Source organism: Streptomyces sp. NPDC058221 (assembly GCF_042882365.1).
Taxonomy (GTDB): domain Bacteria; phylum Actinomycetota; class Actinomycetes; order Streptomycetales; family Streptomycetaceae; genus Streptomyces.
In genome coordinates this window covers 1-57,671 of the sequence record NZ_JBHVWF010000032.1, presented here as the reverse complement: position 1 = coordinate 57,671, position 57,671 = coordinate 1, and the positions used below count along the sequence as shown (strand labels likewise).

51 protein-coding genes and 2 tRNA genes (1 of these 53 running past the window's edge) are annotated in these 57,671 nt (G+C 71.1%); 43 read left to right on the top strand and 10 right to left on the bottom strand.

The features are described 5' to 3' along the window. A protein-coding gene (locus ACFVW8_RS13625) for a dTDP-4-dehydrorhamnose 3,5-epimerase family protein (RefSeq protein WP_389689353.1) crosses the window boundary here: on the bottom strand, positions 1–349 show its 5' portion. Its footprint begins 305 nt before the window's first position; only the first 349 of its 654 coding nucleotides appear in the window; its start codon is at positions 347–349; its stop codon lies off the left edge, out of view. Between the two features lie 202 nt (positions 350–551). Here ACFVW8_RS13625 and proB point away from each other — a divergent pair, with 202 nt between their 5' ends. The 5 genes from proB to ACFVW8_RS13600 all read left to right on the top strand — a co-directional run bounded on the left by proB (position 552) and on the right by ACFVW8_RS13600 (position 5,773). After that, positions 552–1,679, top strand: a complete 1,128-nt coding sequence (gene proB, locus ACFVW8_RS13620; RefSeq protein ID WP_389689351.1) for a glutamate 5-kinase — start codon at positions 552–554, stop codon at positions 1,677–1,679. A gap of 144 nt (positions 1,680–1,823) precedes the next feature. Next, positions 1,824–2,324, top strand: a complete 501-nt coding sequence (locus ACFVW8_RS13615) for a hypothetical protein (protein ID WP_389689349.1) — start codon at positions 1,824–1,826, stop codon at positions 2,322–2,324. An 81-nt stretch (positions 2,325–2,405) separates the two neighbouring features. Beyond that, positions 2,406–3,689 carry a glutamate-5-semialdehyde dehydrogenase gene (locus ACFVW8_RS13610; protein ID WP_389689347.1) on the top strand — a complete coding sequence of 428 codons (1,284 nt, stop codon included), beginning with the start codon at positions 2,406–2,408 and terminating at the stop codon, positions 3,687–3,689. A gap of 65 nt (positions 3,690–3,754) precedes the next feature. Next, complete coding sequence (locus tag ACFVW8_RS13605) at positions 3,755–4,354, top strand: hypothetical protein (protein ID WP_389689345.1); 600 nt, start codon at positions 3,755–3,757, stop codon at positions 4,352–4,354. 285 nt (positions 4,355–4,639) lie between these two features. Next, entirely contained in the window at positions 4,640–5,773 is a 1,134-nt protein-coding gene (locus tag ACFVW8_RS13600) for a hypothetical protein (protein WP_389689343.1), read from the top strand. On the opposite strand, the gene ACFVW8_RS13595 is transcribed toward ACFVW8_RS13600, so the two are convergent. After that, positions 5,691–6,836, bottom strand: a complete 1,146-nt coding sequence (locus ACFVW8_RS13595; RefSeq protein WP_389689341.1) for a M48 family metallopeptidase — start codon at positions 6,834–6,836, stop codon at positions 5,691–5,693. The genes ACFVW8_RS13600 and ACFVW8_RS13595 overlap by 83 nt on opposite strands. A gap of 110 nt (positions 6,837–6,946) precedes the next feature. On the opposite strand from ACFVW8_RS13595, the gene ACFVW8_RS13590 reads away from it, so the two are divergent. From ACFVW8_RS13590 to ACFVW8_RS13560, 7 genes are all read left to right on the top strand, one after another. Continuing rightward, on the top strand, positions 6,947–7,099 hold the full coding sequence (locus tag ACFVW8_RS13590) for a hypothetical protein (protein ID WP_164494319.1): 153 nt from the start codon (positions 6,947–6,949) through the stop codon (positions 7,097–7,099). A gap of 84 nt (positions 7,100–7,183) precedes the next feature. Further along, positions 7,184–7,345: a hypothetical protein gene (locus ACFVW8_RS13585; RefSeq protein WP_266778681.1), complete on the top strand. Its 162-nt coding sequence runs from the start codon at positions 7,184–7,186 to the stop codon at positions 7,343–7,345. Positions 7,346–7,383: 38 nt separating this feature from the next. After that, positions 7,384–8,001, top strand: a complete 618-nt coding sequence (gene nadD, locus ACFVW8_RS13580; protein ID WP_389689339.1) for a nicotinate-nucleotide adenylyltransferase — start codon at positions 7,384–7,386, stop codon at positions 7,999–8,001. A 19-nt stretch (positions 8,002–8,020) separates the two neighbouring features. Then, positions 8,021–9,769 carry an LCP family protein gene (locus ACFVW8_RS13575; RefSeq protein WP_389689337.1) on the top strand — a complete coding sequence of 583 codons (1,749 nt, stop codon included), beginning with the start codon at positions 8,021–8,023 and terminating at the stop codon, positions 9,767–9,769. A 204-nt stretch (positions 9,770–9,973) separates the two neighbouring features. Then, positions 9,974–10,405, top strand: coding sequence for a ribosome silencing factor (gene rsfS, locus ACFVW8_RS13570; protein WP_389689335.1), 432 nt, complete (start codon positions 9,974–9,976; stop codon positions 10,403–10,405). Beyond that, positions 10,402–11,055, top strand: coding sequence for a histidine phosphatase family protein (locus ACFVW8_RS13565; protein ID WP_389689369.1), 654 nt, complete (start codon positions 10,402–10,404; stop codon positions 11,053–11,055). The genes rsfS and ACFVW8_RS13565 overlap by 4 nt, the downstream gene beginning before the upstream one ends. Positions 11,056–11,183: 128 nt before the next feature. After that, positions 11,184–11,256: transfer RNA gene (locus ACFVW8_RS13560), tRNA-Ala, on the top strand. 20 nt (positions 11,257–11,276) lie between these two features. Here ACFVW8_RS13560 and ACFVW8_RS13555 read toward each other — a convergent pair. Continuing rightward, positions 11,277–12,068, bottom strand: a complete 792-nt coding sequence (locus ACFVW8_RS13555; RefSeq protein ID WP_389689367.1) for a helix-turn-helix transcriptional regulator — start codon at positions 12,066–12,068, stop codon at positions 11,277–11,279. Between the two features lie 294 nt (positions 12,069–12,362). Here ACFVW8_RS13555 and ACFVW8_RS13550 point away from each other — a divergent pair, with 294 nt between their 5' ends. The 8 genes from ACFVW8_RS13550 (at position 12,363) to ACFVW8_RS13515 (ending at position 23,795) form a co-directional block, all read left to right on the top strand. After that, positions 12,363–13,838 carry an MFS transporter gene (locus tag ACFVW8_RS13550; protein WP_389689333.1) on the top strand — a complete coding sequence of 492 codons (1,476 nt, stop codon included), beginning with the start codon at positions 12,363–12,365 and terminating at the stop codon, positions 13,836–13,838. 247 nt (positions 13,839–14,085) lie between these two features. After that, positions 14,086–14,319, top strand: coding sequence for a hypothetical protein (locus ACFVW8_RS13545; RefSeq protein WP_024494568.1), 234 nt, complete (start codon positions 14,086–14,088; stop codon positions 14,317–14,319). 111 nt (positions 14,320–14,430) lie between these two features. Next, positions 14,431–14,503, top strand: a tRNA-Ala gene (locus ACFVW8_RS13540). A gap of 378 nt (positions 14,504–14,881) precedes the next feature. Continuing rightward, positions 14,882–17,755 (top strand): leucine--tRNA ligase, encoded by a 2,874-nt coding sequence (gene leuS / locus ACFVW8_RS13535; protein ID WP_389689328.1) that lies wholly within the window; start codon positions 14,882–14,884, stop codon positions 17,753–17,755. A 147-nt stretch (positions 17,756–17,902) separates the two neighbouring features. Beyond that, positions 17,903–18,667: a hypothetical protein gene (locus ACFVW8_RS13530; protein WP_389689326.1), complete on the top strand. Its 765-nt coding sequence runs from the start codon at positions 17,903–17,905 to the stop codon at positions 18,665–18,667. 290 nt (positions 18,668–18,957) lie between these two features. Next, complete coding sequence (locus ACFVW8_RS13525; protein WP_389689324.1) at positions 18,958–19,803, top strand: DegV family protein; 846 nt, start codon at positions 18,958–18,960, stop codon at positions 19,801–19,803. A gap of 969 nt (positions 19,804–20,772) precedes the next feature. After that, positions 20,773–21,201, top strand: a complete 429-nt coding sequence (locus ACFVW8_RS13520) for a helix-hairpin-helix domain-containing protein (RefSeq protein WP_389689322.1) — start codon at positions 20,773–20,775, stop codon at positions 21,199–21,201. Beyond that, positions 21,198–23,795 (top strand): ComEC/Rec2 family competence protein, encoded by a 2,598-nt coding sequence (locus ACFVW8_RS13515; RefSeq protein WP_389689320.1) that lies wholly within the window; start codon positions 21,198–21,200, stop codon positions 23,793–23,795. Before ACFVW8_RS13520 ends, ACFVW8_RS13515 begins: the two co-directional genes overlap by 4 nt. Positions 23,796–23,803: 8 nt before the next feature. On the opposite strand, the gene ACFVW8_RS13510 is transcribed toward ACFVW8_RS13515, so the two are convergent. After that, positions 23,804–24,259, bottom strand: coding sequence for a pyridoxamine 5'-phosphate oxidase family protein (locus ACFVW8_RS13510; RefSeq protein WP_389689318.1), 456 nt, complete (start codon positions 24,257–24,259; stop codon positions 23,804–23,806). 101 nt (positions 24,260–24,360) lie between these two features. On the opposite strand from ACFVW8_RS13510, the gene ACFVW8_RS13505 reads away from it, so the two are divergent. Next, positions 24,361–25,191 (top strand): arylamine N-acetyltransferase, encoded by an 831-nt coding sequence (locus ACFVW8_RS13505; RefSeq protein ID WP_389689316.1) that lies wholly within the window; start codon positions 24,361–24,363, stop codon positions 25,189–25,191. Between the two features lie 186 nt (positions 25,192–25,377). Next, positions 25,378–26,262 carry a YceI family protein gene (locus tag ACFVW8_RS13500; RefSeq protein WP_389689365.1) on the top strand — a complete coding sequence of 295 codons (885 nt, stop codon included), beginning with the start codon at positions 25,378–25,380 and terminating at the stop codon, positions 26,260–26,262. Positions 26,263–26,309: 47 nt separating this feature from the next. On the opposite strand, the gene ACFVW8_RS13495 is transcribed toward ACFVW8_RS13500, so the two are convergent. Then, complete coding sequence (locus tag ACFVW8_RS13495; RefSeq protein ID WP_389689314.1) at positions 26,310–26,555, bottom strand: hypothetical protein; 246 nt, start codon at positions 26,553–26,555, stop codon at positions 26,310–26,312. Positions 26,556–26,636: 81 nt separating this feature from the next. Between ACFVW8_RS13495 and holA the strand changes: the two genes are divergently transcribed. Beyond that, positions 26,637–27,623 carry a DNA polymerase III subunit delta gene (gene holA / locus ACFVW8_RS13490; protein WP_389689312.1) on the top strand — a complete coding sequence of 329 codons (987 nt, stop codon included), beginning with the start codon at positions 26,637–26,639 and terminating at the stop codon, positions 27,621–27,623. 441 nt (positions 27,624–28,064) lie between these two features. On the opposite strand, the gene rpsT is transcribed toward holA, so the two are convergent. Next, positions 28,065–28,331, bottom strand: coding sequence for a 30S ribosomal protein S20 (gene rpsT, locus ACFVW8_RS13485; RefSeq protein ID WP_389689310.1), 267 nt, complete (start codon positions 28,329–28,331; stop codon positions 28,065–28,067). 213 nt (positions 28,332–28,544) lie between these two features. Between rpsT and lepA the strand changes: the two genes are divergently transcribed. From lepA to hemW, 4 genes are all read left to right on the top strand, one after another. Next, the gene (gene lepA / locus ACFVW8_RS13480) at positions 28,545–30,419 is read left to right on the top strand and encodes a translation elongation factor 4 (RefSeq protein ID WP_389689308.1); all 1,875 of its coding nucleotides are present in this window, start codon (positions 28,545–28,547) and stop codon (positions 30,417–30,419) included. A 261-nt stretch (positions 30,420–30,680) separates the two neighbouring features. After that, the gene (locus ACFVW8_RS13475) at positions 30,681–32,564 is read left to right on the top strand and encodes an AMP-dependent synthetase/ligase (RefSeq protein ID WP_389689306.1); all 1,884 of its coding nucleotides are present in this window, start codon (positions 30,681–30,683) and stop codon (positions 32,562–32,564) included. A 291-nt stretch (positions 32,565–32,855) separates the two neighbouring features. Continuing rightward, positions 32,856–34,763 carry a SpoIIE family protein phosphatase gene (locus ACFVW8_RS13470; RefSeq protein WP_389689363.1) on the top strand — a complete coding sequence of 636 codons (1,908 nt, stop codon included), beginning with the start codon at positions 32,856–32,858 and terminating at the stop codon, positions 34,761–34,763. Positions 34,764–34,819: 56 nt separating this feature from the next. Then, entirely contained in the window at positions 34,820–36,061 is a 1,242-nt protein-coding gene (gene hemW / locus ACFVW8_RS13465) for a radical SAM family heme chaperone HemW (RefSeq protein ID WP_389689304.1), read from the top strand. 155 nt (positions 36,062–36,216) lie between these two features. Here the strand turns inward: hemW and ACFVW8_RS13460 are convergent, their stop codons facing one another. After that, entirely contained in the window at positions 36,217–37,044 is an 828-nt protein-coding gene (locus ACFVW8_RS13460) for a DUF3097 domain-containing protein (RefSeq protein WP_389689302.1), read from the bottom strand. 25 nt (positions 37,045–37,069) lie between these two features. Further along, a complete protein-coding gene (locus ACFVW8_RS13455) occupies positions 37,070–37,801 on the bottom strand; it encodes an MBL fold metallo-hydrolase (RefSeq protein WP_389689300.1) in 732 nt (243 codons plus the stop codon). A 185-nt stretch (positions 37,802–37,986) separates the two neighbouring features. Between ACFVW8_RS13455 and hrcA the strand changes: the two genes are divergently transcribed. The 9 genes from hrcA (at position 37,987) to ACFVW8_RS13410 (ending at position 48,644) form a co-directional block, all read left to right on the top strand. Beyond that, entirely contained in the window at positions 37,987–39,003 is a 1,017-nt protein-coding gene (gene hrcA / locus ACFVW8_RS13450) for a heat-inducible transcriptional repressor HrcA (protein ID WP_384128492.1), read from the top strand. Further along, positions 39,004–40,140 carry a molecular chaperone DnaJ gene (gene dnaJ, locus ACFVW8_RS13445; RefSeq protein WP_389689297.1) on the top strand — a complete coding sequence of 379 codons (1,137 nt, stop codon included), beginning with the start codon at positions 39,004–39,006 and terminating at the stop codon, positions 40,138–40,140. 113 nt (positions 40,141–40,253) lie between these two features. Next, the gene (locus tag ACFVW8_RS13440) at positions 40,254–41,327 is read left to right on the top strand and encodes a nitronate monooxygenase (RefSeq protein WP_389689295.1); all 1,074 of its coding nucleotides are present in this window, start codon (positions 40,254–40,256) and stop codon (positions 41,325–41,327) included. After that, positions 41,324–42,070, top strand: coding sequence for a 16S rRNA (uracil(1498)-N(3))-methyltransferase (locus tag ACFVW8_RS13435; protein WP_389689293.1), 747 nt, complete (start codon positions 41,324–41,326; stop codon positions 42,068–42,070). The genes ACFVW8_RS13440 and ACFVW8_RS13435 overlap by 4 nt, the downstream gene beginning before the upstream one ends. Before the next feature lie 133 nt (positions 42,071–42,203). Then, a complete protein-coding gene (locus tag ACFVW8_RS13430) occupies positions 42,204–42,683 on the top strand; it encodes a hypothetical protein (protein ID WP_389689291.1) in 480 nt (159 codons plus the stop codon). 80 nt (positions 42,684–42,763) lie between these two features. Further along, complete coding sequence (locus ACFVW8_RS13425) at positions 42,764–46,030, top strand: S41 family peptidase (protein ID WP_389689289.1); 3,267 nt, start codon at positions 42,764–42,766, stop codon at positions 46,028–46,030. Positions 46,031–46,331: 301 nt separating this feature from the next. Next, complete coding sequence (locus ACFVW8_RS13420; protein WP_389689287.1) at positions 46,332–46,691, top strand: histidine triad nucleotide-binding protein; 360 nt, start codon at positions 46,332–46,334, stop codon at positions 46,689–46,691. Positions 46,692–46,709: 18 nt separating this feature from the next. Then, positions 46,710–47,618 carry a ribonuclease Z gene (locus ACFVW8_RS13415; protein ID WP_389689285.1) on the top strand — a complete coding sequence of 303 codons (909 nt, stop codon included), beginning with the start codon at positions 46,710–46,712 and terminating at the stop codon, positions 47,616–47,618. Between the two features lie 33 nt (positions 47,619–47,651). Further along, positions 47,652–48,644, top strand: a complete 993-nt coding sequence (locus tag ACFVW8_RS13410) for an adenosine deaminase (protein ID WP_389689283.1) — start codon at positions 47,652–47,654, stop codon at positions 48,642–48,644. Here the strand turns inward: ACFVW8_RS13410 and ACFVW8_RS13405 are convergent. Beyond that, positions 48,608–49,966 (bottom strand): MFS transporter, encoded by a 1,359-nt coding sequence (locus tag ACFVW8_RS13405; protein WP_389689281.1) that lies wholly within the window; start codon positions 49,964–49,966, stop codon positions 48,608–48,610. The two genes, ACFVW8_RS13410 and ACFVW8_RS13405, sit on opposite strands and share 37 nt — an antisense overlap. 337 nt (positions 49,967–50,303) lie before the next feature. Between ACFVW8_RS13405 and ACFVW8_RS13400 the strand changes: the two genes are divergently transcribed. The 5 genes from ACFVW8_RS13400 (at position 50,304) to ACFVW8_RS13380 (ending at position 54,735) form a co-directional block, all read left to right on the top strand. Beyond that, complete coding sequence (locus tag ACFVW8_RS13400) at positions 50,304–51,407, top strand: carbohydrate kinase family protein (RefSeq protein ID WP_389689279.1); 1,104 nt, start codon at positions 50,304–50,306, stop codon at positions 51,405–51,407. A gap of 138 nt (positions 51,408–51,545) precedes the next feature. Continuing rightward, positions 51,546–52,589, top strand: a complete 1,044-nt coding sequence (locus tag ACFVW8_RS13395) for a PhoH family protein (RefSeq protein WP_389689277.1) — start codon at positions 51,546–51,548, stop codon at positions 52,587–52,589. 9 nt (positions 52,590–52,598) lie between these two features. Continuing rightward, positions 52,599–53,096 carry an rRNA maturation RNase YbeY gene (gene ybeY, locus ACFVW8_RS13390; protein ID WP_389689275.1) on the top strand — a complete coding sequence of 166 codons (498 nt, stop codon included), beginning with the start codon at positions 52,599–52,601 and terminating at the stop codon, positions 53,094–53,096. Then, entirely contained in the window at positions 53,093–54,385 is a 1,293-nt protein-coding gene (locus tag ACFVW8_RS13385) for a hemolysin family protein (protein ID WP_389689273.1), read from the top strand. The genes ybeY and ACFVW8_RS13385 overlap by 4 nt, the downstream gene beginning before the upstream one ends. Continuing rightward, positions 54,382–54,735, top strand: coding sequence for an MmcQ/YjbR family DNA-binding protein (locus tag ACFVW8_RS13380; RefSeq protein WP_389689271.1), 354 nt, complete (start codon positions 54,382–54,384; stop codon positions 54,733–54,735). The genes ACFVW8_RS13385 and ACFVW8_RS13380 overlap by 4 nt, the downstream gene beginning before the upstream one ends. A gap of 39 nt (positions 54,736–54,774) precedes the next feature. Here the strand turns inward: ACFVW8_RS13380 and ACFVW8_RS13375 are convergent, their stop codons facing one another. Continuing rightward, positions 54,775–56,214 carry an MFS transporter gene (locus ACFVW8_RS13375; RefSeq protein WP_389689269.1) on the bottom strand — a complete coding sequence of 480 codons (1,440 nt, stop codon included), beginning with the start codon at positions 56,212–56,214 and terminating at the stop codon, positions 54,775–54,777. Between the two features lie 101 nt (positions 56,215–56,315). Here ACFVW8_RS13375 and ACFVW8_RS13370 point away from each other — a divergent pair, with 101 nt between their 5' ends. Next, positions 56,316–57,215, top strand: coding sequence for a helix-turn-helix transcriptional regulator (locus ACFVW8_RS13370; protein WP_389689361.1), 900 nt, complete (start codon positions 56,316–56,318; stop codon positions 57,213–57,215). 54 nt (positions 57,216–57,269) lie between these two features. Further along, positions 57,270–57,623 carry a cytidine deaminase gene (locus ACFVW8_RS13365; protein WP_389689268.1) on the top strand — a complete coding sequence of 118 codons (354 nt, stop codon included), beginning with the start codon at positions 57,270–57,272 and terminating at the stop codon, positions 57,621–57,623. Positions 57,624–57,671: the final 48 nt, after the last annotated feature.

Below are 57,671 nucleotides of genomic sequence, written 5' to 3'. Positions count from 1 at the left end.
GCCCGAGCCCCTCGGCGAGATACACCGCCCGGTGACCGGTGTCATCGAGCCGGACGCCCTCCCACCGCTTGTACGTGGGCGAGCCGGCCCGGATGTCGACGATCACGTCGAGTACCGCGCCGCGCACACACTTCACGTACTTCGCCTGGCCGGGCGGCACATCGGCGAAATGGATCCCGCGCAGCGTGCCCCGGGCCGAGACGGAGAAGTTGGCCTGCGCGAGCCCCAGCGAATGGCCGGCCGCCGTATCGAGGTCCGAGGCCCTGAACCACTCGTGGAAGCTGCCGCGGCTGTCCGTGAGGACCTGGGGCTCGTGCACCCAGGCCCCTGGGATGGAGAGCTGGCGCATGCGATCACGTCCTGTTCCTGGAGTTCGCCGAGTACTTCGGCAGTGGTGCCTACGTCTCCTGCAACGAGCATCGGTGCGGAACAGATACGGAACGGGATGGATACGGACGAAACGGGGTCCACGGTGCGGAACGCGAAGGCGCCGGTTTCCGCGCTCGCGTAGATTGCGGATTCCGATCGAGGGCGAACCACGGGGGATACGCGTGTCAGGGGCAAGGCAGGGCGTCACGGAGGCCCGCAGGATCGTCGTCAAGGTCGGTTCCTCCTCCCTCACCACCGCCGCCGGCGGCCTCGACGCGGACCGTGTCGACGCGCTCGTCGATGTGCTCGCCAAGGTGCGCGGCGGCGGTGAGCGGGAGGTCGTCCTCGTTTCCAGCGGCGCCATCGCGGCCGGACTCGCCCCGCTCGGACTGCACCGCAGACCCAAGGACCTGGCCAGGCAGCAGGCCGCCGCCAGTGTCGGCCAGGGACTGCTCGTCGCCCGCTACACCGCCTCCTTCGCCCGCTACGGCGTACGCGTCGGCCAGGTCCTGCTCACCAGCAACGACACAAGCCGCCGGGTCAACTACCGCAACGCCTACCGCACCCTCGACCAGCTCCTGGACATGGGAGCGCTGCCGATCGTCAACGAGAACGACACCGTTGCCACCGACGAGATCCGGTTCGGCGACAACGACCGGCTCGCCGCGCTCGTTGCCCACCTGGTCCGCGCCGATCTGCTGATCCTCCTGTCGGACGTGGACGGCCTCTACGACGGCGACCCGAGCATCCCCGGCACCACCCGTATCGCCGAGATCACCGGCCCCGCCGATCTGGCCGGGGTCAGCATCGGCAGCGCGGGCAAGGCGGGCGTCGGGACCGGCGGCATGGTCACCAAGGTCGAGGCCGCCCGGATCGCCACCGCCGCGGGCGTCCCGGTCGTACTGACGTCGGCGAGCCACGCGTCGGACGCGCTGGCGGGCCGCGACACCGGTACGTACTTCCACCGCACCGGACGCCGCAGCGCGGACCGGCTGCTGTGGCTCGCGCACGCCTCCACCCCGCAGGGCTCGCTGACCCTGGACGACGGTGCCGTGCAGGCGGTCGTCGAGCGTCACAGCTCGCTGCTGCCGGCCGGGATCGCCGCGGTCGAGGGCGAGTTCGCCGCGGGCGACCCGGTGGAGCTGCGCGATCTGCGCGGCCGGCCGGTGGCGCGCGGGCTCGTCAACTTCGACGCGAAGGAGATCCCGCAGCTCCTCGGCCGCTCCACCCGCGATCTGGCACGCGAACTGGGCCCCGCCTACGAACGCGAGGTCGTACACAGGGACGATCTTGTCGTTCTGCACGGCTGACAAAACCCCGAAACGGCTGAAAGTCCAGTCTTCGGGCAGAGACCTTGACGAAAACCACCCCACGCCGGGCCGCGGACTGGTCCACTTTGTAGCAGGGACACTGCGGGGTACACGGCACAGCAACACATTCACAGGAGGCCGCCGGTGAGACGAGCGCGCCCGGGGGCGCCGCCCCGAGGAACGGGTGGTCGCGCCCTGACCAGCGTCGGAGCAGGCGCCGACTTCGACGGGAGGTTGTCCGCGGACCGGAGGGACGAGCGGACCGGAGGGGCCGAGCAGACGGCGGTGAGCCAGGAGCGCACCCAGTCGAAGCTGTGGCACATCACGCTCTGCGTCTCGGGTGCCGAGATTCCGCTGAAGGAGGTCAGACGCGGTCTCGAACAGCTCGCGCACGACCACCCCTTCCTGCTGACCAGCCGGTACGCCAACGACCACGCGGAGATCCGCTACTGGGAAGAGGCCCGTGACCTGCACGACGCGGCGGCGGTGGCCCTGAGGCTGTGGGGGGAGCACCGCTCCAGCGCCGGTCTGCCGCCGTGGGAGATCGTCGGCCTGGAGGTCATCGACCGCGAGACGTACCACCAGCGCATCGCCGAGGGGTACGGGCCGCCTCCGGCGGCCCCGGTCGGTGTGCACCCGTACTGACCCGGCCCGGGGCGGCCGGCGGCTGTCTCGCATCACGGGATACGTGACGGATGCCCGCAGTGTGCGCACTACCCTGCGGGCATGACCACGCTTTCGCCGTACGACAACATGTCCCCGGTCGCCCGGGCCGCCTACCGGGCACGCGCCGCAGCCGCCGACATCGCGCCACTTCCGCGCGCTGCGAAGGACGACGCGCTGCTGGCGATCGCGGACGCGCTCGAAGTACGGACGAGTGACATCATCGCGGCCAACGCCGAGGACGTGGCGCGCGCCCGGAAGGCCGGGACCAGTGAGTCGGTCGTCGACCGCCTCACCCTCACCCCCGAGCGGATCCGCGCCATCGCCGCCGATGTGCGCGACGTGGCGGCGCTGCCCGACCCGGTCGGCGAGGTGGTACGCGGTTCGACGCTGCCCAACGGCATCGACCTGCGCCAGGTCCGGGTGCCGCTCGGCGTGGTCGGGATCATCTACGAGGCACGGCCCAATGTGACGGTGGACGCCGCGGCGCTCTGTCTGAAGTCGGGCAACGCGGTCCTGCTGCGCGGCTCGTCATCCGCCCGTTCGTCCAACACCGCACTGGTCAGGGTCCTGCGCGACGCGGTCGGCGGCTCCGGTCTTCCGGCCGACGCGGTGCAGCTGGTGCCGGGCGAGAACCGTGACTCCGTGCGGGAGCTGATGCGGGCCCGCGGCCTGGTCGACGTGCTCATCCCGCGCGGTGGCGCCTCACTGATCCGCACGGTCGTCGAGGAATCCACTGTCCCGGTGATCGAGACCGGTACCGGCAACTGTCATGTGTACGTGGACGCGCAGACCGACCTCGACATGGCCGTCGACATCCTGGTCAACTCCAAGGCGCAGCGCCCCAGCGTCTGCAACGCCGCCGAGACGCTCCTGGTCCACAAGGACGTCGCCGACGCCTTCCTGCCGCGGGCCCTGGACGCGCTGGCCGAGGCCGGTGTGACCGTGCACGGCGACGAACGGGTCCTGGAGTACGCCGAGGGGTCCAAGGCCACCGTGGTGCCGGCGACGCCGGAGGACTGGGAGACCGAGTACCTCTCGTTCGACATCGCGGCCGGCGTCGTGGAGTCGCTGGACGCGGCCGTGGCGCACATCCGGCTCTGGTCGTCGGGTCACACCGAGGCGATCGTGACCACCTCGCAGGCCGCGGCCCGCCGGTTCACCCAGTTGGTGGATTCGACGACGGTGACCGTGAACGCCTCGACGCGCTTCACCGACGGCGGCCAGTTCGGCTTCGGCGCCGAGATCGGCATCTCCACGCAGAAGCTGCACGCCAGGGGCCCGATGGGGCTGCCGGAGCTGACCTCCACGAAGTACATCGTGACCGGCGACGGCCATGTGCGGTGAGCCCGGGACGGTGAGAATCTGCGGTCTCCCTGCACAGAACGGCCCTCCGGCGCTAGGCTGAAGCCGTGCCGGACGACGTGGGGGGCAGGCCGTTCCCGAACGGCTGGGAGCCCGACGACGACCGCGGGGGCGCGGACGAGGACTTCGCCTCCGTGGTGTTCGACGAGGATTTCGTACGGGCCGCCTCGTTCCACGAACCGACCGCCGTCGAGCGGCTGTTGGCCGCCGCCGAGGAGCGCGCCGAGGCAGAGGCCTTCCGGGCCCGGTTCGGTGGCGGCCCGCTGGACGACGACCTCTACGACGACGGCTACGGGCCGGGCGGCGCATACGGCCGCGGGAGCGCCTACGACGACCGGCTGGGTCCGGAGAGCGACGACTCCTACGAGAGCGGCCCCTACGGGCGTCACGGTGGCGCGCTGCGCCCCTACCGCGGGGCCGCCCGCTGGCACCGGCCGGTGGCCTGGCTGCTCGCGCTGGTGATGGGGATCGGCATGGTCGCGCTGGCCTTCAGCGCGGTCTACCGCAACACCTCGGGCGACCGGCAGGACCAGGTCCCGCCACCGGCCACGACCGGGGTGGACAGCGCCCCGGCTCCTTCCGCCGCCCCGTCCGCCACGGCAGGCTACCTCCGTCCCACGGTCTCCGCGGCCCCGCGCACGCCCTGACGGACCGGCCCGGCGGTCTCCGCGGCCCACGTACGCCTTGCCGGACCCGGTGGTGGTGGTGCTCCGGGAACGAGCGCTCCGAAGGCAGTTCTGAGCCCGCCTCCGCGTTTACCGTCGCCGTAATCGACCTACTCTGAAGGTATGACCCCTCACTGCTCGAAGAGGGGGCTCCTCACTTGCCCGTGCATGCCCCCGCATGCCGGGCAGGCCCTGTCCAGGCCTTCCGGCCGGGGCGGGGGCGCACCGCACCGGCCTTCGGTCGGTGACGTGGAGTCGGGAGAAGCCATGGCAGACCACGGAGATCCACCCGAGGGACCGGCGGAGAACAGCGCGGGCGGTGGCGAGGACGAGTACCGGTCGCTCGTCTTCGACGAGTCCTTCGTCCGGGCCGCCCGGCTTCAGGAGTTCTCCGCCCAGGAACGGATGGGGGAGCACGCCCGTGCCGTACGGAGCCTGCCCGGCCGGACCCTCCGCAGCGGCTCCCGGACCGCACTGGCGCTGGTCGTCCTGATAGCCCTGGCCTTCGGCACGGCCGTCTACATGGGCTTCCGCCACCCCTACCAGGCCCCCGTCGGCAGACGGGCCGAGCCGCTGCGGATGACGTTCGTCCCCCTGGCGCCGCGCGGCGCCGTACCCGCGGGCACGCCGGCCGGCCTGTTCGCGGGGAGCCCCGCCGCTCACTACCCGAAAGGCGGCGACGGCATCAATCCTCCCGTGGCCGGGCGGACGGACAACTTCTCGGCGAGCCAGGTGGTCACCGCCCTGGCCGTCGTCAAGAACTACCTGGTGGCCTCCTCGCTCGACCCGGACGTCCTCGGCGGGAACACGGTGCGGCCGGTGGAGGCACTGCTCGACCCGGATCAGACAGGCCAGTTCGAACGGAGCATGAGCGAGCCGTACGACGACGGACAGCACGCCGCGACGGGCTGGCTCGTGCGCTTCGACCCCGCCGAGGTCGCCCCCGGTCCGGAGGTCCGGGTCATGGGCACTCTGCGCTACGCCGAGGTGGGGTCCGACGCCCTGGAGGTGGTGTCGGACCACACCTTCACCTATGCGCTCCGTCCGGCCGTCTCGGGCCCCCAGCAGGCCGATGGCGCGTCGCTGTTCACCGTGCGGCGGGAGTTGCGCTTCCGGCTCGACCGGGAGGATCTGCGGCTGGGCCGGCTGGAGGTGCGGACCAGCTACGTCCAGGCCGGGCCGCAGTCCTGCACGGCCGACACGAGCGGTGCGCTGCGGCCGTTGCTCGCCGGCCGGCGGGCGGTCTCCCGGGGCCCCGCGGGCACCGACCCGTACGAGTCGGGCCGGCCCGCCGCGGCGCTGTGCGGGACGCTGAAGGTCAGCTCCCTGCCGTCCCGGGCTCCTGCGGCCCCTCAGGGTCCTCGGGGCTCCGCGACTCCCGCGCGTCCGAGTCATCCGTAGCGGCGCCCTTGCCCGTCCCGGCTCCGCTGCCTCCTGCGCCGGTGAACTTGTCACGGAGCTTGCCGCCCAGATCGCCGGCGCCGCCCGCGATGTCGCCGACCAGCTTCATCAGCGGGTCCTTGCTGCTGCGCACCGAATCGGCGTAGTGCGAGGCGGATTCCTTGAAGGAGTCCGTGACCGAGGTGTCCTTGTCCTCGTCACGGCGCGGGTAGTGCCCGTCCATGATCCGCTGGTAGTCGCGGGTCTCGGACCACTTCTTCAGCTCTGCCGCGCGGACCGTGGTGAAGGGGTGCGAGCGGGGCAGCACATTGAGAATCTTCAGCACGGAATCGCGCAGGTCGCCGCCCTTCTCGTACTCGTCGGCCTGGGCGAGGAAGGCGTCCACGTTCATCTCGTGGAGGTGGTTGCCTCCGGCGATTTTCATGAGCCCGCGCATCGAGGCCCGCAGATCCTGGCCGACCAGCAGTCCGGCCCGGTCCGCGGAGAGCTCGGACTTGCGGAACCACTCGCGCAGGGCCGTCACGATCGCCATGATCGCGACGTTTCCGAGGGGGATCCAGGCAACCTTCAGGGCGAGGTTGGTGAGGAAGAGCAGGATCGTGCGGTACACCGCATGGCCGGAGAGGGCGTGTCCCACCTCGTGGCCGACGACCGCCCGCATCTCCTCCTCGTCGAGCAGCTCCACCAGGCCTGTCGTCACCACGATGATCGGCTCGTCGAGGCCGATGCACATGGCGTTGGGCTGGGGGTCCTGGTTCACGTACATCGGCGGGACCTTCTCCAGGTCCAGGATGTAACACGCGTCCCGCAGCATGCTGTTGAGATGGGCGAACTGGGCGTCGCTCACCCGGACGGAGTCCGAGAGGAAGAGCAGTCGCAGACTGCGCTCGGGCAGCAGGCCGCTCAGTGCCTTGAAGACGGTGTCGAAACCGCTCAGCTTGCGCAGGGCGACCAGCGCCGAGCGGTCCGCCGGGTGCTCGTAGGCCCGGGACGAGATTCCCGGGAAGCGCCTGCGCTGCCTGCTCGGCACGTTCTCGTGACTCTCGTGGCTGCTTTCGGTCATGAATGGGCCCCCTGTTCGTACGAGACGTCGCTCGCCCCCTGACAAATCTCAGCGTATGTGCTGGCGCTACGGTGTGCGGGGGGCTGTGGATAACTGAGGAGACGCCCGACATGCCGCACACCGTTGCTCTGCTCGCCGCCGCATCCGAAGAACAGGGACCGGGCAACACGCTCCGTATCGTGCTGCTCGTCTCGCTCGTCGGAGCCGCGCTGCTGGCCTGGTTCCTGCTGCGCGGATACCGCAACGACGACAACAACGACTGAGTCGGCGTGAGCGTGCCCAGGGCGCCCGCATACGATGTCCGCGACGTCTTCCCTCCGACTCCCGATCGATAGGTCCTGCCGAAGATGAGCCTCACGAGCACCGCACACCAGCTGGTCACCGTCGCCGCCGAGGGCGAGCACGGCGGCAACCACGAAAGCCTGAGCCCGTACCTCACCGGTGGCGGTGCGTTTGTCGCGCTTCTCCTCCTTCTGTGGATCACCACGCGCTTCAACCGCGACCGCTGAGGCCGAGGCGTACAGCTGTGCCAGTAGGCTCTGCACGCATGGGAGAGCAGGAAGTGCCTACCGGCCGCGGAAAGCGCCGACTCGGCGTGATGGGCGGGACGTTTGACCCGATTCATCATGGACACCTGGTGGCGGCCAGTGAAGTGGCCGCCCAGTTCCAGCTCGACGAGGTGATCTTCGTCCCGACCGGGCAGCCGTGGCAGAAGAGCCACAAGCAGGTGTCCGCCGCCGAGGACCGCTATCTGATGACGGTCATCGCGACCGCGTCGAACCCGCAGTTCTCGGTCAGCCGCAGCGATATCGACCGCAACGGCCCCACGTACACGATCGACACCCTGCGGGACCTGCGCGCGGTCCACGGTGACGCGGACCTCTTCTTCATCACCGGCGCCGACGCGCTCTCCCAGATCCTCACCTGGCGGGATGCCGACGAGCTGTTCTCGCTGTCCCACTTCATCGGTGTGACCCGGCCGGGGCATGTGCTCACGGACGCCGGACTGCCGGAAGGGGGCGTCTCTCTCGTGGAGGTTCCCGCACTGGCGATCTCCTCCACGGACTGCCGCGGGAGGGTCGCCGAGGGGGACCCGGTCTGGTACCTGGTGCCGGACGGCGTGGTCCGCTACATCGACAAGCGCCAGCTTTACCGCGGCGAATGAGCCACGGAGAGGGGCACCGGTGAACGACCGACAGAATCCGTACGACCCGTACTACCAGCAGCAGCCGCAGATCGTCGGCTACGACGAGTACGGGCAGCCGGTGTACCAGCAGCCCGCGCAGCAGCAGTACGACCCGTACGGTCAGCAGCAGCAACAACAGCAGGGTCAGCAGCCCCAGCAACACCCCGGGCAGCAGGCGCCCCAGCCGGATCAGGGATACGGCTACGACCCGTACGGTCAGCAGCAACAACAACAGGGCCAGCCCCCTCAGCAGTACGACCCGTACGCCGCCCAGCAGCACCAGCCCCCGCAGCAGGGCTACGGCTACGACGGCTACGGATACGACACCGGGCAGCAGCCCGCCGCGGTCGACACCACCCAGCAGTGGAACGTCCCGCAGCAGGCCCCGCCGCCCGCTCCGGCTCCCGCGTCCGTCCCACCATCGCGGGCCCCGTCCGCGCCACCGGACGCCGAGCCGGAGGCCGCCGTTCCCGGGCAGCGCCGCGGTGACCGTGACTACCGCACCGAGCAGTTCTCCTTCATCGAGGAGCCCGACGAGGACTCCGAAGACGTCATCGACTGGCTCAAGTTCACCGAGAGCCGCAGCGAGCGGCGGGAGGAAGCACGCCGCCGGGGTCACAACCGGATGGTCGCGCTGATCGTCGCGGTGGCCCTGGTCGTGGTCGGCGGAGTCGGCTACCTGTGGTCGGCGGACAAGCTCCCCGGCTTCTCCTCGTCGGAGAAGAACGACACGGCGACGACCGGTCCGCAGCGGCGGGACGTCATCGTGGTGCATCTCCACAACACCAAGGCCGGCGGTACGTCCACGGCACTGCTCGTCGACAACGTCACCACCAAGCAGGGGGCCACGGTCCTGCTCCCCAACTCGCTCGCCGTCTCCGACGAGGACGGCACCACGAGCACGCTCGGCAAGTCGGTCGACGACGACGGCACCTCCGGCACCCGCGAATCCATCGACACGCTGCTGGGCACCGACATCAGCGGCACCTGGCGGCTCGACACCCCGTACCTGGAGAACCTCGTCGACCTGGTCGGCAACATCGAGGTCGACACCGACACGGACGTGCCCGATTCCAAGAAGGGCGCTTCGCCCCTGGTGAAGAAGGGCAAGGCGCAGACGCTCAGCGGCCCGATGGCCGTCGCGTACGCCACCTACCGCGGTCCCGACGAGGCCGAGGCGAAGCAGCTGATGCGGTTCGGTCAGGTCATGCGCGGAATGCTGCGGAAGATCTCGGACGATCCGAGGGCCGCCACCGTCACCGTGCAGACGCTGGCCCAGATCCTCGATCCCTCGCTTCCCGAGAAGGACCTCGGCGCCTCCCTGGCCAAGCTCGCCGAGCACGCCAAGGTCGGCGACTACAAGACGGCGCTGCTGCCGGTCCAGGAGGACGGCAGCCTCACCGACGCGGCCACCGACAGCGTCGTCAAGGACATCCTGGGCGGCACCGTCAAGGCCCCGGCCGCGGACGCCGCGGTACGGGTCGGTATCAAGAACGCCACCGGCAACGAGCGCGCCACGGAGTCCGCCCGGATCAAGCTGGTCAACGGCGGCTACGCCTTCGTCAACAGCGGGAAGTCCGGTGCCGTGACCTCCTCCGAGATCATCTACAAGGACGCCGGGGACAAGGAGAAGGCGACCGAGGTCGCCAAGACCCTGGAGCTGCCGACGAGCGCGGTCAAAAAGGGCAAGACGGCCGGAAACGCGGACGTGTCCGTCGTCATCGGCCAGGACTACAAGATCAACTAGGTCGGCGGCGTCGACCGGCGGTCAGGGCCGGCCGCATCCGCTGTGGGGTGGTTCCGGATGGTTCCGGGGCCGCCCCACAGCCGCACCGGTCCGGTCGTGGGCGGTCCGGGCGACTCCTGAACGATCTTCGAACAACGGCTGCGTGCACTGTCGGCGGTCCGTGAGACCCTAGAGGTCGATCTGCCCGCCGACGAAAGCCTGCTTGTGACCGCCACGGACCGCTCCATCGAGCTCATCAACGCCGCCGCTCAGGCGGCCGCCGACCGGCTCGCGCACGACATCATTGCGTACGACGTCAGCGATGTGCTGTCGATCACGGACGCCTTCCTGCTGGCTTCGGCCCCCAACGACCGCCAGGTCAAGTCGATCGTCGACGAGATCGAGGAGCAGCTCCAGAAGGACCTCGGCGTCAAGCCGGTCCGCCGCGAGGGCGACCGCGACGCCCGCTGGATCCTCCTCGACTACGTCGACATCGTCATCCACGTCCAGCACAGCGAGGAGCGCGTCTTCTACGCGCTGGAGCGCCTCTGGAAGGACTGCCCCGAGATCGCTCTGCCCGAGGACGCCGTGAAGACCCGCGGCAAGGCCGAGGAGCACGCAGAGCTCACCGGCCGCACGGAAGGTGACCAGAGCTGAACGGCAGCGGAAGCGGCAGAGGCCGCAGGATCGTCCTCTGGCGACACGGTCAGACGGCGTGGAATCTGGAGCGACGGTTCCAGGGCACCACGGACATCGAGCTGACGGAGGCCGGCGTCGGTCAGGCCCGCAGGGCCGCCCGGCTGCTCGCCTCGCTGAAGCCGGACGCGATCGTCGCCTCCGATCTGCGCAGGGCCGCCGCCACGGCCTCCGAGCTCGCCGCGGTCACCGGTCTCGGCATCGCGCACGACCCCGGTCTGCGTGAGACCTACGCGGGCGCCTGGCAGGGCCTGACCCACGAGGAGATCGTCGGACGGTTCGGCGAGCAGTACGCGGCGTGGAAGCGCGGCGAGCCGGTGCGGCGCGGTGGGGGCGAGCTGGAGACCGAGGTCGCCGACAGGGCGGCTCCCGTCGTGCTCGCACACGCCGACAAGCTGCCCGACGACGGCACGCTCGTCGTCGTCAGCCACGGCGGCACCATCCGGACCACCATCGGCCGGCTGCTGGGCCTGGAGTCGTACCACTGGGAAGGGCTCGGCGGGCTCACCAACTGCTGCTGGTCGGTCCTGGGCGAAGGCGCGCGCGGCTGGCGGCTGCTGGAGCACAACGCGGGCACCCTGCCCGAGCCGGTGCTCGGCGACGACGACTGACCGGGCGTCGAGGCACCGCCCCGACGGCACCATCGGGCGGCACCGGCCTGATTTCACTTTCCGGCTGGTCACAGGCTAAAGTTCTTCTTGTTCGCAGCGCGGAAACGCAGAGAAACACAGCGGACAGCGGGGCTATAGCTCAGTTGGTAGAGCGCCTGCATGGCATGCAGGAGGTCAGGAGTTCAATTCTCCTTAGCTCCACAATCAAGATCCCGTCCCCTTCAGGGGGCGGGATCTTTCTGTCGGCGGCCGCGCAGCATCGTCATCTGCTGCTCGCTCTCCCGGTCGGCCGGGGTGTAGGCGACGATCCGGCACTCCGGCAGCCCGTTGACGGAGAGCGACACCGAGGTCATCCGTATCTCGGCGGGCGCCGCACGGTGCCGGAAGGTCTTCACCCGGGGGCCGGGCGGGGCCACGTCCCCACTGCGCCACAGCTGAGCGAAGTACGGGCTGGCGGCGGAGAGATCCGCGACGAACGTCTCCCAGGCGGACTCGCCCGTATGGCGCCCGTAGCCGCCCCGCAGGGTCGCCACCATGAGCGGCAGCTCCTGCGTACGGTGGACGAGCGGGCAGTCGGCCGCGGGCACGGTGAACAGTGCCCACAGAACATTGCGGATCCCGGTGTCCATCATTTCCGGTACGCCGAAGAGGTCGCGGTAGGCGGGGTTGGTGGCCAGCACGTCGTACCGCGAGTTGTAGACCACCGCCGGGTGCGGGTCGAGGGCGTCGATGATGCCCTGGATCTCCTGGCCGACCTCGATCGTTTCGGACTGCCTGCCCGGTATGTAGGCCACCTCGGCGAGGTGGTAGAGGTGCTCGCGCTCCGAAGGGTCCAGCCGGAGGGTGCGCGCCACCGCGTCCAGGACCTGCGCGGAGGCGTTGATCGGACGGCCCTGCTCCAGCCAGGTGTACCAGGTGACCCCGACGCCGGAGAGCTGGGCGACCTCCTCGCGGCGCAGACCAGGGGTGCGGCGCCGGAACCCCGGCGCCATGCCCACGTCGGCCGGTGTCACCCGGGCCCGGCGGCTGCGCAGGAAGTCGGCGAGCTCCGGCCGCCGGCCGTGCTGCTGCCCCCGCCCGGTCCGCCGCGCCGCCTCCCGGCGCGCGGGCTCCCGCGGCCCCGGCTCACGCCGTGCCGCGTCCGGTCGGGCCGGTCGGCCCGGTCGCTCCTGCGTTGCCCGATGTTGTGCCGTCACCGTCGTCACACCCCCATCGTCGGTGCACCGCCCCGGTGTTGCCAGGTGCTGCCAGTACCAGCATCAGCGGGCTCTCGTTACCCGTATGCGGCCGGGACCAGCCTGGAGACCATGACCACGACCTCCGAGGCGACTCCACGTTCCGTAACCAGTAAAGACCCCGCCACCGACAGACGCCCCGCACGGCTGCTCGCCCTGGTGCTGGCGGCCCAGTTCATGGCGCTGCTCGACATCTTCATCGTCAATGTCGCAGCCCCGACGATCCGTACCGAACTCGGCGCGTCCGGAGCCGGGTTGCAGCTGGTGGTGGCCGGATACACCATCTCGTACGCCGTGTTGCTCATCACCGGCGCCCGGCTCGGCAGCGTGTTCGGGCACGGGCGGGTCCATCTGGTGGGGCTGGCCGTCTTCACCGTCGCCTCGCTCGCCTGCGGACTGGCCTCCGGCACCGGTGAGTTGATCACCTTCAGGGTGATCCAGGGGGTCGGCGCGGCGGTGATGATCCCGCAGGTGCTCAGCCTGATCCAGCAGCACTTCAGCGGTGTGGCCAGGGTCCGCGCGCTGGGTGCCTACGCGGCGGTGCTGGCCACCGGAGCAGCGGCCGGGCAGGTGGTGGGCGGGGTGCTGGTCAGCGCCGATCTGTTCGGGACGGGCTGGCGGCCGGTCTTCCTGGTCAACGTGCCGATCGGGCTCGTGCTGCTGGTGCTCGGGGTCCGGGTGCTGCCGGGCGAGCCGCGTACCGGACAGGCCCGCCAGGAGGCGAGGGCCCGCTCCCTGGATCTGGTGGGGCTGCTGATGCTCGCCGCGGCGGTCACCCTGTTCACCGTTCCGCTGGTGCTCGGACAGGAGTTGGGCTGGCCGGCCTGGACCTGGACCTGTCTGCTCGCCTCCGCGGTGTTCCTGGCCGGGTTCGTCGCGTACGAGACACGGCTGGCCGCACGCGGTTCCACGCCCCTGATCGCGCTCGGCGTGCTCCGCGCCCCCGGAATCGCGCGGGCGGCGCTGCGCATTCTCCTGGTGATGGCGGTCAACGCGGGCTTCCTCTTTGTGATGACGCTGCATGTCCAGGGCGGCCTCGGGTACTCGGCGCTGCGCAGCGGGCTGATGTTCGTGCCGACCGCGGTGGCCTTCGGCGCGGTCGGACTGACCTGGCGGCGCTGGCCGGCCCGGCTCCAGGGCATCCTGGTTCCCGCCGGTTTCACGCTCGTGGCGCTCGGTTCGGCGGCTCTCGGCCTCCTGATGCGCGACGGCGGCGAAGGCGGGGCCGGTCTCTACGTCGTCTTCGTGATCATCGGCGTCGGCATGGCGCTGGGCTTCAGCCCCACCCTCACAGGTGCACTGTCGAACGTACGGCCGGAGGATGCGGCTGATGCGAGCGGCGTACTGGTGACCGTCACCCAGCTCGGTCAGCTCTGCGGCGTCGCGGTGTTCGGCACGCTCTACCTCAACCGCCTTGATTCGCCTGGGGCGCAGGGTTCGGGAGAGGCGTTGTGGGTATGCGCTCTCGCGCTGGCGGCGGCCGCTGCCGTGGGTGTGCTGGTGGGTCTTGTGAGGCGTCGGCGGATCACGGGTTCTCGGCGGGGCTGACCCGCTTGCGGGGCCATGGCAGAATCGGATCGCCGGAGGGGGCGACGGACCGAACGGGAGGGAGCGCGCGATGCATGCGAGTCGCCACGAGCTCCCGGACCCGCCCCCTCTGCCCGAGGATCGCGCACGCGTCGGCAGTTCGCCCCCCGCGGTCCGCGCGCCCCGCGGGACCTGCGCATTCCCTCCCTTGCACACCGTCCGCCTCCCCCCCTTGTGCACGGCCCGCGGCCGCAGCCGGAGCTGATCCATGGGTGCACACAGGCGGAAGTGCGACTGGTGCGGCAGCGGTACGCCCATCGTCAGGGACATGGACCCGGTCAACCCGGACTACCAGTACTGGTGCGAGGAATGCGCGCGGGCGCTGGTCATAAAGGGTGACCCCATCGAGACCTACCGGGAGCTGGAAGGGGAGCCGATCTACGGCCGTCTGCTGGAGGAGCACTGCACGCTCAAGCGCTTCTACTCCTTCGCCACCGCCTGACCGGGCGCCGTCGGGGAGACGGAATCGGGCAGACCGGAAACGATTTGGTGGACGGCCGGGAAGACCGGTAATGTTCTCGATGTCGCCGCGGGAGACCGGGCGGCGCAACGCGGGGCTATAGCTCAGTTGGTAGAGCGCCTGCATGGCATGCAGGAGGTCAGGAGTTCAATTCTCCTTAGCTCCACAGTGAAGATCAAGCGGCGGGCCATTCGATTCGGATGGCCCGCCGCTCGTTTATGTACACATCGACTCTCGTATGTGCACACGCCGGCCATTGCGGCCGCCCAGGGCCCTCCCGGCCGTTCCGCCGTACGTTTCGCGTCCCGCTCCGTCCAAGGACCGGCGGCGCCCGGGTGGCGGCCCGGCCTGTGCGGTACCCTGACGCCATGCGTGCCGTACGCCTTCTGCTTAGCGAGCCGCGCTGATCACTCCCGACCGGTGAGAATGCCTGGTCGGCATCGGCGCGGCGTCCCCTCCTGTGCGAGGGGATTTTTCGTTTCCGTAGACGCGTGTCCGTAGACGTGGGCGCCGGCAGATGACGATCGATGGAGCTTTGAGGATCATGAGCGAGACGAATTCCGCAGCCGACGTTGCTGCGCCGCACCGCTATACGGCAGCGATGGCCGCCGACATCGAGGCACGCTGGCAGGACTTCTGGGACGCCGAGGGCACCTACGCGGCACCCAACCCGACCGGCGACCTGGCGGACAACCCGGAGCTGGCCGCCAAGCCGAAGAAATTCATCATGGACATGTTCCCGTACCCCTCGGGTGCGGGCCTGCACGTCGGCCACCCGCTGGGCTACATCGCCACCGATGTAGCCGCCCGGCACCTGCGGATGACCGGCCACAACGTCCTGCACACCCTGGGCTTCGACGCCTTCGGCCTGCCCGCGGAGCAGTACGCCGTACAGACCGGCACCCACCCGCGGCTGTCCACCGAGGCCAACATCGAGAACATGACGGCGCAGCTGCGCCGGCTGGGCCTGGGCCACGACAAGCGCCGTTCGTTCGCCACGATCGAGTCCGAGTACTACAAGTGGACCCAGTGGATCTTCCTGCAGATCTTCAACTCCTGGTACGACTCCGAGGCGGACCGCGCCCGGCCGATCGCCGAGCTGGTCGCCCAGTTCGAGAGCGGTGAGCGCCCGACCCCGGACGGCCGGGACTGGAGCGCCCTGAGCGCGGCCGAGCGTGCCGACGTGCTGAGCGGCCACCGCCTGGCCTACGCCTCCGACGCGCCGGTCAACTGGTCGCCGGGCCTGGGCACCGTCCTGGCCAACGAGGAGGTCACGGCCGACGGACGCTCCGAGCGCGGCAACTTCCCCGTCTTCAAGGCGAAGCTGCGCCAGTGGAACATGCGCATCACCGCCTACGCCGACCGGCTGCTGAACGACCTGGACGGGCTGGACTGGCCCGAGGCCATCAAGCTGCAGCAGCGCAACTGGATCGGCCGCTCCGAGGGTGCGCGTGTCGACTTCCCGGTCGACGGAGCCGGCAGCATCACCGTCTTCACCACGCGCCAGGACACCCTGTTCGGTGCCACCTACATGGTGCTGGCGCCCGAACACGAGCTGGTCGAGCGGATCATCCCGGCTGCCTGGCCCGAGGGCACCCACCCGGTCTGGACCGGCGGACACGCCTCCCCGGCCGAGGCCGTCACCGCGTACCGCAAGCAGGCCGCCGCCAAGTCCGACGTGGAGCGACAGGCCGAGGCCAAGGACAAGACCGGTGTCTTCACCGGCGCGTACGCCACCAACCCCGTCAACGGCGAGCGGGTCCCGGTCTTCATCGCCGACTACGTGCTGATGGGTTACGGCACCGGCGCGATCATGGCCGTACCGGCGCACGACGCGCGTGACTTCGCCTTCGCGCGCGCCTTCGAGCTGCCGATGCGCTGCGTCGTCCAGCCGTCCGACGACCGAGGCACGGACGCCTCGACGTGGGAGGACGCCTTCGGCTCGTACGAGGCGAAGCTGGTCAACTCCGCCAACGACGAGATTTCGCTGGACGGCCTGGGCGTCGTCGACGCCAAGGCCCGGATCACCGAGTGGCTGACGTCGCACGGAGTCGGCGAGGGCACGGTCAACTTCCGGCTGCGCGACTGGCTGTTCAGCCGCCAGCGCTACTGGGGCGAGCCCTTCCCGATCGTGTACGACGAGGAGGGCATCGCCCACCCGCTGCCCGAGTCGATGCTGCCCCTGGAGCTGCCGGAGGTCGACGACTACTCGCCGCGCACCTTCGACCCGGACGACGCCGACACCCAGCCCGAGACCCCGCTGTCCCGCAACGCCGACTGGGTCAACGTCACGCTGGACCTGGGCGACGGCGCCGGCCCGCGAAAGTACCGCCGCGAGACCAACACCATGCCCAACTGGGCCGGCTCCTGCTGGTACGAGCTGCGCTACCTGGACCCGAACAACGCCGACAAGCTGGTCGACCCGGCGATCGAGCAGTACTGGATGGGCCCGCGCGAGGGACAGCCCACCGGCGGTGTCGACCTGTACGTGGGCGGCGCGGAGCACGCGGTGCTGCACCTGCTGTACGCCCGGTTCTGGTCCAAGGTGCTGCACGACCTGGGACACATCTCCTCAGCCGAGCCGTTCCACAAGCTGTACAACCAGGGCATGATCCAGGCGTTCGTCTACCGGGACAGCCGCGGCATCGCGGTCCCGGCGGCCGAGGTCGAGGAGCGCGACGGGGCGTACTACTACCAGGGCGAGAAGGTCAGCCGAGTCCTGGGCAAGATGGGCAAGTCCCTGAAGAACGCCGTGACGCCCGACGAGATCTGCGGCGAGTACGGTGCGGACACCCTGCGGCTGTACGAGATGGCCATGGGCCCGCTGGACGTGTCGCGCCCCTGGGACACGCGGGCGGTCGTCGGCCAGTACCGGCTGCTGCAGCGGCTGTGGCGCAATGTCGTCGACGAGGAGAGCGGCGAGGTCACCGTCGTCGACACCGAGCCCGGCGAGGACACGCTGCGCGCGCTGCACAAGGCGATCGACGGTGTCGGCGGGGACATGGCAGGGATGCGCTTCAACACGGCCATCGCCAAGGTCACCGAGCTGAACAACCACCTGACCAAGGCGGGCGGCCCGCTGCCGCGCTCCGTCGCGGAGCCGCTGGTGCTGCTGGTGGCCCCGCTGGCGCCGCACATCGCCGAGGAGCTGTGGCGCCGTCTGGGCCACCAGGGATCGGTCGTGCACCAGGACTTCCCGGTGGCCGACCCGGCGTACGTCATCGACGAGACCGTGACCTGCGTGGTGCAGATCAAGGGCAAGGTCAGGGCGCGCCTGGAAATCTCCCCGTCGATCACGGACACGGAGCTGGAGGCGCTGGCACTGGCCGACCCGGCCGTCGTCGCCGCGCTGGGCGGGGCGGGCATCCGCAAGGTGATCGTCCGGGCGCCGAAGCTGGTGAACATCGTTCCGGCGTAGCAGCTGCGGGCGGTGGGCCAGGTGTGAGGGCTTTCCCCTACGGGCAGGTTGGGGGTTCCGATGGAACCCGCGACCTGCCCGGTCCGTTTACGGTGGAGGGGCCGGTACATACGTGTCGGCAGCCGTCACACCACCCGAGGAGCGCTCATGGAAGCCGTGATCCTGATCCTGGGGCTGCTCGTCGTCGCGTTCATGGTCCTGGGCGTCTATGTGAGCGTCAAGGTCATCGGGGCGGCCAAGCGTGGCGTGGACCGTACGATCTCGCAGGCGCGCCGCACGGTCGAGGACACCACCCTGCGGGCGAAGAGCTACGGACAGGTGGGCGTCGCCGGGGAGCTCGCACAGCTGCGCCTCTCGCTGCGCACCTCGATGCGGGCGACGCAGGACGCGTTGCAGGCGGGCGTGAGCGAGGACGCCTCGCTCTCCGAGTCGCTGGGTCTGTTCCAGCGGCTGAGTAAGCACGGCCGTGAGCTGGACGACGAGCTGAAGAGCCTGGAGCGCGAGCCCGACAAGGCGACGGTGACCTCGTTGCTGCCGGGTCTGAAGGAGCGCACCGGCCAGATCACGCGCTCCGCGGAGTCGCTGCGCTGGGCTGCGCGGGACCGGGCACGGCAGTTCGCCGGCGACGATCTGGCGGCGCTGAACGTACAGATCGACGTGGAGGCCGGTGCACTGCGGCACTGGACGACGGAGGAGCCGGTGGAGGGTTCCCGGCCCGACGGACCGGCCGAGCAGGGGCGGGTCCCGGGCCGGGCCGAGTCCGCCGGACCGACGAGCGGACCGGCCGGGCGGCAGGGACACGGGCAGGGGCCGGGGGACGACGGGATCGCGCAGGCCATCACGGCCGCCGGTCCGCGGCGGGAGACCGGGTACCCGTGGCAGAAGACGGCGCGGCCCGAGACCACGAACTGACCCGACCCCACGAACCGTCCCGACCCCATGAACTGTCCCGAGACCACGAACTGTCCCGACCCCACGAACTGAAGAAGCGTCCGTCATCCGTCCCGGATCGCAGCGTGAAATCGCGTGACTGAATCCCTGCGGTGGGTGGCCGGAGTGGGTGGTGTCCACGGGGGGCCGGCGGTGTGGGCGGAGGCGCCGGATGACCAGGCGTGGCAGGATGCGGCTCGAAGCGACCGGAACTGATCATTCGGTCGGGGTCGGACTGCCGAGCCACCGCCCCGGAAGGTAACCTCCCGCTCATGTCCCGCCATGTCGCGATCGTCACCGATTCAACGGCCTACCTGCCGCCCCAGGCGATGGAACGGCATGGCATCACCGCAGTGCCGCTGACCGTCGTCCTCGGTGATCAGGCGCTGGAGGAGGGCACCGAGATCTCGGCCCGCTCCCTTGCGCTGGCGCTACAGAAGCGCCGCCCCGTGACGACCTCCCGGCCCAGCCCCGAGGTGTTCGCCGCCGCCTACCGCGCGGCCGCCGACGCCGGGGCGAGCGGCATCGTCTCGCTGCACCTGTCCGCGGAGTTCTCCGGTACGTACGACGCCGCGCTGCTCGCGGCGAAGGAGGCGCCGGTGCCGGTGCGGGTGATGGACACGGGGATGGTCGCCATGGCCCTCGGGTTCTGCGCCCTGGCAGCGGCGGAGACCGTGGAGGCCGGCGGCAGTCTGGACGACGCGGTGGCTGCCGCCGAGAAGCGTGCGGCGGCCACGTCCGCGTACTTCTACGTCGACACCCTGGACTACCTGCGGCGCGGAGGCCGGATCGGTGCCGCACAGGCGCTGCTGGGCTCGGCCCTCGCTGTGAAACCGCTGCTTCAGCTGGACGGCGGCCGCATCGAGCCGCTGGAGAAGGTGCGGACGGCCTCGAAGGCCATCGCCCGGCTGGAGGAGATCGTTGCCGAGAGGGCGGGCAGCGGGCCGGTGGACATCGCGGTGCATCACCTGGCAGCCCCGGAACGGGCCGAGCGGCTCGCTGAGCGGCTGCGCGAGCGGGTTCCGGGGCTCGTCGATCTGCATGTCAGCGAGGTGGGCGCGGTGATCGGCGCGCATACCGGCCCGGGGCTGCTGGGAGCAGTGGTTTCGCCGCGTTGACTTCACCGCCCGGAGTGGTGGAGTTATCCACAACGGACGGGTTTTCCACCGGAATCGGGCGTGCTCAGCGGGTTCCGGCGGAGATGTCTAGCGTCGTGAGGCATGGCTTCCCGATCACATCGCGCACCCAGTGCACCCAGCCGGTCCGGCGGACGCAGCGGACCCGGCGCACTCAACGGACCCGGCGGACCAAGCGGCGGGATCGGCCGTTCCGGCCCCTTCGGCAGGAGTGGCGCAGGACCCGGCAGCGGGCCGGGCCGCGGTCCCGCGTCGGACGGGCGAGCCCGGAGCGGGGCAGGCGGCGTCCGCCGACGGCGGCACGCTCCGGGCCGCGCCGCCGCTGCCGCGGCCTCGCGCAGTCGCGCCGATGCGCTGATGGCGGGCGGATACGGAGGGCGCGTGGCTCGGCACGCTGTGGGGATGGCCGCGGGGCCACCCCTGATCGCCCCGGTCGTGGGCCCGACGCCTGCTGTGGCCGGGCCATCGGGTGTGCGGCCTTCTGTACCCTCTGCGGGTGGTTCGCCGCCGCCGGTTGCTTCTGCTTCTTCCCCTGCCCTCGCCCCTGCCCCTGCCCTTGCTCCTGAGTCCGGTGTACCAACCGCGACTGAGGTATCGCCCGCCCCGGCACCGCATACGGCACCCGAGGGGCGGTGGGCGGCGCGGGTGGTTCCCGCGCTGCGGGAGCGACTTCCGATGTGGGTGCAGCTCAGATGCGGTCTGGAGCCAAAAGCCCTTGCCGCACTCGCCGTTGTCCTGGTGGCGGCGGCTGTCTTCGCTGCGATGCACTTCTGGTCCGCCCGTCCCGGGGGCGTCCGGGCCCCCGACCGCGTCAGCGAGGCGGGCAGCGCACCTGTGCCGCAGGGAGGTCCGGCGCCGAGGACCGATGGGACCGACGGGGCCGCTGTGCCCGGCCCGTCCCCCGGGACGCCGCCCGCCGCCGGGGGACCGGGCGTGCGGATCGTGGTGGATGTGAGCGGGAAGGTGCGGCTGCCCGGGATCCACCGGCTGCCCTCAGGCGCCCGCGTCGCCGACGCGCTGCAGGCGGCGGGCGGGGTCCGGCCCGGCGTGGATCTCGACGGTCTCAACCGGGCCCGGGTGCTCGTGGACGGCGAACAGATCATGGTGGGCGCACCGCCCGGCCCGGCCGCCGCAGACGGTACGGGAGGGGGCGGGACGGGCGCGGCCGGCACGGGCGGAGCCACCTCCGGACCGGTGAGCCTCAACAGCGGCACCGTCGAACAGTTCGACACCCTGCCCGGGGTGGGCCCCGTCCTCGCCCAGCACATCGTCGACTACCGCACCCAGCACGGCGGATTCCGGTCCGTCGACGAGCTCCGCGAGGTCAACGGGATCGGCGACCGCCGCTTCGCCGACCTGCAGCCACTGGTGCGACCGTGAGCGCCGCGGACGTTCACACGGCGTCGGGCCGACGGCTCGGCGTCTCCGACCCGCGGCAGGAGGGCCCGCTCGATCTGCGACTGGTTCCGCCCGCCCTGGCCGCCTGGGCCGGTGCCGCGTCGGCCGTGGGGATGCCCGGGCGATGGGCGGCGGTGGGGGTGGTGCTCTGTCTCGGGACGGCCATGGTCCTCCTGGCCGTGCCGGGATTCCCACCGCCGCGTCCCGTACACGCTGCACACGGCGCACGCGCTGTCCGTGCCGCACTCGCTGCCGGTACCGCACTCGCCACCCGTCCCGTACCGGTCGGCAGCGGGGACAGCGCGGGCGACGGACGACGGAGACTGCGCACCACGGCCGCCGCGGCGGCGCTGCTCTGCGCGGCGGCGGGGGTGGCGTCGGCGGGGTTGCACAGAGCCGAAGCACGGCAGGGACCGGTGCCGGGACTGGCCCGGCAGTTCGCGAGGATCGAGGGGGAGATCACCCTCACCTCCGATGCACGGCAGACCTCCCCCGGCGTGCGCGGCGATCACAGCACACCCGTCTCCCTCCTCCTGGACGCCGAGATCACCCGGCTGACGTGGCCCGACGGCACGGCTGCCCGGCTGCGTACGCCGGTACTGCTCATCGTCACACCGGGCGGTACGGCGGGGCAGTGGCAGCATCTGCTGCCCTCGACCCGGTTACGCATCGGCGGGCGGCTGGCGCCGCCCCTGCACGGCGGGGAACGCGCCGTCGCCGTGCTCCGGCCCGATGGCAAGGGCCCGCCCCGCATCACCGGCCCGCCCACGCTCCTCCAGCGGACGGCGGGCGGGCTGCGCGCCGGACTGCGGACGGCGACCGAGGGCCTCGGCCCCGATGCGCGGGCGCTCCTGCCCGGACTGGTCGTCGGGGACACCACCCGGGTCACGCCGGAACTGCACGATGCGTTCAGGGCAACCGACCTCACCCACCTGATGGCGGTCTCGGGTGCCAACCTGGCGATCCTGCTCGCCCTGCTGATCGGACCGCCGGGCAGCGCCTTGCGTGTCGAACGCGGGGGGCTGGCACCCGGGCTGGGTATCTCGCTGCGGATGACGGCCCTGCTCGGCGGTGGGCTCACGCTCGCCTTCGTCATCGTGTGCAGGCCCGAGCCGAGTGTGCTGCGTGCCGCGGCCTGCGGCCTGATCACACTCCTGGCCATCGGCACCGGCCGGCGCAGGACACTGATCCCCGCGCTCGCCGCTGCCGTACTGCTGCTGGTGCTCTACGATCCCTGGCTGGCGCGCAGTTACGGATTCGTCCTGTCGGTCCTGGCCACCGGGGCGCTCCTGACCATTGCCCCGCGGTGGAGTGACGCGCTGCAACGGCGCAGGGTGCCGTCGAGGCTCGCCGAGGCGCTGGCAGCGGCGGCGGCCGCGCAGGCGGTGTGCTCGCCCGTTGTGGTGCTGCTGGCCTCCCGGGTGAGCCTGGTGGCGGTCCCGTGCAATTTGCTGGCCGAGTTCGCGGTGGCGCCGGCCACGGTTCTCGGGTTCGCCGCGCTGGCCGTGGCGCCGGTGGCCATACCGGTGGCCGGACTGCTCGCGCGGGTGGCGGGGTGGCCGGCCGGGTGGATCGCCTCCGTGGCCCGGACCGGGGCGGCCTTGCCCGGTGCGGAGATCGACTGGCCGGACGGCCGGACGGGGGCGCTGCTGCTGGCCGCGCTGACCGGGCTTGTGGTGCTGTTCGCCCGGCGGATCGGACGTCATCCCTGGGTGTGTTCGGCCGCGGCGCTCCTGCTGGTGCTCGCGGTGCTGCGCCCGGTTCCGCTGACCCGGGCGCTGACCGGATGGCCGCCGCCCGGCTGGGCGTTCGCGATGTGCGACGTCGGTCAGGGCGATGCCCTGGTGCTCGCGGCAGGCCCTGGATCGGGCGTGGTCGTCGACACCGGGCCGGACCCCCGGCCGGTCGACCGGTGCCTGCGCGACCTGGGGATCACCCGGGTCCCGTTGCTGCTGCTCACGCACTTCCATGCCGACCATGTCCGGGGCCTGCCCGGCGTAGTACGGGGCAGAGCGGTGGGGGCGATCCAGACGACGGGCCTGGACGAGCCTCCGGAACAGGTCGCGTTCGTGACGAGGACGGCTGCGGCGGCCCGTATCCCCGTGACGCGAGCCGTTCCCGGTGAGCGCAGACGGATCGGCGGGCTCGACTGGCAGGTGCTGTGGCCGATGGGCGGTGCGTCGGCGGGCCCTGCGGCCGGGCCCGTACCGCAGGAGCCGAACGATGCCAGCGTCACTCTGTTCGTACGGGCCGGCGGGCTGACCCTGCTGCTGCCGGGCGACCTCGAACCTCCGGCCCAGCAGGCCCTTTTGCGCAGCTACCCGGCCCTGCCCAGGGTCGATGTGCTCAAGGTCCCCCATCACGGCTCCGCGTATCAGGACCCCGCGCTGCTGCGCACAGCGCACCCGAGATTCGCCCTGGTGAGCGTGGGCCGGGACAACCCGTACGGTCATCCGGCCGCCCGCACGGTCGAGGCACTCCGGGCCGGGGGAGCGACGGTGCTCCGGACCGATCGCGACGGTGCGATCGCGGTGACGGGAACCGGGCCGGGGCTGCGCGCGGTGGGCCGGTCGTGAGCGTGCGCTCAGTCCAGCCACCGGCCTTCGGTCATCAGCTCACGGCCGGCCAGCTCGTTCTCCTCCCGCCACGCCTTGACCGCGTACGGAGTGAAACGCAGGTACACCCAGGCGGAGCGGCCCCGCAGATCCCAGTGGAGCTTCGCGGCGAAGGCGTCGCCCGAATCCGTGGCGAGGTCCGACCCCTCGACCACCTCGGCCGTCGCCTCGATGAGGACCACATCGCGGGTGTGGCCCACGGCGATCCTGGCGTGCCCGGACGGTGTCACGTTGACCGCGGTGGGATTGGTGCGGCGGGTGGCCATCAGCAGCGTTCCCCGGTGCCACACGAACGACAGCGGCACCAGCGTCGGAACCCCGTCGGCCGAGGCGGTCGACACCCAGGCGTCTTTGTCGTTCTCCAGATGATCGAGCACATCCTGCTTGCGCTGCTCCCGGCTGCGGGCGGGCTCCTGATTCGTCATGCCCCGCAGGTTAGTGAGTGGGCGTGGCTGCGCACCTCCGCCGACGGTCCTAGGACCACCGGCTCATGGCGGGGTGCGGCGCCCCGGGACAGACTGCCGGAATGGACCCTCGACTGCCGCAGACCGTTGACTCGTACCTGGCACGCATCGGCGCCATCCGGCCCGTCCGGCCCGACGCCGCGGCACTGCGCGAGCTGCAACTGCGTCACCTCACCGCCGTGCCCTTCGAGAACCTCTCGATCCATCTCGGAGAGGACATCGTGCTGGAGGAGAGCGCGCTTCTCGACAAGGTCGTGGTGGGCCGCCGCGGCGGTTTCTGCTACGAACTCAACGGGGCCTTCGCCGTGCTGCTGCGGGAGCTGGGCTTCCAGGTCACGCTGCTCCAGGCAAGGGTCCACGGCGACGAAGGGAAGCTCGGCATTCCGTACGACCACATGGCACTCCGGGTGGTGGCGGACGACGGCACCGGTCCGTGGCTCGCCGATGTCGGCTTCGGCGACCACGCCCAGCATCCGCTCGTACTCGAGGACCGTACGGATCAGGAGGATCCGCGCGGCACCTTCCGGATCAGGCAGGCCCCCGCCGCTGGTGGCGACGACTACGGGGATCTCGATGTGCTGCGGGACGGGGCGCCGCAGTTCCGGCTGGATCCACGCCCCCGGGTGCTCGCGGACTTCCGGGCCGGGGCCTGGTATCACCGCACCTCGCCCGATTCCGGCTTCACCCGGTCCACTGTCTGCTCACGCTTCACCGCCGCCGGCCGGATCACACTCAGTGGCCGGAAGCTCGTCACGACGGTGGGCGCCGAGCGCCACGAGACACCGCTGGGAAGCGACGACGAGGTGCTCGCCGCCTACCGCGAGCACTTCGGCTTGCGCCTCGACCGGCTTCCCACCGTCCGTGGGGACGGTCCTTCTGCCCCGAATGAGTGACACGCACAAACGGAGTGATCAATTCGGACCTTCGGTAACACCTCTACCCAAGCCCCTGCGAGGTGCTCTGTTTGCCTCGAACGCCACAAGGGTGATCGAATGCATGCTCGTCGGCGGGCCGCTGCTCCGACAACGAAGTCCAGCCACCCGGCCCGAAGGTGAATGCGCCCCCGGGAGTACGTGAAGATGTTCGGCCGCTGGCTCGGAAACAAGGGAGCGACGGGTGCTGCGCGCGGCAACGCCCTCGCCGGACTCGCCGTACCGGACTCCGCGGGTGTCCTCAGCTGCCGGGTGCTCGACCCGGTCAACGAGCCTGTGCGGCACGCCGAGTTCGTGGTGACGGACGCCTCGGGACGCAAGATCGTCAGCGGTGAGACGGACCCGTACGGCAGTGTTCTCGCCACGGTCCCGGCGGGGGAGTACCGGCTGGCCATCACGGCCGAGGGCTTCACCCCCTTCCACGGCCCTGCCTCGGTCGCCGAGGGCGAGAACGCGGGTCTGGGCGATGTACCGCTCCAGGTCTCCGTACCTCCGCAGCTGCCCGACCCGGGCGAGTGGGAGATCGAACCGATGCACTCGCAGATCGGCTTCACGGCACGGCACATCGGGATGGCCCGGATCCACGGCCGGTTCAATACCTTCGCGGGTGCGGTGCGGATCGCGGACCGCATGGAGAACTCGGCCATGCACGTGATCATCGACGCCTCGTCGATCGACACGAACGTCCAGATGCGCGACGACCACCTGCGCTCAGGGGACTTCCTCGACGTCGGCCGCTATCCGACGCTGGAGTTCTACAGCGACCGCTTCGTCCACCGGGGCGGCACCCGTTGGGGAGTGAGCGGCGCGCTGACCCTGCACGGTGTGAGCCGTACGGTCACGCTGGACACCCATTACCTCGGCCTCGGCAACGGCCTCGAAGGCGAGACGCGGGCGGCCTGCCGGGCCACCACCGAGCTGCACCGCGAGGACTTCACCCTCACCTGGCAGACCATGCTGGCCCGCGGGATCGCCGCCGTCGGCTCCAGCATCTCCATCGACATGGACATCCAGATCGTCCCGAAGGGCTGATCCCGGAGAGGGCCCACGGCGCCGCGGGGCCTCGGGGGACCCGGTCGCTACGGCGCCTCCAGCCAGCCCTCGTACTCCGCGGCGAACGTGTCCAGCGCCACCGAGTCCAGCCGCCCGTCCGGGTCCTCGACGACCACCAGCCACTGGGCGTCATCGGCGTCGTCCTCGCCGGCCAGTGCGTCGCGTACGAGCTGCGGCTCCTCGGTGACCCCGAACCGGTCGGCCAGCTCGCCCGCCACCTCCTGCGCCGTGTCACGGTCGGGCAGCACCAGCACATGTCTCACATCGCTCACCCGGCCATTCTCCGGTACGGGCCGAGGCGCCCGGACAGCGGCCGGCCCGGTTGTCAGTGGCGCGTGGGATGCTGGACGGCGATGGCCACCAGAAGGAATTCCACCGACGACCCGCTCGCCCCGCTCACGCTCGCCGTGGGCCAGGAGGACCTGCTCCTGGACCGCGCCGTGCAGCAGGTGGTGGCGGCGGCCCGCGCCTCCGACGCCGACACGGACGTCCGTGACCTCACATCCGACCAGCTCCAGCCGGGCACGCTCGCCGAGCTGACGAGCCCGTCGCTCTTCGCCGAGCGCAAGGTGGTGATCGTGCGCGGTGCACAGGACCTCTCCGCCGACACGGTCAAGGACGTGAAGAAGTACCTCGACGATCCGGTCGAGGAGATCACCCTCGTACTGCTGCACGCGGGCGGTGCCAAGGGCAAGGGGCTGCTGGACGCGGCGCGCAAGGCGGGAGCGCGGGAGGTGGCCTGCCCGAAGACCACCAAGCCGGCTGAGCGGCTGTCCTTCGTGCGGGGTGAGTTCCGGGCGCTGGGCCGCTCGGCGACGCCCGAGGCGTGCCAGTCGCTGGTCGACTCCATCGGCAGTGATCTGCGGGAGCTGGCGAGTGCGGTGTCGCAGCTCGTCGCGGACGTCGAGGGCACGATCGACGAGGCGGTCGTCGGGCGCTACTACACGGGGCGCGCGGAGGCCTCCAGCTTCACGGTCGCCGACCGGGCGGTCGAGGGGCGGGCTGCGGAGGCGCTGGAAGCGTTGCGCTGGTCGCTGTCGACCGGGGTGGCGGCCGTCCTGATCACCAGCGCGCTCGCGCAGGGCGTGCGGGCGATCGGGAAGCTGTCGTCGGCGCGAGGGGGGCGGCCGGCGGACCTCGCCCGTGAGCTGGGCATGCCGCCGTGGAAGATCGACCGGGTGCGTCAGCAGATGCGGGGGTGGACGCCGGCGGGTGTCTCCGCGGCCCTGCAGGCCGTGGCCGCTGCGGATGCCGGGGTGAAGGGCGGGGGAGACGATCCTGCGTATGCGCTGGAGAAGGCCGTGGTGGCGGTGGCGCGGGCTGCGCGGGCGGGGCGGTAGCGGTGGCCCTGGGCGGGTGGTCCCGTCGGCGCCGGGTGCGTCCGGCTGCCGGCGCCGCGTTGTCCTCAGTCGCCGGACGGGCTTGAACCTGCGGTTCGTGCGTCCTCAATCGCCGGACGGGCTTGATTTGGCCGGACTCGGTTGTGAAGTGAAGTGTGCCGGGACCCCGGTGTGAAACGTGGGCGGGGCGTCGTCAATCGCCGGACGGGCTTGATTTGGCCGGACCCGGTTGTGAAGTGAAGTGTGCCGGACCGGTTGTGAAGTGCGCGCGCATGACGAAGGCCCCGGTCGTCTCCCTGGGGAGGGGAACGAGCGGGGCCTTCGGTCTGTGCTTGGTGCGCCGCACCCGCGTGGCGAACGCAGGTTCGGTGTGCGGCGCGGGGTGCCGGTCAGGAGCGGGAGAGAGGGCCCGCTGAGTCCGTTCCGGCGATCACATCGGGCTCAGCCCTGGAGGGTGGCAGCCTTGGAGGCCAGCGCCGACTTCTTGTTGGCGGCGGCGTTCTTGTGGATGACACCCTTCGAGACAGCCTTGTCGAGCGCACGGGACGCGTCGCGAACGGCCAGGTTGGCCTTCTCGACGTCTCCCGCAACGACGGCCTCGCGGGCCTTGCGGATCGCGGTCTTGATCGACGACTTGACGGCCTTGTTGCGCAGGCGCGCCTTCTCGTTGGTCTTGTTCCGCTTGATCTGGGACTTGATGTTCGCCACGAAAGAGCCTTTTCAGGTTCGTTGGATCTTCGATGTGCGCCTTGCGGCCGGAGGGCCACGAGGCACAGCTGTCCACGGTACCAGCCGCGCTCCGACCGGCCCAAACCGGTCTCCGCTCCGCAGGCGTGGGACGATGGGAGCTACGTACAGATCCGACCGACCCGACATCGACCCGAGACACGGCGTTCGGCGTCTCAAGAATCAGGACCCTGCGTGCCCGCGACTCCTCTCCACGTGCCCGAGCCGAGCCGTACCGACCCGGCGCTGATCCGCAACTTCTGCATCATCGCGCACATCGACCACGGCAAGTCGACCCTTGCCGACCGGATGCTCCAGCTGACCGGTGTGGTCGACCAGCGGCAGATGCGCGCTCAGTACCTCGACCGGATGGACATCGAGCGCGAGCGTGGCATCACCATCAAGTCCCAGGCCGTACGGCTGCCCTGGGCGCCCACCGTCGGCGAGGACCAGGGCAGCACCCACGTCCTCAACATGATCGACACCCCGGGGCACGTCGACTTCACCTATGAGGTCTCCCGGTCGCTCGCCGCCTGTGAGGGCACGATCCTGCTGGTCGACGCCGCGCAGGGCATCGAGGCCCAGACCCTGGCCAACCTCTACCTGGCGATGGAGAACGACCTCACCATCGTCCCGGTGCTCAACAAGATCGACCTGCCGGCCGCGCAGCCCGAGAAGTTCTCCGAGGAGCTGGCCAACCTCATCGGCTGCCAGCCCGAGGATGTCCTCAAGGTCTCCGCGAAGACCGGTATCGGCGTGGACGCGCTGCTGAACCGGGTCGTCAGGGATGTTCCGGCGCCCGTCGGCAAGGCCGACGCCCCGGCCCGCGCGATGATCTTCGACTCGGTCTACGACTCGTACCGGGGCGTCGTCACGTACGTCCGTGTCGTCGACGGCTCGCTGAACAAGCGCGAGCGGATCCGGATGATGTCCACCGGGGCCACCCACGAGCTGCTGGAGATCGGTGTCTCCTCCCCGGAGATGACGCCGTCCGACGGCATCGGCGTGGGCGAGGTCGGCTACATCATCACCGGTGTGAAGGACGTCCGGCAGTCCAAGGTCGGTGACACGATCACCTCCCTGAACAAGGGGGCGACCGAGGCGCTCGGCGGCTACAAGGACCCCAAGCCGATGGTGTTCTCGGGTCTGTACCCGCTGGACGGATCGGACTACCCGGACCTGCGCGAGGCCCTCGACAAGCTCCAGCTGAACGATGCCGCCCTGGTGTACGAGCCGGAGACCTCCGCCGCGCTGGGCTTCGGCTTCCGTGTCGGCTTCCTCGGTCTGCTCCACCTCGACGTGGTCCGTGAGCGGCTGGAGCGCGAGTTCGGCCTCGACCTCATCGCCACCGCGCCCAACGTGGTCTACCGGGTGGACATGGAGGACGGGACCGAGCACACCGTCACCAACCCGAGTGAATTCCCCGAGGGTAAGATCGACAAGGTGCACGAGCCGGTCGTCCGGGCCACGGTCCTGGCGCCCAGCGAGTTCATCGGCGCGATCATGGAGCTCTGCCAGCAGCGCCGCGGCACCCTCCTCGGCATGGACTACCTCTCCGAGGACCGGGTCGAGATCCGCTACACCCTGCCGCTCGCCGAGATCGTCTTCGACTTCTTCGACCAGCTGAAGTCCAAGACCCGCGGCTACGCCTCGCTCGACTACGAGCCCACCGGCGAGCAGTCCGCCGAGCTCGTCAAGGTCGACATCCTGCTGCACGGCGACAAGGTCGACGCGTTCTCCGCCGTCACGCACAAGGACAAGGCGTACGCGTACGGCGTCCGGCTCGTCGCCAAGCTGCAGAAGCTCATCCCGCGGCAGAACTTCGAGGTGCCGATCCAGGCGGCCATCGGCTCCCGGGTCATCGCCCGTGAGACCGTCCGCGCCATCCGGAAGGACGTCCTCGCCAAGTGCTACGGCGGTGACATCTCCCGTAAGCGGAAGCTGCTGGAGAAGCAGAAGGAGGGCAAGAAGCGGATGAAGATGGTCGGCAACGTGGAGGTGCCGCAGGACGCGTTCATCTCCGTTCTGTCGACCGACGAGTCCGCCGGGGACAGCAAGGCCAAGAAGTGACCCGTCACCGCGCCCGCCGACCCTACTGATCGGTAGACCCATGGGCCCCCGCATCGCAGAAGGCTGCGGCGCGGGGGCCTGTTCGTTATGAAGCGGGGTTCGATTGCCCCTTACGCGGCGGACGCGGGCGCTCTACCCTGATCACGACTTCGTAGTTACTCATGAGTTAAACAAGCAGGATCAAGCACCAGCACATACGCGGAGAGCAAGCCGCAAACCAGCAGCCGGTCGTGAAGCACTGCCGCAGGCCCGGAGGATGTCGTGAGCGACGCACAGACCATGATCGAGAACCGTCCGCCCTCCGTGGCGACCCTCTTCGTCGACCGGGTGGCCGCCACCCCGGACGCGGAGGCCTACCGCTATCCCGTCCCCGCGGCCGACGGCCCCGACGAGTGGAAGTCGCTCAGCTGGGCGCAGGCCGCCGAGCGGGTGTACGCCATCGCGGCCGGGCTGATCGCTCTGGGGGTGCAGCCCGAGGAGCGCGTCGCGCTCGCAGCCAGTACCCGGGTGGAGTGGATCCTCGTCGACCTCGGCGTCATGTGCGCGGGCGCCGCGACCACCACGATCTACCCCTCGACCAACACGGAGGAGTCGGCGTTCATCCTCTCCGACTCCGACAGCCGGGTGCTGATCGCCGAGGACGCCGGACAGCTGGCCAAGGCGCGCGAGCGCCGCGCCGAGCTGCCGAACCTCGCCCATGTCGTCGTCATCGACGCCGAGGGTGCCGGACCTGCCGAGGGTGACCCCGAGGGCTGGGTCCTCACGCTGGCCGACCTGGAGGCCCTGGGCAACGAGCACCTGGTGAAGAACTCGGCCGCGGTCACCGAGCGGGTCGACGCGATCACCTCCGAGCAGCTGGCGACCCTCATCTACACCTCCGGCACCACCGGCCGCCCCAAGGGCGTACGGCTGCCGCACGACAACTGGTCGTACATGGCCAGGGCCACCGTCTCCACCGGTCTGATCACCAAGGACGACGTTCAGTACCTCTGGCTGCCGCTCGCGCACGTCTTCGGCAAGGTCCTCACCTCCGGTCAGATCGAGGTCGGACACGTCACCGCCGTCGACGGCCGGGTCGACAAGATCATCGAGAACCTGCCGGTCGTCCAGCCCACGTACATGGCGGCCGTCCCCCGTATCTTCGAGAAGGTCTACAACGGCGTCGCGGCCAAGGCGCGGGCCGGCGGCGCGGCCAAGTACAAGATCTTCCAGTGGGCGGCCGAGGTCGCCCGCGAGTACGCGAAGGTCTCCCAGGACAACTTCCGGCGCACCGGCACCGCCTCCGTGCCCTTCGCGCTCGGTGCCAAGCACAAGGTCGCCGACACCCTCGTCTTCGCGAAGATCCGCGAGGCCTTCGGCGGCCGGCTCCGTGCCTGCGTCTCCGGTTCCGCTGCCCTCGCCCCCGACATCGGCCTCTTCTTCGCAGGCGCCGGGATCCACATCCTGGAGGGCTACGGCCTCACCGAGTCCAGCGCCGCCTCCTTCGTCAACCCGGGCGAGGCCTACCGCACCGGCACGGTCGGCAAGCCGCTCCCCGGAACCGAGGTACGGATCGCGGACGACGGCGAGATCATGCTGCGCGGCCCCGGCATCATGCAGGGCTACCAGGGCCTCCCGGAGAAGACCGCCGAGGTGCTGGAGGCCGACGGCTGGTTCCACACCGGCGACATCGGCGAGCTGTCCGTGGACGGCTATCTGCGGATCACCGACCGCAAGAAGGACCTGATCAAGACGTCGGGCGGCAAGTACATCGCCCCGGCCGAGGTCGAGGGCCAGTTCAAGGCGGTGTGTCCGTTCGTCTCCAACATCCTGGTGCACGGCGCGGACCGTAACTTCTGCACCGCGCTGATCGCCCTCGACGAGCCGACCATCCTCGGCTGGGCCGCCGAGAACGGGATGGAGGGCAAGTCGTACGCGGACGTCGTGGCCTCCCCGCAGACGGTCGAGCTCATCGACGGCTATGTGAAGCGGCTCAACGAGGGACTGCAGCGCTGGCAGACCATCAAGAAGTTCCGGCTGCTCCCGCGCGACCTCGACATCGAGCACGGCGAGGTGACGCCCAGCCTCAAGCTGAAGCGGCCCGTCGTCGAGCGTGCCTACAAGAACCTGATCGAGGACATGTACGCGGGCTCCCGCGAGGCCTGACGAAGGCGAGGGCCTGGCCGGCGGAGCCCGGTCGGGCAGGCCCTGACCGCCCGGCCCCGGCCCGGCCGCGCTCGTGATCAATGGACCCGGGTGTCGGTGCCGCCCCGCCCCTCGGCCGCACTCCCGGCGTCGTATCCGGCTCCACTCTCCGCTCACTTCTCCGCTCACTTCGGTAACTCGACGCGTATGCGCTGGGCCGATCTGTCACTCTGTCCCTGTCGTCAGCGGCGCAAGTGCGGGAAACAGGCAGAGCGAGAACAGGTCAGGAGCCGCCCTGTGGGGTCCATTCCCTTGCAGCGGGACATCGTGCAGCGTCCCGGAAGCAGTGCCGTGTCCACGGGCGGTCAGCCGGTCGCCCGCACGAGCCTGCCCGGGAACCTGCTCGCGCCCGCCGCGGCGCGGCGGTTCGTCGAGGCCGCGCTCGCCGAGTGGAGCGGGCTCGGGCTGCCCGCCGCCGTGGGGTTCAGCGAGCGGCTGTCCGACGACGCGGCGGTCATCGTCAGCGAGCTGGTCACCAACGCCGTCGTGCACGCCGGGACCAACGTCGAACTGCTCTTCCGGCTGGAGGAGGCGACCGAGGACGAGGCCTCCGCACTGGTACTGGAGGTCTCCGACCACCATCCGGCCCGCGCCGTGCGCAGCGACGGCAGAGAACCCGGCGCCGGGTCCGACAGCGCGGCCGCCCCGGAGCAGCTCGCCGAGTACGGGCGTGGACTGGAGCTGGTCGCCACCCTCGCCGAACGCTGGGGCATCACCTACCGCACAGGCCTCAAGACCGTCTGGGCCCGGCTCCCCGTCGACGACTGGAACCCCTTCGCGGAGGCCCGCACGGAGCCCGGTTTCCAGGATGGGCTGCGCGCCGCCGAACTGCTGGCTCCCACCGCCCGGCGAGCCCTGCGGGACGACGCGGACTGGGCCGGACGCGGCGCGCTCTCGTTCCTCGCCGAGGCCTCCGACCTGCTGGCCGGACAGCTCGACGAGGACATCGTGGCCGCGCTCGCCGGACAGTTACTCGTCCCCAGGCTCGCCGACTGGTGCGCGATCTGGCTGGAGCCGGAGAGCGGCGGCCGGGCGGCCGTCCCGCGCCTCGCCAAGGTCTGGCACATTGACGAGAACCGCACGGACCCGCTGCGTGCGGTGCTGGAGGGGGACCCGCTCCGGCTCCCCGAACGGGTCGGCACCGGCCCCGTCTCGATTCCGTGGCCCGAGAGCCGGGAGGACGGCGAGAAGCCGGACGGAAGCGAGGGCGTCGCGCTCGCCTACCGGATCACATCGGGCGGCCGCACCCTGGGCGCCGTACTCGTCGGCCGCGAGGGCATCGCCCGCGTCCCCGACGAGGTGACCGCCCTGGTCGAGGACTTCGTGCGCCGGGTCGGCCTCGCCGTGGGCGCGGCCCGCGCGTACACCCGGCAGGCCACCATCAGCCGCATCCTGCAGCGCGGGCTGCTGCCCAGCAAGGTCGCCGACATACCGGGCGTCGCCAGCTCACTCGTGTACGAGCCCAGCGACGACGGAGTGGTCGGCGGTGACTTCTACGACATCTTCCCCTGCCCCGGAGACCGCTGGTGCTTCGTCCTCGGCGACGTCCAGGGCAGTGGCCCCGAGGCCGCCGTCGTCACCGGCCTCGCCCGCCCCTGGCTGCGGCTGCTGGCCCGTGAGGGCTTCCAGGTGGGCGAGGTGCTGGTCCGGCTGAACCGGCTGCTCCTCGACGACGCGATGGAGGCCGCGGAGGCGGCCGCGCTGATGGTCGCCGCGGCGGGCGGCCAGCAGTCGGCGGAGAGCGGCCCACGGTTCCTCTCGCTGCTGTACGGGGAGCTCGTACCACTGCCCGGCGGCGGTGCGCGCTGCACCCTGGCGAGCGCGGGCCACCCGCTGCCGTTGCTGCTGCGCCCCGACGGCACGGTCCGTCCGGCCGCCGAACCGCAGCTGCTGCTCGGTGTGGTCGACGACGCCGAGTACGTGAGCCAGAGCTTCGACCTGGCGCCGGGCGACAGCCTGCTGTGCGTCACCGACGGGGTGACGGAGCGGCGCTCCGGGCCGGTGATGTTCGACGACGGGGACGGCCTTTCGCAGGCGCTGGCCGGCTGCACCGGGCTGAGCGCGGACGGCATCGCGGACCGCATCAAGCACGCCGTGCACGCCTTCGCCGAACGCCCGCCGGACGACGACCTGGCGCTGCTGGTGCTGCAGGCCCTGTAGGGCGTGCCCGCGGGCGTGAACCGCGGTGGCGTCCGGTTGCCGGGCGGCGCGCGACAATGGACGGTATGCCTTCCGTACTGCCCGATGGTGAGCCCGTGCCCGACGACGGGGCGCTGCCCCGCCATGCCCTGGAAGGCGCCGCCGGCCGGCCGCTCGGCTTCTACCTGCATGTGCCGTACTGCGCGACCCGCTGCGGCTACTGCGACTTCAACACCTATACCGCGACCGAGCTGCGCGGCTCCGGCGGGGCACTGGCCTCCCGGGACAACTACGCTTCCCATCTGATCGGCGAGGTCCGCCAGGCCCGCAAGGTCCTGGGCGACGACCCCCGGCCGGTCCGCACGGTCTTCGTCGGCGGCGGTACGCCGACGCTGCTGGCCGCCGCCGACCTGGTCTCCATGCTGGGAGCGATCCGGGAGGAGTTCGGGCTCGCGGACGACGCCGAGATCACCACCGAGGCCAACCCGGAGTCGGTCGGCCCGGCCTACCTGGCCGAGCTGCGCGAGGGCGGCTTCAACCGGATCTCCTTCGGGATGCAGAGCGCCCGGCAGCACGTACTGAAGATCCTCGACCGCACGCACACCCCCGGCCGGCCCGAGGCCTGTGTCGCCGAGGCGCGTGCGGCCGGTTTCGACCACGTCAACCTCGACCTGATCTACGGCACCCCCGGCGAGTCCGACGACGACTGGCGGGCCTCGCTCGACGCGGCGATCGGCGCCGGTCCCGACCATGTGTCGGCGTACGCGCTGATCGTCGAGGAGGGCACCCAGCTGGCCCGCCGCATCAAGCGCGGCGAGATCCCGATGACGGACGACGACGCGCACGCCGACCGTTATCTCATCGCGGACGAGGCGATGGCCGCAGCGGGCTTCTCCTGGTACGAGGTGTCGAACTGGTCCCGGACGCCCGAGGGCCGCTGCCTGCACAACGAGCTGTACTGGCGCGGGGCGGACTGGTGGGGCGCCGGACCGGGCGCGCACAGCCACGTCGGCGGCGTGCGCTGGTGGAACGTGAAGCACCCGGGGGCTTACGCGCAAGCGTTGGCCGAGGGGCGCTCGCCCGGGGCGGGACGCGAGATCCTCTCCGCGGAGGACCGCCGCGTCGAGCGCATCCTGCTGGAGCTGCGGCTCTCCGACGGCTGCCCGCTGTCGCTGCTTGCCCCGGCGGGGCTGGCGGCGGCGGGGCGGGCCGTGTCCGACGGGCTGCTGGAGCCGGGTCCCTTCGGGGACGGACGGGCCGTACTGACCCTGCGGGGGCGGCTGCTGGCCGATGCCGTGGTGCGGGATCTGGTGGACTGAGTGGTTGCGCGCTGCCGCCGCGGGGCGGGGCGGGGCCGCGTGGCGGGGTGCGCCTGCGGCGGGCCTGTTCCCCTACCCGCCCCTTCCCGTAACCGGGGCTCCGCCCCGGACCCCGCTCCTCAAACGCCGGAGGGGCTGGAGTGGGGGCTGAGGTGTCATACGTCGGTGGGCGGTGCCGTGACGAAGTCGATCAGTTCTTCCACCCGGCCCAGCAGCGCCGGTTCCAGGTCGCGGTAGGAACGTACGGTCGACAGGATGCGCTGCCAGGCCGCCCCCGTGTTCTCCTCCCACCCCAGCGAACGGCACACGCCCGTCTTCCAGTCCTGGCCGCGCGGTACGGCCGGCCAGCCGGCGATCCCCACGGACGACGGCTTCACGGCCTCCCACACGTCGATGTACGGATGGCCGGCCACCAGGACGTTCCCGTCCGAGATCTGCGCCGCGATACGTGACTCCTTGGAACCCGGCACCAGATGGTCGACCAGCACCCCGAGGCGGGCGTCCGGGCCCGGGGAGAACTCGCGCACGATCGCCGGGAGGTCGTCGATGCCCTCCAGGTACTCGACGACCACACCCTCGATCCTGAGGTCGTCGCCCCAGACCCGCTCGACCAGCTCCGCGTCGTGCCGGCCCTCCACGTAGATCCGCCCGGCCCGCGCCACCCGCGCCCGCGCGCCCGGGACCGCCACCGAGCCGGAGGCGGTGCGGGCGGGCCGGACAAGGCCGCCGGCCGACGGGCGTACGAGCGTCACCACCCGGCCCTCCAGCAGGAAGCCGCGCGGCTCCATCGGGAAGACCCGGTGCTTGCCGAACCGGTCCTCCAGGGTCACCGTCGGGCCCGCGGCCGTCTTCTCGCAGCGGATCACCGCACCGCAGAAGCCGGTGGTGACCTCCTCCACGACCAGGTCCGGATCGGCGGGCACCTCGGGGGCGGGGGCGGACTTCTTCCACGGTGGGGTCAGGTCCGGCTGATAGCTGCGCATCGGATGACGATAAGGCGCGAGCGGCCTACGACACGCCGAACCCGGCGGCCAGCTGATCGCGCTGCGCCCGGACGAACGCCGCGTCCACCACCGCCCCGTGCCCCGGCACGTACAGCGCGTCCTCGCCGCCCAGCTCCAGCAGCCGGTCCAGTGCCGCCGGCCAGCGGGCAGGGAACGCGTCCGGGCCCGCCTGCGGCTCACCGGACTCCTCGACCAGGTCGCCGCAGAACACGATCGTGGGCGAGCCGGAGGTGCCGGGGACCAGCACCGCCAGATCGTGGCCGCTGTGCGCCGGACCCGCGTTCACGAGCAGCACCTCGCGCCCGCCGCCCAGATCGAGCGTCCACTCGGCGGTCACCTCGTGGTGGGGTGTCACCAGCACAGCGGCGGACTCGGCCGCGTCCTGCTCGGGGAGTCCCTGCCGCACCGCGTCGGCGTGCAGCTCGTCCGCCCCGTGCCGCAACAGATCCGCCATGCCCCCCGCGCCGTACACCCGCGCCCCCGCGAAGGCCGCCGTGCCCAGCACGTGGTCGAAGTGGGGGTGGCTGAGTGCGATATGCGTCACCCTCCGGCCCAGCAGTGCCCGCACCTGACCGCGCACCTCCACCGCTTCGCGGAGTGACGATCCGGTGTCGCAGAGCAGCACTCCGTCCGCCCCGGCCACCAGTACGACCGTTGCGTCCCACACCGGAAGCCGTCGCCGGCCGACACCGTCACCCAACCGCTCCCAGCCGAACTCTTCCCATGTGGCGTCCATGCGGCGACGCTATCGGCAACGACCTGCGCAGTCTCGGGGTAGCGTGGCCGGTCGCCCTTGCTAGGGGGCCACCCCGTCGCCGTACACTGACCGGGGGATTGCTGGCACTCGTACGGACAGAGTGCCAGGGGGAGTCCCGGGAACGGCCCGAGATCGACCGAGGTACACAGCTGGAGGTGTGCGCGATGCTCAGCGAACGCAGACTCGAAGTGCTGCGCGCCATCGTCCAGGACTATGTCGGCACCGAGGAGCCCGTCGGTTCCAAGGCGCTCACGGAGCGGCACCAGCTGGGGGTCTCCCCGGCCACCGTCCGCAACGACATGGCGGTGCTGGAGGACGAGGGCTTCATCGCCCAGCCCCACACCAGTGCGGGACGCATCCCCACGGACAAGGGCTACCGGCTCTTCGTCGACCGGCTCGCGGGCGTCAAGCCCCTGTCGTCGCCGGAGCGTCGGGCCATTCAGAATTTCCTCGACGGCGCGGTCGACCTCGACGATGTCGTGGGACGTACCGTACGGCTGCTCGCGCAGCTGACCCGGCAGGTCGCCGTCGTGCAGTACCCCTCGCTGACCCGCTCGACGGTGCGGCACGTGGAACTGCTTCTCCTGGCCCCCGCCCGGCTGATGCTCGTGCTGATCACGGACACCGGCCGGGTCGAACAGCGGCTGGTCGACTGCCAGACGCCGTTCGGCGAGACCTCTCTCGCCGATCTGCGCGCCCGGCTCAACAGCCGGGTGGTGGGGCGCCGTTTCGCGGACGTCCCGCAGCTGGTGCAGGACCTGCCGGAATCCTTCGAGAGCGAGGACCGGGCGACCGTGTCCACCGTGCTCTCGATCCTGCTCGAAACCCTTGTCGAGGAGACGGAGGAGCGGCTGATGATCGGCGGCACCTCCAACCTCACCCGCTTCGGGCACGACTTCCCTGTGATGATCCGGCCGGTGCTGGAGGCATTGGAGGAGCAGGTCGTGCTGCTGAAGCTGCTCGGCGAGGCCAAGGACTCGGGCATGACCGTACGAATCGGGCATGAGAACGCCCACGAGGGCCTCAACTCCACGTCCGTCGTCGCGGTCGGCTACGGTTCGGGCGACGAGGCAGTCGCCAAACTCGGCGTGGTCGGACCGACCCGCATGGACTACCCCGGAACGATGGGAGCGGTACGCGCAGTGGCACGTTACGTCGGACAGATCCTGGCGGAGTCGTAAGTGGCCACGGACTACTACGCCGTACTCGGCGTGCGCCGCGACGCTTCACAGGACGAGATCAAGAAGGCATTCCGGAGGCTCGCCCGCGAGCTGCACCCGGATGTGAACCCCGATCCGAAGACCCAGGAGCGGTTCAAGGAGATCAACGCCGCTTACGAGGTGTTGTCGGACGCTCAGAAGAAACAGGTCTACGACCTCGGCGGCGACCCGCTGTCCGGCTCCGGCGGAGGTGGCGCGGGCGGATTCGGACAGGGTGGCTTCGGCAACTTCTCCGACATCATGGACGCGTTCTTCGGCACGGCGTCGCAGCGCGGACCCCGGTCCCGCACCCGGCGCGGCCAGGACGCCATGATCCGGCTGGAGATCGACCTCTCCGAGTCGGCCTTCGGCACGACCAAGGACATCCAGGTCGACACGGCCGTCGTCTGTACGACCTGCAACGGCGAGGGAGCCGCACCCGGCACCTCCGCCCAGACCTGCGACATGTGCCGCGGCCGCGGCGAGGTCTCCCAGGTCACCCGGTCGTTCCTCGGCCAGGTCATGACCTCACGGCCCTGCCCGCAGTGCCAGGGCTTCGGCACGGTCGTGCCGACCCCCTGCCCGGAGTGCGCCGGCGACGGCCGCATCCGCTCGCGGCGCACCCTCACCGTGAAGATCCCCGCGGGTGTCGACAACGGCACCCGCATCCAGCTCGCGGGTGAGGGCGAGGTCGGCCCCGGCGGCGGCCCGGCCGGCGATCTCTACGTCGAGATCCACGAGCTGCCGCACGCGGTGTTCCAGCGGCGCGGCGACGATCTGCACTGCACGGTCACCATCCCCATGACGGCGGCGGCCATCGGCACCAAGGTGCCGCTGGAGACGCTCGACGGCATGGAGGAGGTGGACATCAGGCCGGGCACCCAGTCCGGCCAGTCCGTCCCGCTGCACGGGCGCGGCATCACCCACCTGCGGGGCGGCGGGCGCGGCGACCTGATCGTGCACGTCGAGGTGATGACCCCGACCAAGATGGACCCGGAACAGGAACGCCTCGTGCGGGAGCTGGCGAAACTGCGTGGTGAGGAGCGGCCCACCGGCCAGTTCCAGCCCGGCCAGCAGGGCCTGTTCTCCCGACTCAAGGACGCGTTCAACGGCCGCTGATCCACGCGTCACCACCGTACGGGCCCGGATTTCCGGGCCCGTACGGCATTGCGGACAAACGCGGCCACGGGGTGCGCATCACGGGACAGGACGGGCATGACACGATGCCTGTCATGCCATCCGCGTTGACCGATCTCTGCCGGTATCCGATCGTGCAGGCCCCGATGGCGGGCGGGGTCTCCTGTCCGCAGCTCGTCGCCGCCGTGGCCGAGGCCGGCGGGCTCGGCTTCCTGGCCGCCGGGTACAAGACCGCGGACGGCATGTACAACGACATCAAACAGGTGCGCGGGCTGACCGGCCGCCCCTTCGGCGTCAACCTCTTCATGCCGCAGCCGGGCCTCGCCGACCCGAGCGCCGTCGAGGTGTACCGGCACCAGCTCACGGGCGAGGCGTCCTGGTACGAGACGCCGCTCGGGGACACCGACACCGGTGGTGACGACGGCTACGAGGCCAAGCTCGCCATCCTGCTGGAGGACCCGGTCCCCGTCGTCTCCTTCACCTTCGGCTGCCCGAGCCGCGACACCCTCGACGCGTTCGCCGCGGTCGGCACGTACACCGTCGTGACGGTCACCACGCCCGAGGAGGCCCAGGCCGCGCAGTGGGCGGGGGCCGACGCCGTCTGCGCCCAGGGCGTCGAGGCGGGCGGCCACCAGTCCACGCACCGCGACGACCCACAGGCCGACGGTCTCGGGACCGGGCTGCTCAGCCTGGTGTCCCAGGTCCGCGAGACCGTGCAGATCCCCGTCATCGCCGCCGGCGGGCTGATGCGCGGTGCCCAGATCGCCGCGGTGCTCGCGGCCGGTGCCGACGCGGCGCAGCTCGGCACCGCCTTCCTGATCTGCCCCGAGTCGGGCGCCCATCCGCTGCACCGACAGGCCCTGACCAACCCGTTGTTCGTCCGCACCACCCTGACCCGGGCGTTCTCCGGGCGCCCCGCCCGCGGCCTGGTCAACCGCTTCGTGCGCGAGCACGGTCCGTACGCCCCCGCCGCCTATCCGCAGGTCCACTACCTGACCGCCCCGCTGCGCAGGGCGGCGGCCAAGGCGGGGGACGCACAGGGCATGGCGCTGTGGGCGGGCCAGGGGCACCGGATGGCGCGCGAGCTGCCGGCCGGCCGGCTGGTCGGGCTGCTCGCGGGGGAACTGGACGCCGCGCGTGCGGCCGTGAGCACAAGGAGCACGCAGTGACGGCACCCGTCTTCGTCGTCGACGAGATGCCTCAGGGACCCGGGTTCGTGCTGGAGGGGCCCGAGGGACGGCACGCCGTCTCGGTGAAACGCCTGCGCGCCGGTGAGGACGTCGTCCTGACGGACGGCCGCGGCCGCTGGGCCGAGGGCGTCGTGACGGCCGCCGAGGGCAAGGACCGGCTGGTCCTCACGGATCTGGAGCCCGTCCACGAGGAACCCGGGCCCGCTGTGCGTATCACCGTCGTCCAGGCCCTGCCCAAGGGCGACCGCGGCGAGCTCGCCGTCGAGACGATGACGGAGACCGGTGTCGACGCGATCGTGCCGTGGCAGGCCGGGCGCTGCATCACCCAGTGGAAGGGCGACCGGGGTCTGAAGGCCCTGACGAAATGGCGCAACACCGCCCGTGAGGCCGGCAAGCAGTCGCGCCGGGTGCGGTTCCCGGAAGTGGCGGACGCGATGACGACCAAACAGGTTGCCACGCTTCTGGCCACCGCCGACTTCGCCGCCGTGCTGCACGAGGACCGTGGGTACGACAGTGAGCCGCTGGCCACCGTCGCCCTGCCCGGCGAGGGTGAGATCGTGCTGGTCGTCGGCCCCGAAGGCGGTGTCTCACCGGACGAGTTGGCCGTTTTCGCCGCCGCGGGCGCCCTGACCTGCCGGCTCGGACCGACCGTTTTGCGCACCTCGACGGCGGGTACGGCGGCGACGGCCCTGCTGCTGGGCCGCACCGGCCGCTGGTCATGAATCCCGCCGGCCGCGCGGGCGCCTGCAGGTTGTGGCTGCAAGCGGTCTACCGCACCGTCAGGAGCGGTGGGAAGCTGCCCGTATGGGGACATCAAGGGCATGGTGCAGTCGAAGGATCCGTCGCTTTCCGGCCGTGATCGCTCTCGCGGGCGCGACCGTCGCCGGCCTGGCCGCCTGCGACCCGGTCAACGGCCTGAACTCCGCGTCCATCGCCGTGACCACCGACCGGACCGGCACCCGCGCGCTGGAGCACGAAGGGGTGGACGTGCAGTGGCTGAACTGCACGGCACGGGCCGGCGGAGGCGCGAAGTCCGGTTCGTCCACCGCCTCCACCAGCCGGGTCGCCGACGTCGACTGCAACGGCCGCACCAAGGGCGGCAAGGACATCAGCCTCAGCGGCAAGGTCGACCGGGAGGTCGAAGGCCGGTGCGTCAGCGGTGACATGACGGCGAAGACGGCGGGGAAGACCGTTTTCCGGGCCACGATGCTCGGCAACTGCGATGCGGCGCAGACGACTTCCACGCCGAAACCGCCCGCGGCGGGCGGCGGGGGAGGGGCCCGGCCGACGGTGACCGTGACCGTCACGGTGACCGCACAGCCTCAGGGCAAATGAGTGCGCGGGGAACAGGCCGGGACGGCGTACTCCGGCCAACTGCGTTCCTCGTGGCACGGCCTCGGCCTAGGCTGATCGTTGTGACGCAGCCTTCCTACCTCCGGTATCCCCATGTCCAGGGCGACCAGATCGCCTTCACCGCCGAGGACGATGTCTGGCTGGCGCCGCTCGACGGCGGCCGAGCCTGGCGTGTCAGCGCAGACAACCGACCCGTCACCCAGCCGCGGATATCCCCCGACGGCACTCTCGTCGCCTGGACGTCCACCCGGGACGGGGCGCCCGAGGTGCACCTGGCCCCCGCCGACGGCGGCCCCGCCGAGCGGCTGACCTACTGGGGCGACGCGCGGACCGCCGTGCACGGCTGGACCCCCGATGGAGATGTGCTGGTCATCAGCACCCAGGGCCAGGTCTCGCTGCGGCGCACCTGGGCCAGGGCCGTGCCGGTGGACGGCGGCCCCGCGCGGACCCTGCCGTACGGGCCGGTCGGATCGCTCGCGTACGGGCCCGGCGGACGGATCCTGCTGCTCTCGGCCACCATGGGGCGCGAGGCCGCCAAGTGGAAGCGCTACCGGGGCGGCACGGCCGGAAAGCTCTGGATCGCCGCAGAGACGGCAGGGGCGGCAGAGACGGCAGGGACGGCGCAGACGCCGGAGGACGGGACCGCGGAGGAATTCGTACGGATCCACGCGGATCTCGACGGCAACATCGAATGCCCGATGTGGGTCGGCGAGCGCATCGCCTTCCTCTCCGACCACGAAGGCGTCGGCGCGGTCTACTCCTCCCTCCCCGACGGCACCGGCCTGCGCCGGCACACCGGTATCGAGGGCTTCTACGCCCGGCACGCCACCACCGACGGCACCCGGGTCGTCTACGCGTCCGCCGGCGAACTGTGGCTCCTGGACAGCCTGGAGAGCGACGGACCCCACCGCCTCGACATCCGGCTCGGCGGACAGCGCGCCGACCTCCAGCCGCACCCCGTGCACGCCGGAAGTCACCTGACCTCCGCGTCCCCCGACCGTACCGGCCGGGGCAGCGCGGTCGGCTCGCGCGGGGCCGTCCACTGGGTCACCCACCGCGAGGGTCCGGCCCGCGCACTCGCCGTCGAACCCGGTGTACGGGCCAGGCTGCCGCGCGCCTTCCAGGCCGACGGGGACCAGCACGTCGTCTGGGTCACCGACGCCGAGGGGGACGACGCGCTGGAGTGCGCACCCGCCACCGGCACCTCGCCCGGCTCCGTACCCCGCCGTCTCGCCGCGGGCCGGATCGGCCGGGTCCTCGACCTGGCGCCCGCCCCCGACGGCAGCCGGTTCGCCGTCGCCGCCCACGACGGGCGTGTACTGATCGTCGAACGGGAGAGCGGCGAGGTCCACGAGGTCGACCGCAGCGAGCACAGCGACGTCTCGGGGCTGGTCTTCTCGCCCGACTCCTCCTGGCTCGCCTGGTCACACCCGGGCCCCGAACCGCTGAGCCAGCTCAAGCTCGCCCACCTCGCCGACCTGACGGTCGCCGAGGCCACCCCGCTGCGGTTCCGGGACTTCGCACCGGCCTTCACCACCGACGGAAAGCACCTGGCCTTCCTCTCCGAGCGGGCCTTCGACCCGGTCTACGACTCGCACGTCTTCGACCTGGCCTTCATCGGCGGCTGCCGGCCGCATCTGCTGACGCTCGCCGCGACCACCCCCTCCCCGTTCGGGCCGCAGCTCCACGGGCGCCCGACCGAGCGGGAGAAGAGCGGCGACGGCGACGACAACCCCACCGCACTCCCGGTCACCCGGATCGACCTGGACGGACTCGCCGACCGGATCGTCTCCCTGCCCGTCGAGGCCGCCAGCTACTCCTCCCTCCGGGCCGCGAAGGACGGTCTGCTCTGGCTGCGCCACCCGGTCACCGGAGTCCTCGGCACGAGCGCGGCCACGCCCGACGCCCGGCGGCCCGAGACCGTGCTGGAGCGGTACGACCTGGAGAAGCTGCGCTGCGAGGAACTCGCCTCCGACGTCGGCCGGTTCGCGGTCAGCGGCGACGGCAAACGGCTGGTGCTGCAGAGCCACGGCCAGCTGCGCGTCGTACCGTCCGACAGCCGTGTTCCCGGCGGCTCGGACGACGACCACGACGGCGACGGCAGCATCACCGTCGACCTCACCCGGATCCGCCGCATCCTGGACCCGGCCGCCGAATGGCGTCAGATGTACGACGAGGCCGGGCGCATCATGCGGGACAACTTCTGGCGCCCCGACATGGGCGGCGTCGACTGGGCCGGTGTCCTGGACCGCTACCGGCCGGTGCTGGAACGCGTCGCCACCCACGACGACCTCATCGACCTGCTGTGGGAGGTACAGGGTGAACTCGGCACCTCCCACGCCTATGTGACCCCGTCAGGCGGCTGGCGCGACGACTCGGCCCGGCAGGGCCTGCTCGGTGCCGACATCTCCCGTGCGGACGACGGGAGCTGGCGCATCGACCGGATCCTGCCGTCGGAGACCTCCGACCCCGCGGCCCGCGCGCCGCTCGCCGCACCGGGCGTCGCCGTCCGTGCGGGGGATGCGGTCCTGGCCGTCGACGGCCACCCCGTCGACCCGGTCACCGGCCCCGGGCCGCTGCTCACCGGCTCGGCCGGCCACCCGGTCGAGCTGACCGTCTCCCCGGTCGACGGCGGCGACCCCCGCCATGTCGTCGTCGTGCCGATCGCCGACGAGGAGGCGCTGCGCTACCACGCGTGGGTCGCCGACCGGCGCCGCTACGTCCACGAGCACTCCGGCGCACGCCTCGGCTATGTCCATGTCCCCGACATGGCAGGACCGGGCTGGGCCCAGATCCACCGCGACCTGCGCACCGAGGTCGCCCGCGAGGGGCTGGTGGTGGACGTACGCGAGAACCGCGGCGGCCACACCTCGCAGCTGATCGTGGAGAAGCTGGCCCGCCGCATCGTCGGCTGGGACCTGCCCCGCGGCAGGCAGCCGTCCAGCTATCCGGTCGACGCCCCGCGCGGCCCGGTCGTGGCCGTGGCGGACGAGTTCTCCGGATCGGACGGCGACATCGTGAACGCGGCGATCAAGGCGCTGGGCATCGGCCCGGTCGTCGGCACCCGCACCTGGGGCGGTGTGGTGGGCATCGACAGCCGGTACCGGCTGGTGGACGGCACGCTGGTCACCCAGCCGAAGTACGCGTTCTGGATGGAGGGTTACGGGTGGGGCGTCGAGAACCACGGCGTCGATCCGGACGTCGAGGTCGTCATGACCCCGCAGGACCGGGCGGCGGGGCGTGACCCGCAGCTGGACGAGGCGATCCGGATCGCGCTGGAGTCGCTGACGCGGACGCCGGCCAAGGCGGCGCCGGAACTGCCGGAGTGAGTTGAGGGGGGCGGGGGTTCGCGCGGGGGTGCGCCTGCGGCGGGCCTGTTCCCCTCCCCTTCCCCAAGCTCTCAACTTCGTTCGAGCAGGGGAGACCCCACTCTTCCCGTAACCGGGGGCTCCGCCCCGGACCCCGCGCCTCAAACGCCGGCGAGGCTGAAGGGGCGGGCAAAATCAAGCCCCTCCGGCGATTGAGGAGCGGGGGTACGGGGGCAGCGCCCCCGGAACGCCCCGCGCCTGCGGTCCGGGTACGCCCGCTAGGCTGCCCCCCAACGGATCACCGAGACCCAAGGAGCACCAAATGGCAGGAGAACCCCAGCCCGACTGCCTGTTCTGCAAGATCGTCTCGGGCGAGATCCCGGCGACCATCGTCCGGGAGACCGAGACCACCGTCGCCTTCCGGGACATCAACCCCCAGGCCCCCACCCACGTACTCGTCATCCCGCGCCTCCACCACCCGGACGCGGCCTCGCTCGCCGCCGCCGAACCGCAGGTCCTCGCGGACATACTGCGCGAGGCCGGTCAGGTGGCCGTCGACGAGAAGGTCGCCGACACCGGTTACCGGGTCGTCTTCAACACCGGTACCGGCGCCGGGCAGACCGTCTTCCACGCGCACGCGCACGTCCTGGGCGGCCGTGGCCTCCAGTGGCCCCCCGGCTAGAACGGACCACCGCACACCGTGTCGTCACGTGAACTCGTCGTCCTCGGCACCGCCAGCCAGGTCCCGACCCGGCACCGCAACCACAACGGCTATCTGCTGCGCTGGGACGGCGAGGGCATCCTCTTCGACCCGGGCGAGGGCACCCAGCGCCAGATGCTGCGGGCCGGCGTCGCCGCGCACGACATCAACCGGATCTGTGTCACGCACTTCCACGGCGACCACTCGCTCGGGCTGGCCGGGGTGATCCAGCGGATCAACCTCGACCAGGTCCCGCACCCCGTCACCGCGCACTATCCGGCGAGCGGACAGCACTTCTTCGACCGGCTGCGGTACGCGACCGCCTACCGCGAGTCCGTCGAACTGACCGAGGCCCCGGTCGCCGCCGACGGACCGCTGGCCACCACGGACGCGTACACGCTCAGCGCCCACAAGCTCTCGCACCCCGTCGAGTCGTACGGCTACCGCCTCGTCGAGCCCGACGGCCGCCGGATGCTGCCCGCCAGGCTCGCCGAGCACTCCATCGCCGGACCCGACGTCGGCCGCATCCAGCGCGAGGGCGCCCTCGGCGGTGTCACGCTCGACGACGTCTCCGAGCACAGGCGCGGACAGCGGTTCGCGTTCATCATGGACACAAGGCTCTGCGACGGCGTGTACGCGCTCGCCGAGGGATGCGACATGCTGGTCATCGAGTCGACCTTCCTCGACGAGGACGAACGGCTGGCCACCGACCACGGCCACCTCACCGCCGGACAGGCGGCCCGGGTGGCGCGGGAAGCAGGCGTGCGGCATCTCGTGCTCACGCACTTCTCGCAGCGCTACCCGGACCCCGGGGTCTTCGAGACCCAGGCCCGGGCCGCCGGGTTCGAGGGCGAACTGACCGTCGCCCAGGACCTGATCAGGGTCCCGGTCCCCACGCGTCACCAGTAACAACACCAGCACCACCTGCGTTAGCGAGAAACTGTGCACCTCCCCAAAGCGGAACTCCACCTCCACATCGAAGGAACCCTCGAACCCGAGCTGGCCTTCGCCCTTGCCGCACGCAACGGCGTACACCTCCCGTACGCGGACACCGAAGCGCTGCGCACCGCCTACCTCTTCGACGATCTGCAGACCTTCCTCGACCTGTACTACGCGCTGATGGCGGTGCTCAGGACCGAGGACGACTTCGCGGATCTCGCCGACGCCTACCTCACCCGCGCCGCGGCCCAGGGCGTGCGCCACGCGGAGATCTTCTTCGACCCGCAGGCACACACCGCCCGGGGCGTCCCGATCGGCACGGTCGTCGAGGGACTCGGCCGGGCGCTGGAGCGCAGCGAGGAGAAGCACGGCATCTCCACCCAGCTGATCATGTGCTTCCTGCGCGACCGGTCCGCCGATTCGGCGCTGGAGACGCTGGAGGCCGCGAAGCCGTATCTGCACCGGATCAGTGCCGTCGGCCTGGACTCGGCGGAGGTGGGCCACCCGCCCGCCAAGTTCCGTGAGGTGTACGCCGCCGCCGATGCGCTCGGGCTGCGCAAGGTCGCGCACGCGGGCGAGGAGGGGCCGCCGGAGTACATCCGGGAGGCGCTCGACGTCCTGGGCGTGGAGCGCATCGACCACGGGCTGCGCTGCATGGAGGATCCGGAGCTGGTGAAGCGCCTGGCCGCCGACCGGGTGCCGCTCACGCTCTGCCCACTGTCCAACGTACGGCTGCGGGCCATCGACACCCTGGAGGAGCACCCGCTGCGGGCCATGATGGACGCCGGGCTGCTCTGCACGGTGAACTCCGACGACCCCGCCTACTTCGGCGGGTACGTCGGGGACACCTTCCACGCCGTCCACGAGGCGCTCGGCCTGGAGCGCGAACAGCTGCGCACCCTGGCCCGCAACTCCTTCGAGGCGGCCTTCCTCGACCACGACGAGGAGCGCAGGGCCCGCTATCTGTCGGAGGTCGAGGCGTACGCGTTCGACTGACCGTCCCCGCCGGCCGCCCCGGCCGTCCGGAAGGCACTTCTGACCAGACGCCTGCGGCGCAGCTCGGGCAGGCTGATCTCCGTGACAGCCTGCTCGGGCGCCCCGAGCCTTGGCACGGCGCCCGGCACCGCGCCGGTGGTGACCGCCAGCAGGGCCGCCGGCGCACCGCCCCTGCGGCGCACCGATCCCGGCACCAGCGGACGGCCACCCGTGTGCAGGGCGACAGCCGTGACCGGGGCCGCGACCAGCAGCGTCACGGCGCCCAGGAGCAGCCCCATCACCGGATAGCCGGACGCCTCGGACAGCACGCTGCCCAGCAGCGGACCGCAGGCCACCCCGACGGACGAGGCCGAGCCCGCGAGGACCGCCCAGCGGCCGCGTACGTCCAGTGAGGCGGCCAGACCGATCAGATACGACAGGACCACCGGGTAGAAGGTGTTCCACAGGATCTCGCCGGTCGCGAACGAGCCGAGGTCGCCCGCGGACGAGCTGAGCACGATGCTCGCCGCGATGATCATCGTGCCGAGGCCGATCGGTGCCGCGCGTCCCAGCCGCGCGCCCAGCACCCCGGCCCCCATCACGCCGAGCAGACCGGCGCCGAGCGCCGCGGCGAAGACCGCGCCGACGGTGACCTCGGAGAGCCCCGCCTGGACCAGGCCGATGCGGCTGCTGACACCCCACAGCGCGTTCTGTGCCATCGACCAGACGAGCATGCCGCCCGCCAGGACCAGACCGGAGCGGCGGTGCGGCAGCCGTCCGGGCGCGGTGACGTCCGGACCGGCCGGCATCTCCCCGCCCAGCCGCGAGGTGGCGGGCCAGACGAGGAGCGCGACCAGGGCGATGGAGGCGAACGGCAGCCGGTGGCCGCCGCCCAGGTGAGGGATCGTCAGGTAGAGAACGCCCGCGGTCGCGGAGACGCTGAGCAGCCCCAGGGTCGAGGTGCGGTGCGGATCACGCTGGGCGGCGATGCCCGCGGCGGCGACCGCGGTCGCCGCGCCGGAGCCGAAGCCGCCGACCATCACGCCCATGACCACGAGCGGTACGGAGGCGGTCAGCGCCGCGCAGCCGTAGCCGAGAGCGGCGAGGGTCAGCCCGATCCGTACGGGCCGCTGCGGCCCGTACGTCTCGGCCCGGCCCGCCAGGCAGAACCCGGCGGACGCCGAACTCAGCAGCAGGACACTGCCGACCAGGCCGGCCTGGGCCGCGCTGAGACCCAGATAGGAGGAGAGCCTCCCCACGATGGTGGGGAGCAGATATGCGGCGAGGTAGCCGGCGGTGAACACGGCAACCAGAGGCCACGCGGCGCGAGGGCGCGAGGACATGGGCGTTTCCTGAAGACATGCCGGAGGAGGCGGAGAAGACAGCGAGGGGGTAAGGCAGATGTGCAGAAATGCGGAAAATGAAAATCCGGGGAGGTCGACGCACTCGCCGGAAACAGCCCCCAACGGTGCTCGCGGGCCCATTTGTATCAAGTGCTCCCGGCCGGCTGAAGGCGCCTCGCTGTGAGCTGAGTCACTTATATGTTTGTCGTGCCTCCATTCGGGTAACAGCGCATGTTTGTGCAGGTCAGCCTCTGTAGAACAGACTCGGCGCGGGCCCCCCGAACGGGGGAGTGAATCGGGCACACTGGCCGGAACTGTCACGACCGGGGAGTGCAAGGTGAGCACTGAGAATCCAGGCATCGACCCACTGGACGGGCTGCGTGCGCCCCAGGACCCGGACTGCGACGTCTTCCTCACCGGCACGGTCTTCCTCGACATCATCTTCACCGGTCTGGACAGCGCTCCCGTGCGCGGCACCGAGTCCTGGGCGCGCGGCATGGGATCCAGCCCGGGCGGGGTCGCCAACATGGCCACCGCACTGGCCAGGCTCGGCCTGCACACCTCACTGGCGGCGGCCTTCGGCGACGACCACTACGGCGAGTACTGCTGGGACGCGCTGGAGCAGGGCGAAGGCATCGACCTCTCCATGTCGCACACCGTCCGCGGCTGGCACTCCCCGGTGACCGTCTCGATGGCGTACGAGGGCGAGCGGACGATGGTCTCGCACGGCCACGAGGCCCCGCCGCCCGCCTCCGTGCCGCCGGAGGCCGGCTCCTTCCCGCGGTGCCCGCCACGGGCCCGGGCCGCCGTCGCCTCGCTCGTCCCCGGCCGCAGCGAACCCTGGGTGGCCGAGGCCGCCCGCCGCGGCGCCGTGGTCTTCGCCGACGTCGGCTGGGACGAGACAGGCCGCTGGGACCTGGCCGGACTGACCGACCTGGCGCACTGCCAGGCATTCCTCCCCAACGCGGAGGAAGCCATGCGCTACACCCGCACCGACTGCCCCCGCGCCGCCGCGCACGCCCTCGCCGAGCACGTACCGCTCGCCGTCGTGACCCTCGGCGCGGAGGGCGCCTACGCGGTCGACGCGGCCACCGGGACGGCCGCCGAGGTCCCCGCGATCGAGGTCGAGGCGCTCGACCCGACCGGTGCGGGGGACGTCTTCGTGGCCGGTTTCGTCACCGGAACCCTGGCCAACTGGCCGCTCGCCGACCGCCTCGCCTTCGCCGGGCTCACCGCGGCTCTCTCGGTCCAGGAGTTCGGCGGCTCGCTGTCGGCGCCGGGCTGGGCGGAGATCGCCGCCTGGTGGCAACGGGTCCGCACCTGCGCCGACCAGGACCCGGCGGCACTCCAGCGGTACGCCTTCCTCGAGGACCTGCTGCCGTCGGCCGCGCGCCACTGGCCGCTGCGCAGGGCCGTCCCGACGATCGGCTTCCGTCCATGACCCCGCCTGAACCCGACTTCTCCCGCCGCGAAAACCTCTCGGTGTTGTCGTACCGGAGTCGTAGGCTTGGTAGTCCAGAGGTTGTCGAGCAGCGAGAACCCTGCAACGGGAGGTATGCGCAGGCCCGAGGGCCGGCCCATGACTCAGTCACCTACACAGACGCAGGCGCGTGCCCACATCAGGATCCCGGCCGCACACCCCATGGTGATGCTCCTGGGATCGGGCGACTCGCTGTTGCGCGTGATCGAAGCGGCGTTCCCGGCAGCCGACATCCACGTCCGGGGCAATGAGATAAGCGCGACGGGGAACACGGCGGAAATCGCCCTGATCCAGCGCCTGTTCGACGAGATGGTGCTGGTGCTCCGCACCGGTCAGCCGATGACGGAGGACGCTGTGGAACGTTCGATCGCGATGCTCAGGGCCAGTGACGACGGCCGGGCGGACGGTACGGAGACCCCGGCCGAGGTGCTCACCCAGAACATCCTCTCCAGCCGCGGCCGCACGATCCGGCCCAAGACGCTCAACCAGAAGCGGTACGTCGACGCCATCGACAAGCACACGATCGTCTTCGGCATCGGCCCCGCCGGCACCGGCAAGACGTACCTGGCCATGGCCAAGGCGGTCCAGGCGCTGCAGTCCAAGCAGGTCAGCAGGATCATCCTGACCCGGCCGGCGGTCGAGGCGGGTGAGCGGCTCGGCTTCCTGCCCGGCACGCTCTTCGACAAGATCGACCCGTATCTGCGCCCGCTCTACGACGCCCTGCACGACATGCTCGACCCGGACTCGATCCCACGGCTGATGGCGGCCGGGACGATCGAGGTCGCGCCGCTGGCGTACATGAGGGGTCGCACCCTTAATGACGCTTTTATCATTCTGGACGAGGCGCAGAACACCAGCGCCGAGCAGATGAAGATGTTCCTGACCCGGCTCGGCTTCGACTCGAAGATCGTCGTCACCGGTGACGTCACCCAGGTCGACCTGCCGAACGGGACCAAGAGCGGTCTGCGTCAGGTGCAGGACATCCTGGAGGGCATCGACGACGTGCACTTCTCGCGGCTCACCTCCCAGGATGTCGTCCGGCACAAGCTGGTCGGCCGTATCGTCGACGCGTACGAGAAGTACGACAGCCAAGGCGAACAGGACGGCCGGGCAGGCACGGGCCGCCACAACGGGAAGCAGTAGCAGCGCACCATGTCGATCGACGTCAACAACGAGTCCGGATCCGAGGTCGACGAGCAGGCGATCCTCGACATCGCCCGCTACGCACTCGCCCGGATGCGGATCCACCCGCTGTCCGAGCTCTCGGTGATCGTGGTGGACACCGACGCCATGGAGCAGCTGCACATCCAGTGGATGGACCTGACGGGTCCGACGGATGTCATGTCCTTCCCGATGGACGAACTGCGTCCGCCGGTCAAGGACGACGAGGAGCCCCCGCAGGGGCTCCTCGGTGACATCGTGCTCTGCCCGGAGGTCGCCAAGAAGCAGGGCGAGGAAGCCGAGACTCAGCACTCCATGGACGAGGAGCTCCAGCTCCTCACGGTCCACGGGGTGCTGCACCTGCTCGGCTACGACCACGAGGAGCCGGACGAGAAGGCCGAGATGTTCGGCCTCCAGGCGGCGATCGTGGACGGCTGGCGCGGTGAGCACGGCCTGACCGGCCCGTCGCCCGCCCCCACCGTCTCGTGAGCCTGCCGCTCGTATTCGGCGCCGTCCTGCTGGTCGTCGTCGGCTGGCTGGCGGCCTGTGCCGAGGCCGGCATCGCGCGTACGTCGAGCTTCCGGGCCGCCGAGGCGGTCCGCTCGGGCCGTCGCGGCAGCGACAAGCTGGAACAGGTCGCGGCCGATCCGACCCGCTATCTCAATGTCGCCCTGCTGGTGCGGGTCGCCTGCGAGATGTCGGCCGGGGTACTGGTCACGTACGCCTGTCTGAAGGAACTCCCGGAGACCTGGGAGGCGCTGGCCGTCGCCATGGGCGTGATGGTCCTCGTCTCCTACGTCGCCATCGGCGTCTCGCCGCGCACCATCGGCCGCCAGCACCCGCTGAACACGGCCACGGCGGCGGCGTACGTCCTGCTGCCGCTGGCCAGGATCATGGGGCCCATTCCGCAGCTGCTGATCCTCATCGGTAACGCGCTCACGCCGGGCAAGGGGTTCCGCAAGGGGCCGTTCGCCAGTGAGGCCGAACTGCGGGCGATGGTCGACCTCGCCGAGCAGGAGTCGCTGATCGAGGACGAGGAGCGCCGCATGGTGCACTCCGTCTTCGAGCTCGGCGACACCCTGGTGCGCGAGGTCATGGTGCCGCGCACCGACCTGGTCTGCATCGAGCGCTACAAGACGATCCGGCAGGCGCTCACCCTCGCGCTGCGCTCCGGTTTCTCGCGGATCCCGGTCACCGGGGAGAACGAGGACGACATCGTCGGGATCGTCTACCTCAAGGACCTGGTCCGCAAGACGCACATCAACCGGGAGTCGGAGGCCGATCTCGTCTCCACGGCGATGCGCCCCGCGGCGTTCGTGCCCGACACGAAGAACGCCGGTGACCTGCTGCGCGAGATGCAGCAGGACCGCAGCCACGTCGCCGTCGTCATCGACGAGTACGGCGGCACGGCGGGCATCGTCACGATCGAGGACATCCTGGAGGAGATCGTCGGCGAGATCACCGACGAGTACGACCGCGAACTCCCGCCGGTCCAGGAGCTGGAGGACGGCTGCTTCCGGGTTACCGCCCGGCTGGACATCGGAGACCTCGGAGAGCTGTTCGGCCTCGACGAGTACGACGACGAGGACGTGGAGACGGTCGGCGGGCTGCTCGCCAAGGCGCTGGGCCGGGTCCCGATCGCCGGCGCCTCGTCGGAGGTCGGCCTGCCCGACGGCCGACGGCTGCGGCTGACCGCGGAGTCCCCGGCGGGCCGCCGGAACAAGATCGTCACGGTGCTGGTGGAGCCGCTGGCTCAGCAGGAGGAGGCAGTGGGATGACTCCCAAGGAGCTGAGGGCGTTCTGCCTCGGGTTCAACGCGAGCGTCGAGGAGTTCCCGTTCGGGCCGGAGGCGTCCGTCTTCAAGGTGCTCGGCAAGATGTTCGCGCTGACCGCCCTGGAGGGGCGGCCGCTGACGGTGAACCTCAAGTGCGACCCCGACGACGCGGTGCGGCTCCGGGAGGAGTACGAGGCCGTGGCGCCGGGGTGGCACATGAACAAACGGCACTGGAACACGGTGACGGTGTCGGGGATGCCGGATGCGAGGCTGCGCGAGCTGATCGAGGACAGTTACGACCTGGTGGTGGCCGGGTTGCCCCGGGCGGAGCGGTTGCGGCTGGACCGGGGGTAGGCGGGTGGTTTCGGGGGCTCCGCCCCGGGCCCCCGCTCCTCAAACGCCGGAGGGGCTTGAGGAGCCCGTGGGGCCTGATGTTCGCAAACCCGCTGCCACCACGGCCGCCGTGACGATCAGCAGGCCCGCCGCCACCGCCACCGCGGTCCTGACCCCGTCGAACAGTGAGCTGTCGGCCGTCGCCACCACGCCGAGCAATGGGATCCCGATCGTGAGCCCCACCTGCTGAACCGTGGTGACCAGACCCGTCGCCAGGCCCTGTTCCTCGTTCGGTACGCCCGAGGTGACGGTCAGTCCGTACGCGATGATCGCGCCCAGGTGGCACATGCTGGCCAGCGAGACCGCGACCGTCGCCAGCCAGATGCCGGAGTCCTCGCCCAGGCCGATCAAGGCGGCGAAGAACAGGCCCTGGCCCAGCAGGGAGAGGGACAGCGTCCGGCGGGCGCCGATCCGGCCGATGACCTTCGGGGCGTAGACCCCGGCCGCCACCGAGGCGATGCCCTGCACGCCGAAGACCAGCCCGGTCCCGAAGGCCGACAGGCCCAGGACCTCCTGCAGGTACAGGGTCAGGACGAACACGACGGTGCTCATCATCGAGAAGGTGAGCAGTCCGCCCAGATTGCCGAAGGCCACCGTGCGGCGGCGCAGCATCGGCAGTGAGACCAGCGGCGCAGCCGCACGCGACTCGACGACGGCGAACGCGGCGAGCAGCGCGACTCCGACGACCAGGGCGATCTGCACGTCCCCGCGTCCGAAGCCGTGCTCGGCCGCCGTGGACAGGGCGTAGATCAGGGCGAGGAGCCCGCCGGTGACCGTCGCCGCACCCGGTACGTCGAGCCGCGGCCGCTCCGGCGTACGGGACTCGGTGAGCAGGGCGGGGGCCGCCGCGAGCACGGCCACCGCGGCCACCGTCAGCAGCCCCATCGTGGAGCGCCAGCCCAGGGTGTCGGTGAGCGTCCCGCCGGCCACCATGCCGACGGTGAAGCCGAGGGAGAGCAGCGTGCCGCTGATGCCGAGCGCGCGGTCCCGCAGCGGCCCCTCCGGGAAGGTGGTGGTGAGCAGTGACATGCCGGTCGGCACGATGACCGCGGCACCGAGCCCCTGGAGCGCCCGCCCGGTCAGGAACGCGGCCGGGTTCCAGGCGAGGGTGGCCAGCAGCGAGGCGGCACCGAAGACGGCGAGGCCGGTGAGGAACATCCGGCGGCGGCCGTAGAGGTCGGCGATCCTGCCGAAGAGGAGCAGGAAGCCGCCGGACGGCAGGGCGAACGCGGTGATCGCCCACTGCAGACCGGACCGGCTCAGGCCGAGGTCGTCGCCGAGGACGGGCAGGGCCACGTTCAGCACGGAGAAGTCGAGCGACACCATGAACTGGGCGGCACAGAGAACGAGGAGTACCAGCCGGGCCCGCCCGGAGAGCCGGTCCGGGGCTGGGGGTGCGGGAGGAGTGACAGCTTCTTGAGCCGGGGTGTGGATCGACATGCCCATGAGCCTGCGGCCGCCGGAATATCCGTGGGGAGCGGGAACTTATCCTGTTGGCCGCACCACCAGGCAGGCGCGGGCACGGACATCTGGGGGAGTACGTGGGCACACCGGCCCGGATCGCGGCGGACGCGGGCAAGGCGCACCGCCTGGGAGAGCTGCGGCAGTTCCTGATGAGCCGTCGCGCGCGGGTCAGCCCGTCGGAGGCCGGCCTTCCCGACGGCGGTGCCCGGCGGCGCACCCCCGGGCTTCGCCGCGAGGAGGTCGCCGTCCTGGCCGGGGTGGGTGTCTCCTGGTACCAGTGGCTGGAGCAGGGCCGGGACATCACCGTCTCCCCGCAGGTGCTGGACTCGGTGGCCCGGGTGCTGCGGCTCAGCAGCGCCGAGCGCCGTCACCTCTATGTGCTCGCCGGGCTCAACCCGCCCGCCCCGGAAGTCGATCCGGCCAACGTGGACATGTGTGACGGGCTGCAGCGGCTGATCGACAGCTGGATGCCCTTCCCGGCGCACATCATGGATGTGTACTGGAACGTGGTCCGGTACAACGATGCGGCCGCGATGGTGATGGGGCTGGGGCCCGACAAGCCGCAGAACTGCGTGATCGCCTTCTTCACCGACCCGGTCCACCGTGTCCGGCGCAACGACTGGCAGGAGACCGCTGCCCTGGTCGTCGCCCAGTTCCGGGCCGCCTGCTCGGAATGTCCCGACGACGAGGGTTTCCGGGCGATCGTGGACGAGGCGAAGGAGCGCAGCCCCGAGTTCGCCGAGCTCTGGGACCGGCGGGACGTCGCGCCCGGCGGTCAGATGCGCAAGGAGCTGAACCATCCGCCGGTGGGCACGCTGGTGATGGAGGCCACCCAGCTGCGCGTCCCGGCCCGCCCGGATCTGGCGATCGTGTTGCACAACCCGTGGCCGGACACCGGTACGGAGGAGAAGCTGCGGTGGCTGGCCTCCCCGGAGGGGCGGCGGGGCTCGATGCACCGGGTCCAGGTCCAGGGGTGAGGGGGACGGGCGCCCGCGTGCCACGCCCGTCGCCGGGCTTCGTATGCTCGGCACATGACCGATAGCACCGACCTCGGCGCCGAGGACCGCAAGATCGTCACGCTGGCGCGCAGCGCCCGCGCCCGCAACGGTGTGCCGGAGGGCGCGGCCGTGCGGGACGAGACCGGACGTACGTATGTGGCGGGCACGGTGCAGCTGGAGTCGTTGCGGCTCAGTGCGCTCCGGACCGCCGTGGCCATGGCCGTGGCGAGCGGCGCCACCTCGCTGGAGGCAGCCGCCGTCGTCTCCGAGGCGCAGGCCCCCTCGGACGAGGACCGCGCCGCCGTGCGGGACCTGGGCGGGGCCGACACGCCTGTGCTGCTCGCCGGGCCCGACGGCGTTCTGCGGCTCAGTGTGACGGCGGGCTGACCTCCGCAGGACCGGCACATCATGTGCGAACGCCCCGCATCCCACCGG

Excerpts from the sequence above, each read along its gene's own strand:
- hemW (WP_389689304.1), top strand. The coding sequence starts at position 34,820 with ATGGACGGTATGCCTTCCGTACTGCCCGATGGTGAGCCCGTGCCCGAC.
- hrcA (WP_384128492.1), top strand. The coding sequence starts at position 37,987 with ATGCTCAGCGAACGCAGACTCGAAGTGCTGCGCGCCATCGTCCAGGAC.
- ACFVW8_RS13590 (WP_164494319.1), top strand. The coding sequence starts at position 6,947 with ATGCCGCACACCGTTGCTCTGCTCGCCGCCGCATCCGAAGAACAGGGA.
- ACFVW8_RS13455 (WP_389689300.1), bottom strand. The coding sequence starts at position 37,801 with ATGGACGCCACATGGGAAGAGTTCGGCTGGGAGCGGTTGGGTGACGGT.
- ACFVW8_RS13460 (WP_389689302.1), bottom strand. The coding sequence starts at position 37,044 with ATGCGCAGCTATCAGCCGGACCTGACCCCACCGTGGAAGAAGTCCGCC.
- ACFVW8_RS13380 (WP_389689271.1), top strand. The coding sequence starts at position 54,382 with ATGACTCCCAAGGAGCTGAGGGCGTTCTGCCTCGGGTTCAACGCGAGC.
- ACFVW8_RS13585 (WP_266778681.1), top strand. The coding sequence starts at position 7,184 with ATGAGCCTCACGAGCACCGCACACCAGCTGGTCACCGTCGCCGCCGAG.
- ACFVW8_RS13525 (WP_389689324.1), top strand. The coding sequence starts at position 18,958 with ATGTCCCGCCATGTCGCGATCGTCACCGATTCAACGGCCTACCTGCCG.
- ACFVW8_RS13500 (WP_389689365.1), top strand. The coding sequence starts at position 25,378 with ATGTTCGGCCGCTGGCTCGGAAACAAGGGAGCGACGGGTGCTGCGCGC.
- ACFVW8_RS13545 (WP_024494568.1), top strand. The coding sequence starts at position 14,086 with ATGGGTGCACACAGGCGGAAGTGCGACTGGTGCGGCAGCGGTACGCCC.
- ACFVW8_RS13530 (WP_389689326.1), top strand. The coding sequence starts at position 17,903 with ATGGAAGCCGTGATCCTGATCCTGGGGCTGCTCGTCGTCGCGTTCATG.
- ACFVW8_RS13510 (WP_389689318.1), bottom strand. The coding sequence starts at position 24,259 with ATGACGAATCAGGAGCCCGCCCGCAGCCGGGAGCAGCGCAAGCAGGAT.
- ybeY (WP_389689275.1), top strand. The coding sequence starts at position 52,599 with ATGTCGATCGACGTCAACAACGAGTCCGGATCCGAGGTCGACGAGCAG.
- ACFVW8_RS13610 (WP_389689347.1), top strand. The coding sequence starts at position 2,406 with ATGACCACGCTTTCGCCGTACGACAACATGTCCCCGGTCGCCCGGGCC.
- ACFVW8_RS13595 (WP_389689341.1), bottom strand. The coding sequence starts at position 6,836 with ATGACCGAAAGCAGCCACGAGAGTCACGAGAACGTGCCGAGCAGGCAG.
- ACFVW8_RS13420 (WP_389689287.1), top strand. The coding sequence starts at position 46,332 with ATGGCAGGAGAACCCCAGCCCGACTGCCTGTTCTGCAAGATCGTCTCG.
- leuS (WP_389689328.1), top strand. The coding sequence starts at position 14,882 with ATGAGCGAGACGAATTCCGCAGCCGACGTTGCTGCGCCGCACCGCTAT.
- ACFVW8_RS13600 (WP_389689343.1), top strand. The coding sequence starts at position 4,640 with ATGGCAGACCACGGAGATCCACCCGAGGGACCGGCGGAGAACAGCGCG.
- ACFVW8_RS13365 (WP_389689268.1), top strand. The coding sequence starts at position 57,270 with ATGACCGATAGCACCGACCTCGGCGCCGAGGACCGCAAGATCGTCACG.
- ACFVW8_RS13550 (WP_389689333.1), top strand. The coding sequence starts at position 12,363 with ATGACCACGACCTCCGAGGCGACTCCACGTTCCGTAACCAGTAAAGAC.
- nadD (WP_389689339.1), top strand. The coding sequence starts at position 7,384 with ATGGGAGAGCAGGAAGTGCCTACCGGCCGCGGAAAGCGCCGACTCGGC.
- ACFVW8_RS13375 (WP_389689269.1), bottom strand. The coding sequence starts at position 56,214 with ATGTCGATCCACACCCCGGCTCAAGAAGCTGTCACTCCTCCCGCACCC.
- ACFVW8_RS13505 (WP_389689316.1), top strand. The coding sequence starts at position 24,361 with ATGGACCCTCGACTGCCGCAGACCGTTGACTCGTACCTGGCACGCATC.
- ACFVW8_RS13395 (WP_389689277.1), top strand. The coding sequence starts at position 51,546 with ATGACTCAGTCACCTACACAGACGCAGGCGCGTGCCCACATCAGGATC.
- ACFVW8_RS13405 (WP_389689281.1), bottom strand. The coding sequence starts at position 49,966 with ATGTCCTCGCGCCCTCGCGCCGCGTGGCCTCTGGTTGCCGTGTTCACC.
- holA (WP_389689312.1), top strand. The coding sequence starts at position 26,637 with ATGGCCACCAGAAGGAATTCCACCGACGACCCGCTCGCCCCGCTCACG.
- ACFVW8_RS13440 (WP_389689295.1), top strand. The coding sequence starts at position 40,254 with ATGCCATCCGCGTTGACCGATCTCTGCCGGTATCCGATCGTGCAGGCC.